We start from the raw sequence: 57,671 nt of genomic DNA, 5'->3' as shown, positions 1-57,671 counted from the left end.
TATTATTGGCTATCTGGTTTGAAGTTGGTTTTGAAACACCGTAAAAACATTCGCCTTCATTTTTCCAACTATACCCGGGCAAATTCCATGAGCTGGCTTGCGTTGGTGCTCTCCCTGTTTCTTGTCTTGTTTATGGTGGATTTCACACGCTTCTTTTTTCATAAAGTGTGGCAGTTGGAAGTTCCTTCCCTTTTCCTACTTCCTGTAAACCTGACCATTTTCGTATTTATCATGGTTTTTTTTGGGATCAATCAATCGGTTATCTATACGCCGGAGGAAGGCGCAATCCGGCCGGAAACGAATGGAGCCCCTCTTGGAGGTAAAAAATACACGGGGTCTTCCATTACTGGCGAGGAAATCGAAAAGGTCACCCAAGCCATGCTCGCATATCTGACCGAAGCGAAACCCTACCTCAACCCCGAGTACAGCCTCCAACAAATGGCGTCGGATCTGAATATTTCCCGGCACAAGTTGTCTCAGGTAATCAACAGCGGCCAAAATAAAAACTTTTTTAAACTGGTAAACGAATATCGGATTCGGGAAGCCAAAAAGATGTTGTTGAACCCGGCATACGACCATTATTCCATATTGGGCATTGGCTACGCCTGTGGCTTCAATTCCAAATCGTCATTTAATCGGCTATTCAAGGAAGAAACCGGTTGCACGCCGAGCGAATTCAAGCAAGAAATCAGGTCCTAAACAGGTGCCAGCTTATCGGTTGGTACGCCTGCGATGTGGTTACGGGGTATTTTTGCCACCGTATCACCAAACACCATTCCTATGAATTCATTCATGCATGGTCTCTTGAAAAGCCATTTGACCATTTTTCCCGTAGACAGCCGATTCGTTAGGTTATCGGGACCCTTTCTGCTTTCGGCACTGCTTGGAGGCTGCGGGCAAAAAATCGAGTATACCCAGCCTGATCTTGGTTTTCGTAGCCTCGAGCTAATCGAAGTCGACGGCTACCGGTTTAAGGACCTAAACAAAAACGGAACCCTGGATCCCTACGAAGACTGGCGTCTAAGCCCCGAAGAGCGAAGCCAGGATCTGCTCTCCCAAATGTCACTGGAGCAAAAAGCCGGGTTTATGTCCATCAACACGCTAAACATGTTGGGGAGTAGGAAGGCCGCTGCCTCCGGAGGAGCCTACCAGGCCAGCGATCTGGACGAGGGGCAGGTGAAAGAGTCTGAGGAAGAAAGAGCCAGAAGGCCGAATTTTATTGGTGGCATGAACGCGTCCACCAGTACCAGTCAACGGATTCAAACGTTCCATAACCGTCATTTTATCCTGCGTCTCAACGAGCCTGCGGGGGTTATTGCGACCTGGAACAACCACCTGCAGGAGCTTTGTGAATCCGAACCTTTGGGGATTCCGGCCATCATCACTTCCAATCCCCGAAATCATATTTCGGGAAATGCCTCCGAAGGTACGGCGCTTAATGCGACCGTTTTTACCGCCTGGCCTGGGGAATTGGGACTGTCTGCCACCCGCGACCTGGAATTGATCAAGGAATTTGCCGATATTTCCCGGCAGGAATGGCGTGCTGCCGGCATACGGAAGGGGTATATGTACATGGCCGATCTGGCAACCGAACCCCGCTGGTCCCGCGTAAATGGAACCTTTGGAGAGGACCCGGAATGGGTGGCAGAAATCATTCGGGAAGTGGTCATCGGGTTTCAGGGCGAGCAACTGAACACTAAATCCATTGCTTTGACCATGAAACATTTTCCGGGTGGAGGTTCGGGAAAAGGCGGGCAGGATTCGCATTTTGAATGGGGAAAGGAACAAGTATTCCCGGGGGGAAGGTTTTACGAGAATCTACTGCCTTTTCGCGCGGCCATTGATGCAGGTACCTCGGCGATCATGCCGTATTACTCCATGCCAGTGGGAACGGAATTTGAAGAAGTAGGCTACTCGTACAATAAGGCCGTAATTACGGATTTGCTTCGGGGAGAGCTGGGCTTTTCCGGAATCGTCAACACCGATACCGGGCCACTCACCCGCATGGTTTGGGGAGTGGAGGACCTGTCCCTGCACGAGCGGTACAAGAAGGCACTTGAAGCCGGTTCGAACATCATTTCCGGGATATCCGACCCATCCGACCTGATTGCCGTGGTGGAAAATGGGATGGTAGACCCTGCATTGATTGATGCATCGGTCTTGCGCTTGCTGATCGAAAAATTCCAGTTGGGGATTTTTGAAAATCCCTATGTTGATCCGCAAGAAGCGGACATAATCGTTGGAAATGAGGAATTTCGAACGAGGGCGGCCGAAGCGCTGAGGAAATCCATCGTATTGCTGCGAAACGAGGAAAACAGCCTGCCAGTGGACGCCCGGAAAAAGATCTATTTTGAAACCATCCAGGGAAGTGCTCAGAGCGATCCGAGAGGAGATAAATTTGTATGGAAAGAGCTGCCGGGTATTCCAGATCTGGAGCTGGTACAAAGCCCGGAAGAAGCCGATCTGGCCGTGCAATGGGTAATCCCCTCCCTCTCGCTGTTCAATGCTACGGGAGAACCGATCTCGCTGTCCCTATCTGAAAACAATATCGACGTGGCACATGTGCGAAGTATAGCCTCCCAGGTACCCACCATTCTGGTGATGGATTATTCCAATCCCTGGGTGATCGATGAAATCTACGACGATGCGGATAAAGGAAATACCCTCGCCGTTTTAGCTACCTTCGGAACGACTCCTCAGGCACTATTTGAGGTGATTACCGGGGCTTTTGCTCCGGCAGGTAAAATGCCTTTTTCCACCCCTGTTTCCAATCAGGCGGTAACAGACAACCTCGAGGATGTACCGGGCTTTCTGGAGGGCGAAGGGTATGCCTTGTTTCACTACCAGGAAGGGTTGAGCTACTAGACGAAAAACCCTTCTTGCCAGCAAGGCATTGGCCTAAAAAAAAGTGACCTGAATTCAGGTCACCTTTACTTGTAAAAAAACGGTATCAAAAGAGGGTTAGTCTTTCAATTCAAAACGGTCCAGGTTCATGACTTTATCCCATGCTGCGATGAAGTCCTTGACGAATTTTTCCTCGCCGTCGCTGCAGCCGTATACTTCGGCCAGCGCACGCAACTCCGAGTTGGAGCCAAAGATAAGGTCCACCCGGGTTCCGGTCCACTTGCGTTCGCCGGTTTTTCGGTCCTTCCCTTCGAATACCTTGTCGGAATCGTCCAGAGCTTTCCAACTGATACCCATGTCCAATAGGTTGACAAAGAAATCGTTGGTCAGCTGGCCCGGGCGTTTGGTGAATACCCCGTGGGCGGATTGGTCAAAATTCGTATTCAAGGCCCGCATACCACCGACCAAAACGGTCATTTCGGGAGCGGTCAGGCCCATTAATTGCGATCTATCTACCAACATTTCCTCGGCGGCCACCATGTGTTGCTCGTTTTGGTAATTGCGGAATCCATCGGCTGCTGGCTCGAGAATGGCAAAAGACTCTACATCGGTCTGCTCTTGGCTTGCATCGGTTCGGCCAGGAGTAAATGGTACCGTCACGTCTTTCCCGGCATCCTTGGCAGCTTTCTCGATGGCAGCACATCCTCCCAAAACGATCAGATCGGCAAGGGACACTTTTTTGTTACCTGACTGGGATCCGTTAAACGTTTCTTGAATCCCCTCCAATTTGTCCAACACCTTGGCGAGCTGTTTGGGATTGTTCGCCTCCCAGTCTTTTTGGGGAGCGAGTCGTATCCGCCCGCCGTTTGCTCCGCCTCTTTTATCCGATCCCCGGAAAGTGGAGGCAGCAGCCCAGGCAGTACCTACCAATTCCGATACCGACAATCCAGTAGCAAGAATTTGTGTCTTCAGGTCGGCAATATCGGAACTATCTATCAGTTCGTGGTCCACGGCAGGAACCGGGTCTTGCCAGATGAGTTCCTCCTGTGGTACTTCGGGTCCCAGGTACCGGGCACGTGGCCCCATGTCCCTATGGGTAAGCTTGAACCAGGCCTTGGCAAAAGCATCCGCAAACTCATCCGGGTTTTCGTAAAAGTGCCGGGAGATTTTTTCGTATTCCGGATCCATGCGGAGTGCCAAATCGGTTGTCAGCATAAACGGAGCGTGACTCTTGGAAGGATCGTGCGGATCGGGCACGGTACCTGCACCTGCCCCGTCTTTTGGACGCCATTGATTGGCCCCTGCGGGGCTTTTGTACAGTTCCCACTCGTAGCCAAATAGGTTTTCGAAATAGTTATTGCTCCATTTGGTAGGAGTAGTCGTCCAGGCCCCTTCCAGACCACTGGTGATGGTGTTGTTTCCATTTCCGGATCCCAGGGTAGTTTTCCATCCCAGTCCCATCTCCTCGATACCGGCAGCAGCTGGCTCGGGCCCAACGTATTTGGTGGGGTCTCCGGCACCGTGGGTTTTACCAAAGGTATGACCGCCTGCGATGAGTGCGACGGTTTCGTAGTCGTTCATGGCCATTCGCCCGAAGGTTTCGCGGATGTCCCTCGCCGATGCCACTGGATCGGGCGTACCGTTGGGTCCTTCCGGGTTTACGTAGATAAGGCCCATCTGTACTGCTCCGAGCGGATTTTCCAATTCCCGGTCACCGGTGTAGCGTTTGTCTCCCAGCCATTCGGCTTCGGATCCCCAGTACACGTCCTCTTCGGGTTCCCAGATGTCTTCCCGACCGCCAGCAAAACCGTAGGTTTCGAATCCCATGGATTCCAGAGCCACGTTGCCAGCCAGGATCATCAAATCGGCCCAGGAAATTTTCTTTCCGTATTTTTGCTTGACCGGCCAAAGGAGCAAACGCGCCTTGTCCAGGTTGGCATTGTCGGGCCAACTGTTCAGCGGGGCAAAGCGCTGAGAGCCCGTTCCGCCCCCGCCACGGCCGTCAGAAATCCGGTAGGTACCGGCACTGTGCCAGGCCATGCGGATGATAAAAGGGCCATAATGGCCGTAGTCCGCCGGCCACCAGTCCTGGGAGGTCGTCAACGCCTCTTCTAAATCTTTTTTAACGGCTGCCAGATCCAAAGATTCAAATTCCTTGGCGTAATCAAATCCCTCGCCCATGGGGTTGGACAGTGCGGAATGTTGCCGCAGGATGTTTAGCTTTAATTGATTGGGCCACCAGTCCCTGTTTCTGGTGCCTCCGCCTGCACTCTGCTTGAGTGCCCCTCCATGAAAGGGACATTTTGCCGCGCTGTCATTGAGGTCCGATAATTTTGCGTTTGGGTTTGTGCTGTTTTCCATAAGTATATAGTAATTGATTCACTCTTTACACATCCAAGATACCAATTTTAGTAATTATGAAAAATTTATTCCCATTGAAAAAATCTATGGCTCTTACGGAATTTCGATAATGTTCCGAATCGGGTGGGGAATCGCTCGCAGGAATGAACGCGAACTCCCTGGGTTTGCTACAGAGGGGCGACGGGAGGTGGTGCTAAAAATTGGGGTAAAAAAAGCAACCGATGCATCGCAACGGTTGCTCTTTGTAGTGGCAGAGGAAGGGGTGTTTAGCTCCCGCACATTTCACAATCGTCCGGATTGTCAAGCGAACAGGCGATGGCGTCCTGTTGCTGCTTTTTGGCATCGGGGGCCGCTTCCGCCGCATCTACTGGCTTTTTATCCAGCTGGGATTTGTCCACGGTAAACTGTATGGCACTACTGGCGGCTTTGGACCGCAGGTAATAGATGCCGGTTTTTAGTCCCTTTTTCCAGGCATAAAAATGCATGGATGTCAACTTCCCAAAGTTGGGTTCCTGAAGGAACAGGTTCATGCTCTGCGACTGGCAGACATAGGCTCCCCGGTCAGCCGCCATGTCAATGATGACTTTCTGAGAAATTTCCCAGACGGTCTTGTACAGGTCTTTGAGGTGTTGTGGGATTTCCGGAATATGTTGAACGGATCCGTTGGCACCGATTAGCCGGTTTTTCATGCTGTCGTTCCACAGGCCGAGACGGATCAGGTCTTTCATCAAGTGTTTGTTGACCACCACAAACTCACCCGAGAGTGTACGGCGGGTGTAGATATTGGAGGTGTAAGGTTCAAAGCATTCGTTGTTGCCCAAAATCTGCGAAGTGGAGGCCGTAGGCATGGGTGCTACCAAGAGGGAATTGCGCACGCCATACTTGTTCACTTTCTGTTTCAATTCCGCCCAGTTCCACCTGCCGGATTTTGGCGTCACGCCCCAAAGGTCAAACTGAAACAAGCCTTGGGAAACCGGGGATCCCTCGTAGGTCTCGTAGGTTCCATTGAGTTTGGCCAGTTCCATGGAGGTTTCCATGGCGGCAAAGTAGATGGTTTCGAAAATATCTTCATTTAGGCCTTTCGCTTCTTCGGAATCGAACGGCATGCGCAATAGAATAAATGCATCTGCCAGTCCTTGAATACCCAACCCGACGGGGCGGTGCCTAAAATTGGATTTACGGGCTTCCGGAACCGGGTAGTAGTTCACGTCGATTACCTTATTTAGGTTTCGAGTCACTACCTTGGTTACCTCATAGAGCTTCTGGTGGTCGAAGTATTTTTTACCGTCCTTTCCAATGCGTACAAACTTAGGAAGAGCAATGGAGGCGAGGTTGCACACGGCCACTTCATCGGGGGAGGTGTACTCCATGATTTCGGTACACAGGTTGGAAGATTTGATCGTCCCCAGATTTTTCTGGTTCGATTTTCCATTGGCTGCATCCTTGTAAAGAATGTACGGAGTTCCCGTTTCGATTTGGGACTCCAGGATTTCAAACCAAAGCTCCTGGGCCTTGATGGTTTCCCGGGCTCGGCCTTCTTTCTCGTATTTTTCGTAGAGCCTCTCAAATTCCTCCCCATGGCATTCGGCGAGACCGGGGGCCTCATGCGGACAAAAGAGCGACCAGTCTTCGTTGGCTTCCACGCGTTTCATGAATAAGTCCGACACCCAAACGGCGTAAAACAAATCCCTGGCACGGAGCTCTTCTTTGCCGTGGTTTTTCTTCAGGTCGAGGAAATCCTTGATATCGGCATGCCAGGGTTCCAGGTAAATGGCAAAACTACCCTTCCTTTTTCCACCGCCCTGGTCCACGTACCGCGCCGTCATATCAAAATTTCGCAGCATGGGTACAATTCCATTGGAGACGCCATTGGTACCTCGGATGTAAGATCCTTTGGCCCGTACATTGTGAATGGAAAGCCCGATACCACCGGCCGACTGGGAGATTTTTGCACACTGTTTCAGGGTATCGTAGATACCGTCAATGCTGTCGTCTTTCATGGTCAACAGAAAGCAGGAAGACAGCTGCGGCTTGGGTGTACCGGCATTAAAGAGGGTTGGCGTGGCATGGGTAAACCATTTCTGCGAAAGCAGGTGGTAGGTTTCGATGGCCGCATCAATGTCCTCTTTGTGGATACCAATGGACACCCGCATCAACATGTGTTGGGGTCGTTCCACCACTTTCCCGTCGAGTTTGATCAGGTAGCTTCGTTCGAGGGTCTTAAAACCAAAAAAATCGTAATCAAAATCCCGGCTGTAGTCGATTACTTCGTCCAGTTTGGCGGCATGCTTTTTTACAATTCCATACACGTCGGGCGCAATCAGCGCAGCATTCTCATCGGTTTTGGGATTGATGTAGGTATACAGCCGCTTCATGGTGTTGGAGAAGGACTGACTGGTGGTTTTGTGCAGATTGGAAATGGCGATTCTGGCGGCCAGAACGGCGTATTCCGGATGCTTGACGGTCAATGAGGCACATACCTCCGCAGCGAGGTTGTCCAATTCGGTGGTGGTCACCCCATCGTACAGCCCATCGATCACTTTTTTAGCCACTTCAATGGGCTGAATGTAGCGGCCGTCCAGGCCATAGCAAAGATTCTCTATCCGGGTGGTGATTTTATCAAACCGCACGGATTCTCTTCTCCCGTCTCTTTTGATTACTAACATATTGATTGGTTATTTACTGGTGAAAAAATGGTTAAAAATCCTCTTCTACAGAAAATTTCCCTGAACCGTTGGCGACGTCTTTGTTTTTCATAACGCCTGCTTTTTGATAATCCCCAACCCTTTTTTCGAAGAAATTGGTTTTTCCCTGTAGGGATATCATGTCCATGAAATCAAACGGATTGGTACTATTCCAAACCTTGGAACATCCCAATTCCTGCAACAACCGGTCGGCAACGAACTCGATGTATTGACACATCAGTTCGGCATTCATACCGATTAACCGTACCGGTAACGCGTCGGTCACAAATTCTTTTTCGATTTCAACCGCATCTTTGATGATGCCAATGATTGTCTCCTCCGGCAAGCGGTTTACCACGTGGCGGGTGTACAGATGACAGGCAAAGTCACAATGCAGTCCTTCGTCCCGGGAGATCAATTCGTTTGAAAAGGTCAGACCGGGCATCAGGCCTCTTTTTTTCAACCAAAAAATGGAACAAAATGAGCCGGAGAAGAAAATTCCTTCCACTGCGGCAAAGGCAATCAGGCGCTCGTGAAAGTCCCCCTGATCGATCCATCGAAGGGCCCATTCGGCTTTCTTTTTCACACAATCCAGGTGCTCGATGGCATTGAAAAGCCGGTCCCGTTCCTCCGGATTTTTGATATAGGTGTCGATAAGTAGGCTATACGTCTCGCTGTGGATGTTCTCCATGGCAATTTGAAAGCCATAGAAAAATTTTGCTTCCGTATATTGTACTTCGGATACAAAATGCTCGGCAAGGTTTTCGTTCACTATCCCGTCACTGGCAGCAAAAAAAGCGAGTACATGGGAAATAAAATGGCGTTCGCTATCGCTAAGGTTTTTCCAGTCGTTGAGGTCTTGACCCAGATCGATCTCCTCTGCAGTCCAGAAGCTGGCTTCCGCCTTTTTGTAGTATTCCCAAATGTCATCATGCTGAATGGGGAATAGGACAAATCGGCTGTTATCTCCCTGTTCTAAAATAGGTTCTGACTTCATTAGTCCAAATGGTTTAATAAATTGAATAAATTTTATACAAATGGCTTCGCGGCCTTTTCTTCACGTTTCGGTTTGCTTCGTTGGGTTTGGTAACAATACCTTAACAAATATGGGCAAGAAATTCGAAAAAGTAAAGCCCAAATTCCTCGGAAAGCTTAATAAATTGACCGTCGGTCAAAGGGTCATAAATACCTATAATATCGTAAAATAAGTTACTAAATATAAATAATAACTTTAATTAATAATGGCCGGATAGGGCGATGTAACTTTTTTGAATTAATTTGATTCCCCGCAGAAAAGCCCAAAAGAAGTCGGTTTTTTGACCATTGGTCAAGAAATAGTTTCCGTTTTTCCGCTTTGTGTGCTTCCAAGATATTGAAAATCAATTTAATAGCGTCTATTTAGTTTCTTTATAGAAGAAAATTCGGAAAACATACCCCAAAAAATGCATCTGTTTCCTTATTTTTGGGATGATCGGCTGCCTTCGGACCGATTCGTAAATTAATACTTGCCTACTTTTTTATCTATATGTATTTTTTTCGTATATTTGCACCTCAATTTTGATAATTGTAATCTATCAAACCATTATGTACGCAATAGTAAACATATCCGGTAAGCAGTTCAAAGTAACAAAAGAGCAGCAGATCTTTGCACCAAAAATGCAAGGTGAGGTTGACGCTTCCGTAGAATTCGATCAGGTGCTTTTGGCAGACGACAACGGTACCGTATCGGTAGGCGCACCTTTATTGGAAGGAGCCAAGGTATCGGGGAAAATCCTCGATCACGTAAAAGGAGACAAAGTGATTGTTTTCAAGAAGAAGCGGCGAAAGGGATACAAAAAGAAAAACGGTCACCGTCAGCAATACACGAAGATTTTAATTGAAGATATCGTACTGTAAGGATCCGATCAGGACACACGAAAAACAACTAAAGTTATGGCACATAAAAAAGGTGTAGGTAGTTCCAAAAACGGCAGAGAATCAGAAAGCAAGCGTCTTGGAGTGAAAAAATTTGGTGGAGAGGCGGTTATCGCCGGTAACATCATCGTCAGACAGCGGGGGACCAAGCATCATCCCGGATTGAATGTGGGTTTGGGTAAGGATCATACCCTGTTTGCATTGACTCCAGGGAAAGTTGCGTTCAGCAAAAAGCATGACGGAAGGTCGTACGTAAGTGTACTTCCAACCGAAGCATAAGAACCCTCCTCAGGGATAACCAAAAGGCCTTTGCGTAAAAGGGCCTTTTTTTTTCTATTGCCGGCTTTCTGCCGGCAGGAACCTTCGTTAACAAATAGTCCCATCCCCGGTTTTTACCGGGTCTAAATCTTGTTGCCTTCATGAATTATACTGAAAATTACAGAGGAATCAAAATTGATGTACAGTCGGTTAATCTCGATATCAATGCCGCCGTGCAGGAAGAAATCAGATCTTCCATCGATAAATTATCCAAGTTCACTCCGGATATCAATGCCGTAGACATTTACTTCAAAACCGAAGGCCACGGTGGTACTGCCAAAAGCGTGGTTGGCATGCGGGTAGGCATCCCGGGCCCTGACGTTTTCGCAGAAGAAAAGGGAGAGCATTGGATCCCCCTGGTGAAGGATGTCGTTGATAAATTGGTTCGGCAATTAAAAAAGAATAAATAATTCGATTCCAGAAGCTTCCGTTAGAACAAACGGAAGCTTTTTATTTCGTCCCAGAAATACAGGGCATTTTGCGGGGAAATCAGGACGATGACCGCGATGCCAAAAACCGCTCCATAGAAATGGGCGTCGTGATTGATGGCGTCATCCCCCTGTTTGCCTTTGTAAAAGGCGTATCCCAAAAACAGCAGCCCCAGGATAAAGCCCGGAAGACAAAAGATTCCAAAAATACAGATGTCTGATAAAGGCATGAGTACGATACTAGCAAACACCGTGGCAGCCGTACCACCGGAAGCACCCAGCGCCCGGTAAGAAGGATTGTCTTTTTCTTTCAGGTAGGTCGGAATATCGGCCACGACAATCGCCGCCAGGTAAAACACAACAAATGCCAGGGCGCCCAGACTGGCGCCGAATTGATACATCAGGTATTGTTCCACCACGCTTCCGAAGAAATAGAAGGTGAACATGTTGAAAAGCAGGTGGGTGCCGTCTTTATGGATGAAGCCTGAGGTGATGAATCGCCCGTAGGAGTTGTTTCGCTGGATCAGGTAGGGGACGAATAGTTGCCGTTCCATAACTTCAGGATTTTTCCATCCGTAATACGAAATCAGGCAGGTAATGCCGATGGTAATCAGCGTTAGAGATAGTTCCATACAAGTTATTTTTCCCGGTTGGCGAGGTTATGCGTGAGGTTCCATAAGAGTTGTAGCCCTTCCGGTCTTTTGACGTGCAGGCGACTGAGCTGCTCGAATCCTTTTTCAAAAAAATTTCCCATGAGTTCCAGTGTATGCGCCTCTATTTTCAGCCGGTCGTAGACCGCCCGCACTTCCCGCACCTTTTGTTCGGGATCGGGTTCCGCTGTTTGTAGCCAGTATTCGAGGGTAGCTTTGTCTGCTCCCTGGGCCAGTTCCCTGGCCTTGATCAGGAGGTAGGTTTTTTTATTGGCCAGAATGTCTCCGCCTACCTGCTTGCCAAACTTTTCTTTGTCTGCGTAGACATCCAACAAGTCATCTTTTAATTGAAAACCCATGCCGATGTTTACGCCAAAATCGTAAAGGCGACGTCCATCTTCGGCTCTGGCCCCGGCCAGTACGGCTCCCAGTTGAAGCGAAAACCCCAGCAGTACCGCCGTTTTTAACCGGATCATGTTTAAGTAATCCGGCTCCGACACCTGCTCCACCCCTTCAAAATTCATGTCCAATTGCTGCCCTTCGCAGACTTCGGCGGCTGTTCTGCTAAACAGCGCAATGCTTTCTCGCAGGTGTTCCGGTGCTACTTCCAACAGCAATTCGTAGGCTTTGACCAGCATCACATCACCGGAGAGGATTGCCGTATTGGCGTTCCACTTTTCGTGCACCGTGGGCATGCCCCGGCGGATGGGTGCCTTGTCCATGATGTCATCGTGCATCAGGGTGAAATTGTGAAAGACCTCGATGGCGGCGGCAGGTGTTACTACCCGTTGGTAGTCCTCTTTATACAAGCCATAGGAAAGAATTGCGAGCAAGGGGCGGATCCGTTTGCCTCCCAATCCCATCAGATACGTGATTGGGTCGTATAGTTCGGGAGGATTGCCTCCTAGTTGCAGCTGCAGGATGTGTTTTTCCAGGGAATCTCGTATTTCCCCGAGTACCTTATCATTTATCATCGTTAACAAATTCCAGGTCTATGGTTCTCCGGTCAATGTCGGTTCGGGTTACGCGAACCATGACCTTGTCTCCAAGTGTGATGATTTTCTTGTTTTTGGAACCGATCAGCCGCATGTTTTTCTCGTCAAAATCGTAATAATCGTCTGTCATGTCCTGTACCCGGACCATGCCCTCGCATTTGGTTTCTGTAATTTCCACATAAACGCCCCATTCCGTAATACCGGTGACCATGCCCGCATAGTCCTTTTCTTCTGCAAGTTTCATGTACTCCACCTGCTTGTACTTAATGCTGGCGCGCTCGGCATCTGCGGCCCGCTTTTCCCGCTCGGAGGAGTGAACGCATTTTTCTTCCCAGGCCTGATTTTCGGGCGGTTTGCCCCCATCCAGGTAATGCTGCAACAGTCGGTGCACCATCAGATCCGGATACCTTCTAATCGGAGAGGTAAAGTGGGTGTAATGCGCAAAAGCAAGTCCGAAATGGAGTTTTGGTTCGGTGGTATACTTGGCTTTCGCCATGCTGCGAATGGCCAATTGCTCCAGTACGTTCTGTTCCGGCTTACCAACAATCTCATCCATCAGCTTGTTTAAGCTGTTGGCCACTTTTTTTTCGTCGCTGATTTGCAAATCGTGTCCGAATTTTCTGGCGAAATTGGCAAAGGTGCTGAGTTTTTCCAGATCAGGATAGTCGTGTATGCGGTAGACAAAGGTACTCTTCCCCTTGTTTTTGTCGTAAATGTATTGCGCAACCGTCTTGTTTGCCAGCAGCATAAACTCTTCGATGAGCTTGTGCACGTCTTTTCGTTCCTTGATTAGCAGGCCTACTGGCGTGCCTTTTTCGTCCAACTTGAATTTTACCTCGACGGTCTCGAAATTAATGGCGCCTTTTTTAAACCGAGCCCGGCGGAGTTTTTTTGCCAGACCGTTAATGGTTAGTAGTTCTTTTGCATATGCTCCTGCCGCCTGATCCATGTTTTCCTGCGCCTCTTCGTAACTAAACCGTCGGTTGGAATGAATCACCGTTCGCCCGATCCAAAAATCCCGCACCTGTGCTTCCTCGTCCATCTCAAAGACACAAGAAAAGGTAAGCTTGTCCTCATTGGGTCGAAGCGAGCAAAGCCCATTGCTCAGCCTTTCGGGCAGCATGGGGATGGTCCGGTCAACGAGGTATACGGAAGTAGCCCGGTCGTAGGCTTCTTTTTCCATGATGGACCTCGGGGTGACGTAATGGCTCACGTCGGCAATATGGACGCCGATTTCCATGTTTCCGTTTTCCAAATACCGGAAGGAGATGGCGTCGTCAAAATCCTTGGCATCCGCCGGGTCAATGGTAAAGGTATCGATGGATCGGAAATCCCTTCTTTTTTTCAGTTCTTCGGAGGGAATGGTCTCGGGGATGGTATCCGCTTCGGCCATGGCGTCTTCGGGGTACTCAAAGGGCAGTCCGAATTCCGCCATGATGGAGTGAATTTCCACTTCGTGGTCTCCAGCCTCGCCCAATACCCGGATAATTTTACCGGTCGGACTCTTATCACCTTCCTTCCATTCGGTAAGTTTGACGATCACTTTTTGGTTGTGCTGGGCACCGACCAGGTCTGCTTTCTTTACGAAGATGTCCTGGTGCATTTTTTTGAAATCAGGAACCACAAAGGCGAATCGCGGGGATATTTCCACCCGCCCCACAAATTCATCCCGGCAGCGTTCGAGGATTTCCAGCACTTTGCCTTCCCGTTTGCCGCCTTTTCCTTTGTGCGGCAAGACCAGAATGCGTACCTTATCTCCGTCCAGGGCTGTTTTGAGATCGGCTTCCTTCACCAGGATATCGTTCTCTTTTTTTTCCTGATCTTCGGGAATGATAAAGGCAAACCGGGCGTTTACAAAGTCTACCTCTCCGGTAATAAATTCGGGATCTGCCGCGGAAGAATAAAGGTTTCGGGGGCTTTTGGAGATGCTTCCGCTTGCCAAAAGGTCTTGCAGGGCATCGTCAAGTAATTTCTTGGAGGGGGCATCCCGCAGGGCCAGTTTTTTTATCAGTTGTTTTTCAGCAAATTCCTCACCGAAATTACTGTCTAAAAATTGCGTTAACTGGTGTTTTATCTGTGACAATCCAGAGGCTTTTCCCTCCTTGTTTCTGAATCCCGATTTTTTTCTTCCTGATTTTCTTCCCATAAAAATGATTTAGAACACTAAAGGTACGCATATTTATTTGAAATCATTCCGGTGCCGGGGTATCCGACGACGCGTCTTCGTCCAGATTGATTCGGTCAAATTCCAGATTTCCCGGAAGGCCTTGATAGGCCAGGTAAATCCGAGCCGTCACCTCTACATCCCGCAGGCAATAGTCCCGGATGGTATCCAGTCCATTTGCATGGTAGTACCGGGCATTTACCTCGGACCCATCGATGCCATCCTTTGAACTGGGGATGTCAAACAGGGCGGCCAATAGGTCCAGGCGCGTGTAATGCTTGTAATCCCCAAATTTCCATAACTCCAGGGTGTCCAAATGGCGGATTTCCCAGGGTCGTTTACCGGCCAGTTGAAGTACCTCCGGTAGGGGAATCTGATTTGCTAGCATGCGCCGACACAGGTAAGGTATATCAAATTCTTTGCCATTGTGGGCACAAAGGGTCCAATCGCGCTTACCCAATAGCTCCCGAAAGGTCCAAAGCAGCTCGTGTTCCGTTTCAGCGGCAAAGGACTTGGTGCGGTATTGCAGCAGGTCTTCCTCTTTTCGGTAGGTGAAGTAGCCTACACCGACACAGATAATTCTGCCAAACTCGGCGTAAATACCCGCTTTTTCGAAATACAATTCCGCGGGTTCCTTGTCTTCCCGCTGGGGGAGGTGTTGGGCCTTCTTCTTCCATTCCTCCTGCATCCTTGGCGGGAGTTCCTCCAGACTTTTGGTTCCGGAGATGGTTTCGATATCCAGAAAAAGGATATCACTCAGCTGTTCAAAAAAACCAGTCATAGGCATCAGGTAGGTACACGAGCAGGCCGTTCCGGTTTGGGAATGTAACAATAGGGCTATCTCCGGACACTGTGCCTGTTACAAAGATAAACGTTTTGTTAAAAATCGGAAGACCTCTCGCGCTTTTCCTGTGGGACCGCTATGTCCAGCAGTTCCATCTCGAAAATTCGTGCCAAATGTCCCTTCAGACGGGTCTTTACTTCGGACGCGTCAACAGCCCGGCCTAGTTCTACGTGCAGGGAGGTGACGGCCTTGTCCCGGATACCGCAGGGGACGATATGCTCAAAGTACCTCAGGTCCACATTTACATTGAATGCAAAGCCATGCATGGTCACCCATCGACTGGATTTCACCCCCAATGCGCAGATTTTACGGGGATTTTGCTGGCGCACATGGTCCAACCAAACGCCGGTTAGCCCCTCAATCCTGCCAGCCTCGAGGCCATAATCCCCAATCGTGGCGATGACAGCCTCCTCCAGGTACCGCAGGTAACGGTGGATATCGGTAAAAAAATTGTCCAGATCCAGAATGGGATAGCCGACCAATTGGCCTGGACCGTGGTAGGTGATGTCGCCGCCCCGGTTGATGGGGTAGAAGCTCGCCTGGTGTTTTTTTAAGCCTGCTTCATCCAGGAGCAAGTTTTCGGGTTTTCCGCTTTTTCCCAGGGTGTAGACATGGGGGTGCTCAACAAACAGCAGGTAATTTTCCGTGATTTGCTGCAGCGTAGGTTCCTGCTGGCGATTAGCGATTTTCGCGGAAACGATGGCTGCGAATAGCTGTTCCTGGTAATCCCAGGTTTCCCGGTAATCTTTCCTCCCCAAATCCTGAAAAATTACTTTTTTATTGATAAATTGATTCACGCGTATCGGATAGTTTTTTCAAATATAGTCAATATCACAGAATGGCGGAACATAACGATCGGGGAAGAGAAGCCGAGCAACTGGCCAGGGAATGGCTGGAAGGTAAAGGCTATGTTTTTGTTGCGGAAAATTACCGTTACAAGCATGCCGAAATTGACCTGATCATGACCCACCGCGAGCTGCTCGTGTTTGTGGAAGTGAAATTCCGGACCGGTACGGGCTATGGCTACGCAGAGGAGTTTGTGGACTACAAAAAACGCCAATTAATTATCCGTGCGGCGGACCATTACATCTACGAGATCGACTGGCACCGGGATATCCGCTTTGACATTGTGGGGGTGTACCGGGACACTCACGGCCGGGTGGCCTTCAAACATTTTGAAGATGCGTTTTACTAATTGGGAGTTCGGTAGATCAGATTTCCTTCCCTGTCCCATTCCGCCCGGATGTAAGGTTTAAAATCGGCGGTAAAGGCTTCCGATTGGTATTGGATTTCCCGTTTTTTTATGGTTCTATCTTTCTGGGCAGGCCAATAGGCGGTCCATAAGCCGACTTTTTCTCCATACCGATATTCTCCGGTGACCGCTACCTGCCCATCCGGATAAAAATGATAGAAATTTCCCTCTTCCAGTTCGTATTCGATGGGGGTAAGTTTCTCAATCTTTCGTTCTCCCCGGTTGTAATAGGTGATTCGGGAGTCTTTTGGCCAGCCTTCGGCGTAATGGCGCTTGTCAAGTAAAATGTTTTTGCCATCGTACGACATCCAACGTCCGTGTTTGGTACCGTAATAGTACATGCCGCTTTCTACCACGTTTTCGCCGATGCGCCTTTCGTAGGGGCCGTGTAGCAGGTAACCGGCAGCGGGCTGGTAGCCGGAATTCTTTATGGCTTTGTTTCGGGAGTCGTACCAATAGATGTCCCGGATGTACGGGTCGGGTTGGCGGTGATTCAGGGTAAAGTGGAAGACCTGATAGGTAACCTGTTCCCGGAAACTACTTTTGATCAGGGCTTTTTTGGTCTTTTCTCCAAAGTACACGTTTTTTTTACGCTTTTTCTTTTTTTTATCTTCTTTCTCTTCATCTTCCACGGCAGAGAATAACAATACCGGGGTAGAAGTAGGGAGCAGCCGACTCTTTTCTACGCCAGAGGAATCCGGATCGGCAACCGCATCGGATTCTTGTGCGAAACCCGGAAGCACGACGAAGGTAAAGAGCAGGAGGCCAGGAAGGTATAGCGACTTTTTCATGGTATAGGAGTAACGGCTTCAAGCGGCTTTTAGTATGAATGCAGGCGGGCTGCAGGTATTATTCCAACAAGGATAGGCCAGGCAGGGTTCGTTCAAAACTGATCAAAGATTTAGGAATCGTTGGCAATATCCTTATTTTTGCAAAATTAAAAAATGTGTCGGAAAGGCCACACGATTTTGTTTGCAATTTCCCCCAAGGCACAGGCATACACTACTGAATCTCATTTATTAAAAACAACGCATACATGAATTCCATCCTATCCGATCGCATCATCAATATGGAAGAGTCAGCCACGCTTGCGATGGCAAAAACAGCCAGGGAACTTAAAAGCCAGGGCATCGATATCATAGGGCTTAGTTTGGGCGAGCCGGACTTCAAGACTCCGAAACACATACAGGAAGCAGCGAAAGCTGCCATCGATGAAGGCAAATACTTTTCCTATCCTCCCGTAGCCGGCTATCAGGATCTTCGGGAGGCGATTGCCAGGAAACTTCGTGAACAAAACCACATAGCGGAAGCAAAAGCAGAAAACATCGTGGTCTCCACGGGAGCGAAACACTCCATTGCCAATGTGTTCATGTGTTTGATCAACGAGGGAGACGAGGTAGTCATTTTCTCGCCCTATTGGGTGTCCTATTCCGAAATCATCAAACTCGCCGGGGGGGTGCCGGTATTGATTGAGGGAAATTTGGAAAATAATTTCAAAGCCACGGCTGCTCAGTTGAAGGAAGCCATTACCGACAAGACCAAGGCGGTGATTTATTCTTCTCCCTGCAATCCATCGGGTTCGGTATTTAGTAAAGAAGAATTAGAGGCCATTGCCGAAGTAGTGAAATCCACCGAAGACCTGGTGGTGATCGCTGATGAAATTTACGAATTGATTAATTTTACTGGACAACATGCCAGCATCGCCTCCTTTCCGGGGATGTTCGAGCGGACGATCACGGTCAACGGTTTTTCCAAAGGCTATGCCATGACCGGGTGGCGGGTCGGGTACATCTGTGCGCCGGTAGCCATTGCCAAAGCCTGTGAAAAAATCCAGGGGCAGTTTACCTCCGGAGGTACCGGCATCGCGCAGCGAGCTGCTTTGGCAGGACTGGTTGGTGATCAGCGGCCTACGGAGGAAATGGCTGCGGCCTACCTCAAGCGAAGAGACCTGGTGCTGGGCTTGCTGCGGGAAATCCCGGGGATTAAAACCCATGTTCCCGAAGGTGCGTTTTACTTTTTCCCGGATATATCTGAATTCTTTGGAAAAACTACCCCCGGGAAGCAAGTCATCGAAAGTGCCGATGATTTTTGCCTGTACCTACTAAACGAAGCCCATGTCTCTCTGGTGACGGGAGCGGCCTTTGGTGCCCCCAAATCCGTTCGCTTATCCTATGCCGCTTCGGAAGCAGAATTGAAGGAAGCCCTGAAGCGAATCAAGGAGGCCCTGGCTAAATTAAACTGAGTTTTCTCCAAAGCCCTGGATGCTTATCCGGGGCTTTTTTAATTCGCTCCTGACCGATGCAAGCAATCGTAGTGACACCCGTAAAAGATGCCCTGGAAGCTTCCCTGGAGACAATCCGGGCCGTAAAGCAGGCGCAAGGAACGTTTTCTTATTGGGTGTTTGATGATTTTTCTACAGAGACCACCAGAGCGGGCCTACAGGCAGCCCAAAAGGATATGGACTTTGAACTGGTACACCTCGAAGACCTTACGGCGGATCCCTCCCCGAATTACGACAAGGTACTGGTGTGCGCGCAGAAAGAGGCCCTTAAAACCGGGCTGCCACTCATCATCGTCGAATCCGACGTGACGGTTCAGTCGGATACCTTCGCGCGGCTGGTTTCTTTCGCGGCAGCCAATCCAACTACCGGATTGGTGGGGGCCATTACGCAGGATGAGCGGGGTAAGGTCAATTTTCCTTACCTGAAATTTAAACAGGAAAAACGAACAGGAGCCCTGCAGACCCAGCGGAGTCTCAGCTTCTGCTGCACCCTGCTAAGTAATCCATTCTTATCCGCCTATGACTTTTCCAATCTGGACCTGGACAAGGACTGGTACGATACCCACATCAGTCATAAAGCCCGAGAGTTGGGCTTTGATAATTACATTCTCATGGACCTGCCCGTTTTGCACCGGCCACACGGAAGCAGGCCCTGGAAACAACTGAAATACACCAATCCCCTCGTTTACTACTTTAAGAAATGGTTTTCTGGCAAGGATAAAATTTAGCAAATTCGTATCAGTTTTTCGCTTGTCCCTGCTGCAGCCTTGATTGATCGTGCCCGCTACTGCCCCTTCCTATCGGGACTCGGTTCCCGCTGGAATGGTGAATCGATGGGATGGAAGTGCAAGACCGATCCATTCTAGGACCGTCGTCTCCGATTCTTTCTATTGGTTGCGTTGTACGGACTTCTTGCCACTATGGTCAGCGTTAAGTGGCCACAATTACCCCCTTCAAAGGCTTTATGTATAATTGAATTATTTTAATAATTATTTTTTTATTCGGTTATTTTAATCAATGCGTTTTTTTCGTGTGTGCAATAGTACAGCTATTCGCTTCTATCTATGCCTATCTTAGAATAATGAAGTATTAAAGCCGATAAAAACCAGTAAAAGACAAAGTAAACTACTAAAAATATTATTTATTTGCTTTTACAGGTGCAAAACCTATTCAAATCTGGAGGCTACGCAGATGAAATTTTTGATCGGGCACCGGTGGATAGGTTCAATATCCTCAAAAAAAGGCGTTTAGCCGTGAGAAGTTGATTGTAATTATTTCTTTAAATTATCGAAACTTACGAAGAATTTTTTATTGCGTTATTGCGAGAAATTTCCTTACCTTTGTCGCGGGTGATTAAGCAACTTTTTATACTTATCTTTTTCTCACGATTAAAAAGGAGGTTATTTCGAAATTATTTTTACTGACCTCCTCTTTCTATTTGTCCCTCCACTGCTCGCGTTGTTTTGGGGTTTTGTTGTTTGGTAGGGTTATTGGTTTTAATTTGTAATCATGAAGTTTTTCCTGTTGTGTGTGTGTGTTTGGATGGTTTCGGTGGATAATTCGCAAGGGCAACAAACAAAGGACGATACTCTTTACTACCAAACCTACCCTTCAAAACTGGTCGGGAGGTACTATTTGTCCAGAAAGTTCAGCGGAATGGGCCTGGAAAAGGGTGGAGAGAGACTTTGGTACATGCCTAATTCTACGTTGAACACGGGGTTTGGGCTTACCTACCAAAACCTGACACTAAATCTGGCCTATGGGTTTGGCTTCATCAACCCAGAAAGGGGCAGAGGAGAGACCAACTACCTGGATCTGCAGGCACATGCGTATCCCAAAAACTGGGTCATCGACCTATTTGGGCAATTTTATAACGGGTATTTCCTAAGCGGGGATAACTTGCAGCTTGCTGATGGGGAGGACAGGCTGTTTCCAGACATGAAGTTACGGAAGGTAGGAGCCTCGGTTCAGTACTTATTTAATGGGGATAAATTTTCCTACCGGGCTGCTTTTTTGCAAAACGAATGGCAACAACGTTCGGCGGGTTCTTTTTTGGCGGGTATGGAAGTATACGGCGGGCAAGTGCGAAACCAATATGGGATCCTGCCCACTTCGCTGGCAAGGGAGTTCGACCTTCGGCAGGTTAAATTTATGGAATGGAGTCCCACAATTGGCTATGCGTATTCATTGGTCGTGAAAAAGCATTTCTTCCTTACCCTGTCGGCTGCCTCGGGATTCTCGGTCGGGCGTACCTCTCTGCACGATGCAACCGGAGCGGAGGAACGCAATTGGGCGGTACGACCAAATTATTTTTTGCGCGGATTTACAGGGTACAATTCCGACCGATGGTCGGTAAACGTCAATTACGTGTACAATCAGGTAAATCTGGCGCCAGTTGCTGGCCACCGTATACATGTAGGGACGGGAAATTACCGGTTTAATCTGATCTATCGCTTTGCTCCCGGGCCGAAACTCGCCAAAAAATTGGATTGGATCGATCGTACAAAAAAGAAGTTGCTCGGACGGTAAGGGGTTTGTTATTCCCACGGAGGGTGAGCCAGAGCTGCTAGTTTTTCCGAATTTCCTTTTGCTAATACGAATTTAACAATAAGGATATGCATTCTTAACGCTTTCGCTTGGGAGGTATATGGGAATATTTTGCTATTTGCTGTGAAAATATGCTGTCATAGGGGTATGTTTTTGATTAGTAGCGTACTACAAATAAAGTACAGCAACTTTAAAGGCAAGTTTATGGGAAAACAGTCACATGCGAACAGGCTCGGCGTGGTTCTGATCTTGTTTTGGTTCCTTACTGGAACCTGCTATTTGGATGCGCTGGCGCAAAGTCGGCAGGTGCGAGGTACCGTTCGGTCATCCGAAGACGGCCTGGGAATTCCCGGGGTTAACGTTTTGATTCAAGGTTCTCAAGCCGGTACGGCGACAGACGCTGACGGCAATTTTTCGCTGGAGGTTCCGGGTGCCGGCACTGTGCTCGTTTTTTCTTACATTGGTTTCCAGCCGGTCGAGGAAACGGTGGGCAACCGGTCGGTCCTCAGCATCGAAATGATTCCCGACGCTTCCGACCTGGGGGAAGTGGTGGTAACGGCATTGGGGATTCGGCGTGAAGAAATATCCCTGGGATACTCGATTGAGCGGGTGGACGGGGAGGAAATGACACGCGTAGCGCAGGAAAGCTTCTTAAATGCCATGGCCGGAAAAGTGGCAGGAGCCACGATCAGTTCAACGGGTGCCACCGGTTCGTCAGTAAGCATGGTCATCCGTGGCGCTACCTCGCTGAGTTCGGACAATCAGCCGCTATTCGTCGTGGATGGAGTGCCCATCGCCAATACCCTAAATAATGTTTCTTCCGTAGGGACCGAAAACAGGGTAGATTACGGGAATGCCATCTCGGGTCTCAATCCGGATGATATTGCAGAAATCTCCATCTTGAAAGGGCCAAGTGCAGCGGCTTTGTATGGTTCTAGAGCGGGTAATGGCGTAGTACTCATTACTACCAAGCGGGGAAATGTAGATCGACTTACGGTCAGTGTGACTTCGAATACGGTATTTGATGTACCCTTTAAGTTCTTGAAGTGGCACAGCGAATTCGGGTCCGGTCAGTTTTCAGCCATACCTGCCGATATTAGTGGGACGCCCTTATCCAATCCCTTTGGAAGCCTGGTACAGGAAAACGTGAATGCAGCCTTTGGTGCGGCCCTGGATAAGGGATACGAGGAGGTACAATGGAACAGCCCGTTGGATGAAAATGGGAACCGCATTCCGATACCTCTGGTATCTTACCCGGACAACGTGCGGAATTTTATGCAAACAGGCATCACTTCGGCCAACAGTTTTTCCATCGCAAACAGCACCAATGCGATGAATTACCGCATTTCCTATTCCAACATGCGCAACAAGGGCATTATTCCCAATGCGGATTTGTTTCGCAATACCCTGAATATCAATTCTTCCGTAGCAGTCAGCAGTCGGCTGAATGTAAGTACCAATCTGGACGTGAGCCGAAACAATTCCAACAACCGACCAGCTGGAGAGCGCGGAACCAATCCACTTCAATGGGTATACGAAACGTCTCCTCATGTGAATATACTGGACCTGAAAGACTACTGGCTACCCGGTCAGGAAGGGTTGGAACAAAAGACGGTGGATGCGGACCAGCCCGTTCGGGTAACAAATAATCCCTATTTTTTGGCCAATGAGGTAAATAATAGTTTTATACGCGATCGGGTATTTGGGAACATAAAAGCGGATTGGCAGCTATCTCCCTCGTTTAGTTTGTTTGCCCGGTACGCACTTGATTTGTACCGAGAGACGCGGGAAAGTAAAATAGCACGAAGTTACAGTCAGGAGCCCGAGGGAGCCTACGGCATTACCGAACTGCAAGGCTTTGAATCCAATGCTGATTTTTTGTTGACCTATGCGAAAGATTTTGGTCCCTACAGCGTATCGCTCTCCGGAGGAGGCAATATCCGGTACCAAAACGGGAGTAATTTGTTCGCCGGTTCCAAGCCAGGCGCAGGATTAATTACACCCGGGGTATATACCGTTCAGAATATTGCCCCGGACAACATACAGTACGCCAATAGCCGGTTTGAGCGGGGCATACACAGTTTGTACGCATTGGCAAATCTTGGGTACAAGGACATGATTTACCTGGACCTGACGGCGCGAAACGATTGGTCAAGTACCCTTCCGGATGCGGCACCTTATTTTTATCCATCTGCCTCGCTAAGTCTTCTGGTTAACGAAATCCTGGACTTTTCCGAGCCGTTTAGCCTGGTAAAAATTCGCGGCGGCTACGCTTCCGTTGGGAACGATGCCGACCCATACCGCCTCATTGCTGCCTTGTCCAATGCAGGCGCATGGGGCAATATTCCCCGACTTTCTCTGCCGGGGACCCTGCTAAACCCCTCGCTGAAGCCCGAAATTGCTACTTCTTACGAAGGGGGAATGGATCTGCATCTGTTTAACAATCGCATCAGGTTTAGCGGCACCTATTACATGGTAGAAAACCGCAATCAAATTTTCAGCACCGGACTCCCACCTTCTACCGGTTATTCGGCTAAAAATATCAATGCCGGACTCCTGCGCAGTAAAGGCATAGAACTAACCCTGGGGGCAGACCTGGTGCAGAGCCCAAATTGGAACTGGACTACAAACTTTAACCTAACCCGAAATCGTACCCGTATAGTGGAGCTTGCTGATGAACTCCCCTATTACACCTTGTGGACAGACGCCAGAGGTGGGGCCTGGACTTATGTGGGAGAAGAAATCGGCGATATTTACGATGCCAAAGTGGTGACCGTAGAAGATCCGGAATCTCCGTATTTCGGCTTTCCAATACTGGATCAGACAGGAAAATGGCAGGATGTGGATGCGGTAAACAGCCGCAATAAAATTGGAAATTTCAATCCGGATTTTATTTTGGGTATGCAAACCTCCCTTTCCTACAAAAATTTTCACCTCAACCTGACCTTTGACTGGAGAAATGGAGGTGATTTTGTGTCTCAAACCTACCGTTTCGGAGAAGAGCACGGCAGGTCACAGATTTTTTTAGACAAGTTAATTCACCCGGGTGACCGATCAGGAGCGGCCTTGAAAGAGTACTTGCTGGAAAATAGGGAGTCCATGATTCTGATCAACGGGAATAACTTTCCCCTTGTAGGCGGGCCTACCCCTGATTATGGCGGGTACCCGTTCACCTTCGGACCATTCACACTGCCCTACGGAGGGGTTTTTATTCCAGGTGTTTACGCTACGGCCTTCGATGAAAATGGAAATCCAACGGAGTTTGCCGAAAACCTCGGGGAGAATATCGGGCAGCCAGGCGGTACCCTCACGCTTCCCTATGCCGGCAGTACGGCATGGAGTTTTGCCAGAGCCTTTCTGTATGACGCCTCCTTTGTGAAATTGAGGGAGGTCTCTTTTGGGTACGATGCACCGCAGAAATTCGCCCAGGCACTGCGCATGCAACAAATAAATTTTTCGGTCTACAGCCGAAATATTATCCTGTGGACTGCTGCGAAGATCAATGTTGATCCGGAAATGGCTTTTCAGCCCCAGGCAGGCGTGCAGGCAGGATCCCAGTTTAAACAAGGTATTGAACGATGGAACGTGATGCCCTGGGTAATGCCCATTGGTTTTAAAGTAAACGCAACCTTTTAATCAAGATTCGGTGATCAAAAAAAATCGTTATGAAATTCAATAATAAGCTTATTTTCGGATTTGTACTGACTTGTTTGTTGACCGTTTCTTGTACGGAAGAGTTGGTAGAAATGAATATCAACCCAAATGGGGCCAACCCGGAAACGGCCAATCCAAATCTGGTACTATCTACGGTACTGACCGAGGCAGGTAAAACCATCGTTAACCTGGGATATCAGGACATTGCGGGGGTAATGCAACACACGCAAAAAGATGGATGGTCCGGGGCACATAACCAGTACGCCTGGAACCGGAGCAATAGCTGGGCTGGGTATTACGCCATTCTACGCAACAATCAATTTGTCTACGACAAAGCCATTGAATTGGATCAGGAGCTACACATGGGGGTGACGTTGGTCATAAAATCCATGATGTTTGGTTTGATTACGGATCTTTGGGGAGATGCCCCCTACAGTCAGGCACTTCGGGGAGCGGAGGGTACCCCTGAGGCTACTTTTCCCGCATTCGATACCCAGGAGGAAATCTATCGCGGAATTTTGTCGGACCTGGAAACAGCCAATGAACTCCTTTCTCAGCCACGAGCTGCTTATAACAGCAGCCTGGACGGCGTAGATGTATATTACAACGGGGATCCGGCAAAATGGAGGAAGATGGCCAATTCCCTAAGGCTACGCTACTACATGCGGGTATCGGAAAAGCTTCCTGAATTTGCCAGGCAAGGTATTGAAGCCTTGCTAGCAGACCCAACGTCAAATCCCTTAATCGTGAATCCCACGGACGATGCCAGTATGGGATTTGCCGGTATCAGTAACGACACCTCCTGGCCGGCCAATACCCGATACGATGCCGATGCCAGCAATTACCGCCGATTAAAAATGTGCCAGACACTGGTAGAGGCCATGCGCTCCAAAAACGATCCCCGCCTAACTGTATGGGCCAACCCGGTGCAAATCCCTTTGGTGGTGGACGAAAGCCTGCCACCCGGCACCGACCGTGTTGAAAACGGCAGACGTCTGCTTTCGCCGGATGTGTTGGCAGAACGGAATGTGGCGCTCGAAGACATCAGCCAAAACCCCGACTACGTGGGGATTCCGCCGGCAATCCCCGGACCACAGGTGTACAACCTCAGTCCGGATGCCAATCAAGCTTCGTTTAATCCACACGTTTCCTGGTTAAACGATCGGTACCGGCAGGCAACGGGTCCCTTATTGCGCGCACGAATTATTTCTGCTTCGGAAGTGAATTTTATCTTGGCTGAGGCAGCATTGAAAGGATGGAATGTGGGGAATACTGCTGAAAATTACTACAATACGGCGATTCAGGCATCTTTTACCACCTGGGGGCTTGGCGATCAGGCATCAAGCTATCTGGAAGAGATAGATGTTCGCTTCGACGGAACGTTGGAACAGCTGATGGAACAGAAATGGATCGCCTCCTGGACGGCTGCTGCTGAATCCTGGTTTGACTACAGGCGCACTGGCTTTCCGGCACTGGAAGCCGGTCCCTTTGCGATTCGTTCTGCTTTACCCGTACGGTTTTACTACATGATCGAGGAGCGAAACCTAAATGCTACAGAAACGGAACGAGCCATGTCACGGCTCGAAGAAACCAACTTCTCGGAAATAGATGGCCAAAACAGTGCCTGGTCAAAACCCTGGGTAATCCAGGGAACCGGAAAACCCTGGTAACCCTTTGGAAAAGGAAATCGAAAACACGGGACACCTCGCTTTCGGGGTGTCTCGATTTTTTTTTATCGAACCTATCCGTTGCCACCTGCAAATTTCTAAATTTGCGTTGATCGTATAGTTATCGTTATGGGTATTTCGAAAAAAACCATGTTAGTCAGCCTGAGTTGCTTTGCACTCGCCATTTTCTTGGCCTCCTGTTCAAAAAATGTTTCCCTCACGCGTCTGATGCCGGCAGAGATTCCGGTGCCCAATCACGTTCAGCGCCTGTTGCTGGTGGATCGCACCCTGCCCGAGAGTCAGGGGGTATCCATTGTGGAAGGGATACTTAGTGGAGAGGCTCCTTTTGAAGTGAGGAATGCGATTGATGCCACCATGGCCACGATACAGCAGGAACTGTCCACCTCGCCCCGCTACGAAATCATCCGGGCAACCGAACGGCTCAAGGGTGGGCTATTTGGGCAGGTCTTTCCAAAGCCCCTTAGCTGGGAGCAGATCGAGTCCCTCTGCGAAAAATATCAGGCCGACGGGGTGCTCACGCTTGAGAAATTCGACTCGGATTTTGTGATTACTGAGAAAAAGATAACGATCAAAAAGGAAGTAGGCTCGGGGAAAGATGCCCGCATCATCGAAGTGCCGGGAATTTTGACGGAAGGCCTCGCCTCCGTGCAGGTAGGATTCCGCCTGTACGACCCCCTCACGGGCACCTTGGTGGATCAGGCAGACTTTGGTACCAACAATGTCTGGACAGCCGAAGCGGAAACCCGTACCCAGGCATTGGCCTTACTGATCGACAAATCCCTTGCTACCCGAGAAGTGGGGCAAATGGCCGGTGCTTCCTACGCCCGAAGGGTAGCGCCCATGTATGTGGCTATTCGGCGCAATTATTACGGCAAGCCGAAGGACCACCCGGCATTAAGCCAGGGCGCACGCCATGCAGAAGTAGATCAGTGGGAGGAAGCGATTGTTGCCTGGGAAAATGGCTTGTCATCGGTTTCCGACCCCAAAACCCAAGGGAAATTTTGCTTTAATTTGGCCCTGGCCCACGAAGTGCTGGGAGACCTGACCACAGCAAAAAGCTGGGCAGGAAGAGCCTACACCCAGTTTGGATTCAAAAAGGGCCGAACCTATGCGCGGGAATTGGAACAGCGAATGATGGAGGAGGAACTGCTACGTGAGCAATTGTCCCTGCCGAACCCGAATTAGTCCATCTGCTTGCGCAATAGTTGTGCGTTGGCGGCCACAATGATGGTGCTCAAACTCATAAAGATCGCACCGATGGCCGGATTGATCAGCAGGCCGGGGATAAACCCGGTGGCAAGGGGCATCGCAACGGCATTATAGCCGGTGGCCCATACCAGGTTCTGGATCATCTTTTTGTAGGTAGCCGTGCCGAATCGGACCAATTGCGCAATGTCCTTGGGATTGCTGTTGACCAGGATAATGTCTGCTGTTTCTGCGGCCACATCTGTACCCGAACCTACTGCGATGCCTACATTGGCCTGGGCCAGGGCTGGCGCATCGTTTACTCCGTCTCCCGTCATGGCTACAAAATAGCCTTCCTTTTGCAGTTTTTTAATTAGTTCGACTTTCTCATCCGGCAGCACTCCGCTGTAGTAGTCATCCAAACCCAATTCCTCACTCACCGCTTTGGCGGTTTTTTCGTTGTCCCCTGTGGCCATAAATACCTTCATTCCGGCTTCCTTAAGCGACTTGATGGCCGGTAAGCTGTCTTCCCTGACCGTGTCTGCCAGTGCCACAAAGCCTACCAGGTCCTGTCCTTTGAGTATAAAAACGATGGTTTCCGCTTTTTCGGACTGGGATTTTTCGGGAAGGGATATGTTTTTTTCGTCCAGGTAGCCGGGGCTCACCACTTTCCAGGATTCGCCATTCACTTCTCCCTGTACTCCTTTTCCGGTAAGGCCTTCAAACTGGTTCACTTCGTGAAGATCCAGTTTTTCTTCCTTTGCCTTTTTCACGATTCCCTGGGCGATGGGATGTTCCGATCCCTGTTCCAGCGAGGCGGCAAAAGCCAATACTTGCTTTTCGCTAAGCGATTCCGACAGGCTTTCGTACCGGGACACACCGAAGTTGCCCTCAGTCAGTGTGCCGGTTTTGTCAAATACCATGGCCGTTATTTTTCGAGCATTTTCGAAAGCGGTTCGGTTTCGGATCAACAGGCCCTTTCCGGCCGATACCGAGGTGGAAATGGCCACTACCAGGGGGATTGCCAAGCCAAGTGCGTGGGGGCAGGAAATGACCATTACGGTAACCATTCGTTCCAGGGCATAATCCCAGGGCTTGCCCATCAACAGCCAGACCACCAGTGTGGTTGTTCCAGCACCCAGCGCGATAAAGGTAAGCCATTTGGCTGCCTGATCCGCCAGGTGTTGGGTTTTGGACTTGCTGGATTGCGCTTCCTTTACAAGGCCGATTACCTTGTTTAGGTAACTCTCCTCCCCCGTTTTCTGGACTTTCACCTCCAGGGATTGGTTGCCGTTTACAGAACCTCCGACTACCTCATCTCCCTTGGAGCGCTTTACGGGTTTGCTTTCACCGGAAATCATGCTTTCGTCCAGATGGCTTTCTCCTTTCTCAATGACTCCGTCCGCGGGGATTTTTTCGTTGGCCTTTACCAGAATCCGGTCTCCTTTTTTTAATTCGCTTACCTTCACCTCCTTGACATCCTTCCCATCCATTAGGTGCGCTTCCGCAGGCATTAGTTGTACGAGTAATTCCAGTGAGCGCGAAGCTCCCATCACCGACTTCATTTCTATCCAGTGTCCCAGAAGCATCACCACGATCAGGGTGGCTAACTCCCAGTAAAAGTCCGTGCCATCCAGCCCAAAGACCACAGCACTGCTGTAACCGTAGGCCACGATGATGGCCACAGCTATCAGGGTCATCATCCCAGGATTTTGTTCCCGGAGTTCGTCAAAAAGGCCTTTCAAAAACGGCCATCCCCCGTAAAAAAACAAGATGGTGGACAAGCCAAAAAGGACGTATTTGTCTCCCTCGAAGGAGATGGCGAACCCCAGCCATTGCTGGATCATTTCGGACAGCACCAGAATCGGAAGGGTCAGCACCAGAGAGATCCAAAAACGTCTTTTGAAGTCTTCGATCATCAGGGCGTGGTGATCGTGGTGGGAGTGGTTATTGTGGTGGTTTTCGTGTTGCTCGTGTTCGTGCTTTTCTTCGTTCATGATCACTTTTTGGTTTATTACTGGTTTATTCAACTCGCTGGGCCGATGCGTTTAGTGGTTGTGACCGCCCCCGCCCGGGCTGCCGGTGTTGGGGCTTTTCTCCATTACCGGTTTCCCTTTTTCGTAGGTTTCCCGTACTTCCCCACAGCGCAACATATCGGCACCAAAATAGGGATTGCGGATTTCTTCGGTCTCGCTCAGCCAATAGGCGCCCTCGTCACCAAAAGCCATGGGGCAATATTGCCGGTATACCTTGTCTTTTTCCAGGCCAAACGATTCGGTTATCTCGAGCATGCTTTCCGAAAGCAGCATGAATTGCTTACGGACCGGCTGAAGACCATCAGCTTCCGCAATGCCTTCCAAGGCCTTTTCGGCTTCCGCTTTTAATTCCATCCAGTGTGCGTGCGCCGCTCCCTCTACCAATTCCATATCCACCTGATTCAACGCTTCTCCAACCTCGTTGCCGGCGTTTCGTGCTGCTTTGGCATCGTCGGCTACCAGCCCATTTTTAAGCGCAAAATAGGCCTCTGCCAAAACGGTAAGCTGTTCTTGAAAGGTGGAGGAGACCTCCATGGTCTTGCTTTCCGGTCGGTTTAACAGGCTGTATTTACCGGCCAGCTGTGCCGCGGCATCAATGGAAAAAACCCCATTGCTCACCACTTCTTCTCCCGCCTGCAGCCCGGCCAATACCGGGTAGGTTTCCCCGTTTCTGGGACCGATGCTTACTTCCCTCATTTCGTAGGCCGGGTATTCGGAATCCGGCACTTGCACATACACGACGGATCGCTTCCCGGACCAGAGCAATGCCGTCCGCGGTATGCGGAGGATCCCTTTTTTCCGGTTTGCCTGCGTTTGTATCTGGGCGGTTACAAACATCTCCGGCTTCAAGCGGTCCCCCGGATTATTCAGCAAAAGTCTTGCCTGAGCAGCTCGGGTATCCGAATTTATGAACGGATCCAGGTAGGAAATCGGGGCTTCAAAGGTTTCGCCCGGAATTCCTTCTACGGTCAGCGAGACCAAATCACCGTTCCGAACGAAAGGAAGTTGCGTTTCGTAAATGTCCAGCATGACCCATACTGAGCTTAGGTCTACCAGGTCAAAAAGAGGCGTTCCGGTACCTACATAGTCCCCTTGCGCCACGTTTCGTTGGCTGACAATGCCGGATCGGTCGGCTAAAATAGCAAACCGGTCCAGCAAAGTTTCTCCGGATTCAATGGACTCGATTTGCTCTGAAGTGATTTTCCAGGATTGGAGTTTTTGTCGGGCGGCCGCGTACAAGTCGGGAAAATTGGATTTGGTTTTCGCAGCTTCCAACAATTCTTTTTGGGCATTTGCCAATTCGGGGGAATAGATATCCGCCAATTTTTCGCCTTTTTGCACGGCTTGTCCGGTGAAATTTACGTAGAGCTGCTCGATCCTTCCGGGAAAGTTGGCAGCGATGGTAGAACGGCTTTGTTCATTGGGCTGGACTTTACCAGTAGTGGTTATCTCTTTCCCGGTTTCATTTTCCTTTACAGTAAACGTTTGAACCTCGGCCATAGCAATGGCCGCCTCACTCATTTCCAGGACAGCAGGTGAGGAATTGCCATTGCCTCCAGCGGTGGATGCAGGGATCAGGTCCATACCACAGATGGGACATTGCCCCGGTTCCGGCTGCCGTACCTGAGGATGCATGGAGCAGGTCCAAGTTTGATGATCTGATGATCCGGCGGTTTGGTGGTCTGATGCGCTGGTGTGTTGATGTGTTGATGTGTTGATGGTTTGATCATCGGATGGTTTGATTAGCCAACCTAACATTCCTCCAATTAGCAATGAGAATAATAAAACCATTAAATTAGTCTTAGTGATCCTTTTCATGATTTCATGTTTTTAATGGTGGAAGAAATAATCTTTGACAGGATTTTTTTCAGAGATACTATTTCCACAAGAAGAGTTTCAGGGTCCGGGTAATTTTTACTCCGAGAACAAAGCAATAGCCAATATTCTGTTTCATCTGCTTCCTTTATGGCGATGATGCATTTAGCTACAAAATCTTTACGACTATGTGCATTTTGTGCTTCCCTAATATTGGCTCCAATGGAAGTGCCGCTTTTTAGCAACTGTCGGGCAATCACATACTTTCTCTTTTCTTCAAGGATCTCCGTGTATTCAATGATTTTTAATGCAAAATCAAAACTCAGCTCCAGTATTTCATTTCTTTTTTCCATAATCAGATAATCAAATCATTCTATCATTAAACCATTATTACAAGCCGGCCAAATTTTCAAACCGTGCTTCCAGCAGGTGCAGGTCGACGATGGTGGCGAGCAACTTGAACCGGTAATCCAGTACTTTTCGCTGGGTTTCCAGTAGGGCCTCAAAATCACCTTCGTTGTTTGCATAGGCATTGGTCAGCAATTCCAGGGTTTGGTTCGCCAGGCGAATCTGTTCCTGATAGAGGGCTACCGAGCGTTCCGCATTTTCCCAGTCGCTACGCGTTTGACTCCACTGAGCGAGTAATTCGTTGCCCGTATTTTCTTTACGTTGACGGATCGCCTCTTCCCGGTATTTGCTTTCTTGCTGCAATGCCTGGTATTTTTTTCGGTAAATAGGAAGGCTGATTTTGACCATGGGCATGACCATGTCCCGTCCGCCCATGGGCATTCCGTTTTCCAGCCTTGGGCTAAAGGGCATGTAACTAATCCCTGCGCCCATCATGGGTTTTCCCTTCAATCCCCGTAGTTCCGTTTGGTACTGCAGGGCGGACTCGGTGGCTTCCAGTTGTTTCAGCCGGGGATGCGCTCCGGTAAGGATTTCTGGATTTTCCGTGAGTTCTTCGGGGAGATTTGTCGCGGGTAAGGTATCGGGTAGGGATACCGCTTCTCCCGGGTCCCGGTTGAGTAACTGGTTAAAGGCTTCGATCAAGCCCTGCTGCGTGCTTTTGAGATTGGCCAGGCTGGTTTCAAGTTCGTTGATTTCCATTTTTAGCCGTAACACGCCGCTCATGCCGGCGGACCTTCCGGATCCCGGAGCGGGGTTTACCGTAGCCCCCTGAGATTGGAAGCGGACCAATGCCAGGCGTTCCAATCGATTCAGAATGGCAGCATGCGCCTCGGTAATCCGAATTTCTTCCTGGCGCCGGTAGAGTTGGTACCATGCCGATTTTACCCGGTAGATCAATTGGTTTCTAGCTCCCCGGAATTCCTGAAAAGTGGCAAGTGCCTGTTGGTTGGCCACCTCTTTTTGGGTACCCAGGGTTCCAAACCAGGGAAAGGACTGCATGAGCTGCAGGTCGGCGTGCTGCCGGCCCATTAGCCGATCCATGGGAGCCGGAAAAACCCCCGCACTGAATTCCGGATCGGGCAGGACACCCGACTGGGAAACCGTCTCCAGGCTGGCCTGGTAGTCCCGGTCGTAAGCCTTAAGTTCGAGGTTGTTTTCCAGGGCGAGCTGCACGTACTCCTCCAGCGTCTGCCCCTGGAGTGTGTGCCCGACGACCCATGCCAAAAACACCAGGCTACCGAACCGCTTCAGCAGGCGCTGCCAGTTGCTATCCGACACCTTCCTTTCACTAAATTTTATGCGCTTTTCCATTATTTCTGCTGGTTTTTGATCATTTCACCTATTAGTTGCGATGTATAAACTTCTTCCTTAGGAAAAGATCGGCTCCATTCAAACACCTCTAAATCTTTCAGTTTTTGTATCATTGGTATTCTTTTTACAGTGTCACATATCTCACCTTCAATTTCCAATCAAGCCTTTGTAACTCCTTCCTGACTGACCTTGCTCTCCGCTCTCCAGCAATACAGCACGGGAACCAAAAACAGCGTCAGCAGGGCGATGGACATGCCCCCAAATGCGGGAAGGGCCATGGGAATCATGATATCGGACCCCCGGCCGGAAGAGCTGAGTATGGGCAAGAGGGCCAACAGTGTAGTGGAACTGGTCATCAGGCAGGGCAGAATGCGTTTCTGTCCGGCTTCCATGACCGCTTTCCGGACTTCCCTAATGGTATCCGGCTGGTACTTTTTAAAGCTCTGGTCCAGGTAGGTAGCCATGACCACCCCATCATCCGTAGCAATCCCAAACAAGGCAATAAAACCGACCCATACCGCTACGCTTAAGTTGTAGGTCTTCATCTGGAACAGCTCCCGCATGGAGGTGCCCAGGATGTCCACGTCCATAAACCAACCTTGCCCGTACAGCCACAGCATCAGAAATCCCCCGGCAAAGGCCAGGGCGATGCCGGCAAATACAAACAGCGAGGTGAAAGCGGAGCGGAACTGGAAATACAGGATCAGAAAGATGATGATCAGGGACAGGGGAATGACCAGGGACAGCCGCTTCTCTGCCCGGATCTGGTTTTCGTAATTGCCGGAAAATTCATACCGCACACCGGAAGGGACTTTCAGCTCATCCTTATCGATTTTTTCCCGCAGGTGGTTCTGCGCATCTTCCACCACCGTCACTTCGGCGAAGCCGGGCATTTTATCCAGTAAAACATACCCTACCAAAAAGCTATCCTCGCTTTTGATCATCCCCGGTCCGGGACGGTAGCTTATGGAAGCCAGCTGACTCAGGGGAAGGTAGGCGCCTCCAGGCGTGGGTACCTGCAGGTTTTCGATAGCCGTGGGATCGTCCCGGTACTCCCGGGCATAGCGCACCCGGATTGGGTAGCGCTCCCTGCCTTCCACGGTAGTGCTGATTTGCATGCCTCCAATGGCGGTCTGAATAAAATCCTGCATCTCGCCAACCGTCAATCCGTACCGGCTGATTTTCTCCCGGTCAATGTCAATTTCCAGGTAGGGTTTGCCCACCACCCGATCGGCAAAGACCGCCTCTTTTTTGACCGAAGGGACCTCCTTTAGGTATTTTTCCAGTTCAAAACCAAAGGCTTCAATGGTCTCCAGATCGGGACCGTACACCTTGATTCCCATGGGTGCCCGCATGCCGGTTTGCAGCATGATCAGCCGGGTCTCGATGGGCTGAAGCTTGGGAGAGGACGTGACGCCTGGTATCGTAATCCTTGCTACGATTTCATCCCAGATATCATCCGGACGCTGAATGTGCGCCCGCCATTGCCTGAAATAAGCTCCTTTCGGATCCGGAATCAGCTGGGAAAGCGAAACGTTTTCCGGCTGATTGGATTCCGGGTCGTAGGTTTCTCCGTTTTCCAGGAGGAAGCGATTTTCATCGTCCACCTTGAATCGGAGTCGTTCGCCATTTTCATCGCTAGCGTATTCGCTTTTGTATTGGATGGTGTTTTCAAACATGGTCATGGGAGCGGGGTCAATGGCCGTTTCTGCCCGACCTGCTTTTCCTACCACCATTTCCACCTCCGGGATGGCGTTGACCAGCATGTCCAGTTTTTGAAGGATTTCCCGGTTGGCTTCCACCCCGGCATGGGGCATGGAGGTCGGCATTAGGAGAAAGGTGCCTTCGTCCAGGCTGGGCATAAACTCCTCCCCCAGGCCGGGGAAAGTAGCCGTCATGTTTTTCCAAGCGGAACCGTCCCGAATATCCAAGCCAATTTTTTCCAGGGCCGTTGGTACCAGGGAAAAGGTGCGGTCAAAACCCAGCCAAATGGTAATTCCGGTCAATAAAACCAGCAGGGGACCTGCTATAAATTTTCCTTTGTTGTCCAGACACCAGCTCAGGATGCGGGAGTAGTAGTGCAGGAACAGCAGGAAGGCACCCAGCACCAGACCGATAATAACGGAGATAAACAGAAAATTGGTCAATTGGCTGCGCAATACGCCCAGGGGCATCCATTCTCCGGCAAGAAGCCAGGCGATGGAAAGCAAGGTGAAGCCCACCTTTAGGAAATTCCGCCAGGGTTCCACCTTTTCCGGGAAATAATGAAGGGCCAGGTTGATTAGTCCAAAACCAATAAGCACCCATCCCGCCCAGGACCAGACAAATATCCAGGTGAGAATCCCTGAAATCAGCAGAATACCATTGACTATCCGGGCGGATTTTCCGGATCCTTTGCGTATGGAAAATACCCAATGGCTAAAAGCCGGCATGATAAGTAAGGTAAAAATAACGGCAGCGATCAGCGCAAAAGTCTTGGTATAGGCAAGGGGGCCAAATAGTTTTCCTTCAGCTGCTTCTAGCGTGAAAACCGGAAGAAAACTGATAATGGTCGTACTTACCGCCGTCAGTATGGCAGAGGCTACCTCGGTGGTGGCGGTATAGATGATCTTTAGTTTGGATTCGGCAGGATCGGATTCGTTGAGGTGGCGCAGGATGTTTTCATTCAAAATGATCCCCAGGTCCACCATGGTGCCAATGGCAATGGCAATACCGGAAAGGGCGACTATATTCGCGTCGACGTTCAGGTATTTCATAAAGATAAAGCACATCAGGACCGAAAGGGGTAGCAGGGCCGAAATCAACAGCGAGGCCCGGAGATTGTACACCATGACCATGATCACCAAAATAGAAATCAAAACCTGCAAGCTGATGGCCTGATAGAGCGTGCCCAGGGTTTCGTAAATGAGTCCGGTCCGGTCGTAAAACGGGACAATCGTCAACTGGGAAACCCTGCCGTCTTCCAGCGTCTTGCTGGGTAGGCTTTCGGAAAGTTGTTCAATTTTTTCCTTTACCCCCTGTATGACCGCGAGTGGGTTTTCTCCGTAGCGGGCGATGACCACGCCGCCCACTGCTTCGGCACCTGCTTTGTCCAGGATGCCGGTCATGTTTCGTGGTTGGGGACCGATGGTCACCCGGGCCACATCCTGAATCCGTATGGGTACGTTATCGCTGACTTTCACTACGGTGGCATCCAGGTCGCTGAGTTGTTCTACATAGCCCAGGCCACGGACAAAATAATCCACTTTGTTGATTTCAATCGTATTGGCACCTACGTCCAGGTTGCTGTTTTTTACCGCCTGTACCACATCCGTCAAGGCGATGTTGTGCGCTTTCAGCGCAGCAGGGTCCACATCTACCTGGTATTCCTTGATGTAGCCTCCCACCGAAGCCACCTCTGCCACCCCCGAAACGCTGCTGAGTGCGTAGCGAATCGTAAAATCCTGAACGGCCCGTAGTTCATGCAGATCCCATCCGCCAGCCGGATTGCCGGCTTTATCCCTGCCCTCCAGGGTGTACCAATACACCTGCCCCAGAGCCGTGGCATCCGGACCCAGCCGGGGTTGCACCCCTTCAGGTAAAAGACCGGCGGGTAGGGCATTTAGTTTTTCCAGGATGCGGGAGCGGCTCCAGTAGAATTCAATGTCTTCCTCGAAGAGGATATAAATGCTGGAAAACCCAAACGCGGAGCTGCTGCGCACGGTTTTTACACCAGGCAAACCCAAGAGGGTGGTGGTCAAGGGATAGGTGATCTGGTCTTCCACATCCTGCGGGCTGCGACCCATCCATTCGGAAAAGACGATTTGTTGGTTTTCGCCAATATCGGGAATGGCATCTACCGGGACGGGGTCCCGGGGCAGGAAGTCGATCTGCCAGTTGAAGGGTGCCGTAGCGATCCCCCAGCCAATGATAAGTAGCAGGAGTAGTACGGTAACCAGTTTGTTCTCCAAAAAGAACCTGATAATTCGATTGAGCATTTTTCGCTTAGTTGATGATCGTTGGAAATGGCCGAAAAGGTTCCCCGGATTGGAAGAGGAACGGCGTGGGAAATCAGGCAGTCAGGATGGAAACATCCAGACTGGATTCCACTTACATCAATGGATCAAATAAGGAAGGATTGAATGAGGACCGGGATGTCCCGGGGAAGGAGTGGAGGGATGTAGACCTCCATTGCCTCAAAAAGCGGTAGTTCAGTATCGGCAGTAACGTAGGAAACAAGCAGGGACAGAACAGCGACAAGCTCGGGTTGGGTTTTCTGGAAAACAGGGGCTTTGCTCAACTCGTCTTGTCCGTGGAGGATTCGTTGCTCATCCTCGCAGCAATCTTCCTTGCTACTTTTGTCCGGCTCCGGTGCGTGGCAGGACTTGCGGTGCATGTCGCAGGCGGGCGCATCGGTCAGTACGCGTACGCTTTCCACCTTTCCCATACACAGGTGTACGTTGACCGTAAAACTCATGGAACTGAGTACGACCAATAGGGAAAGGAAAATGGACGCTATGTTTTTCAAGACCTTCATGCAATTACCCGATCAACAAATGAACACTATTTTTGATTTTCGGGTGATTTAGTTACTGGTGTAAGCAAATATACCGCTATTTAGATGTAAAAAGTTACGTAATTTTTTCAAATTGTTATAACGATAGCCGTTATTTCGGAAAATGCCGAGGGTCGCACGTGGTAGGAACCGAGTGGTATGGGGCTTTTTCTACGCTGTCTGTAAAGCCAAAAGTTGTCAACCCGAAATCGGGTTTACAACTCGCCAAACGCCTCATCCAGATCCAATTCAAAACCCGGAAGTGCCTGGGAACTTACCCGATCGCCCGGGGTAAACAGCCGGGAGGGACGGTATTTTCCGGTTTCCAGGGTATAGATCAGCAAGGTACGTTCGTCGGGATGTACCACCCAGTATTCCTTCACACCGGAGGTTTCGTACACTTCGTATTTTAGTTGAATCTCTTTCTTGTTATTTCCCGGAGAGAGGATCTCAACGATCAGGTCCGGGGCACCCACGCAGCCCAGCTCATCCAGTTTCTCCGGATCGCAGACCACACAAAGATCCGGCTGCACCAGGGTATCGATGTCTTCATGCTTTCTGGAGGAAACCGGAAGGCGCACGTCAAATGGGGCGACGTACACTTTGCAGGTCTTTCCTTTTAGGAATTCATACAGTTTATTTGAAAGGACCATAGAAATTTCCTGATGCACCCTTCTAGGAGCAGCCGTTGCCTGTTTAAAAACCTCTCCCCGGATCAACTCTATCCTCTCGTCCAGCTGCCAGGAAAGGTAATCCGCATAGGTATAGTGACCATATGCGGAAAAAGGTTCTTTGACTTTATCTGGTGGCTTTTCCATATTTTGCGCAAACCGAAGATGATTAATAAAGATAAATAGATTTGGGCAAAACCGCCATAATTACAAACTCTGATAAGCTATTTGAACGTACACGATTCCCCCTTACCACCTCATCTGCTTTTTATGGCTTAGCATCGAAACTACCGACAGCGGGATTGGGCCTACTTTTTCGGGTAGCGATCTTAAGATTTTCCATCCTAAAAATAGGCAGCCCTGGCGATTAGGAAACCAACAACGAGAGTCCGATTTAAGCCTGTGGCTTGATTTCTTATGGATGGGTAATTAAGGTTTAGATGTAGCGTTTTCACCGCTTGATGCGTAATGGCTTTATTGGGCGTGAAATTTAGTACATTGATTCAGATCTTTATCAGGCTCTTCTATTTTATTCGAATGATGTTTTTAAGCAGATAAAAAAATGAACAAGGAGTCGATTGGGAATAGCTATGTTCTTTTGATCCTGCTCGCTCTGGTCGGTTTTTGCGCTGGAGGTTGTTTGGAAAAAGAATTGGAAGAAGTCTGTCTTCAAGGGAGGTATACAGGGGCGTATTGCGAGGGTATGGTCGTTGAGATTTTGGGAGAAAGTGATATCGCAATGAATTGGGAAGGAATGTTCAATTCCGAGACCTACGCCAATTCCATAGTTGCCAGCGTAGATACCCTTTTTCTCTCCCAGTTGCCTGATAGAATGGAACTTGAGGAGTATATTCTAGCTGGAAATAGTTTCTATTTTCAATACAGAATCGGGGGGTATCCCAGAAAACAGTACAGCATTTGCGAACCATCCCCGTTTATTACCATTTCAACTATCTTTAAAACCAGGTGTCATGACCATTCCGAAAATTAGACTTTTCACGATCAAGCCTAATGCAGTTTTTACAGGCAATTGGTTGATTTGGGTAGGAATGGTTTTTCTTTTACCGATTCTTGGCGGATGCCAGGACAATGATGAAACACCCGTTTTTCAGGCCGAAGGGTACCTGATTGGGCACCACCCCTGCGTTCGCGATGCTACAGTAACAACAAGCAAAGGAGAAGGCAAAGGCTATCTGGTGGCTACTACTGGTGCCAATCCCGACACCCTGATGCTTTTTGGTGTGCCAACCGATATGTTTGCTATTCCCCAGGAGTGGCACAGTTTTCTGGCAGAAGAGAGTCGTGATATGTTCAAAATGAAATTTTCCTATCAGATATCGGAGGAAAACATTGGTTCACGATACCATTGTAATGGTTATTTTCCAGGGCGTATATTGCGCTATCTGGATCCAGAATATATAGTTTTGAAGGCAGAAAAAATCAATTAAGCTTGGATTTGAAGTCCTGAATAGGTAACCTGTAAGGATGAAATTTTGCTACAGGGCGGATCAGCTTGAAAGTAATAGCCTATTTCGAATTAAACACCTCATTTATCTCAGCGATGGAAATTCCCAATAATTGCCGGGCGATTTCATCCAGTGTGCTTTCCTCTCCGGTAAAGTGGTAAACATGGTGGAAATGCTCCATGCTTTCGCCCGGAGAAAGAAAGGCAGCAGGAGAAACACTCTCTAATTCGTAAAACGGCCCCATCTGGCTACCATCCTCCAATGGTCCGTCGTTGTAGGCGTTGACGGCATCCCCTTTGAAAGGATCGGCTTCGGTGTTCCATTCCTGATTGAGGTAGGGCAATTCAGAAGCGATATCGAAGGTAGTAATCGTCAACACTTTTTGGAGGGGATCGTAGCTGCCGGCCATAGGAAGGGCTCTTTCGGGCGAGACACCTACTTTCCCTCTGCTTTGGCCATCGGCCTTTAGGAACAGGTGGTTGTTGGTGATGGCTATTCTTTCCTCCGGAATCGTTCCGAAATAGTTGGTGGTGAGGCCTGCTTTTGTTTCATTTGGTTGGAGAGGTAGCACAATGGTGGTTTCCGGGCTGGGTTTGAACATATCCAAGACCCAGATGCAGGGAGCTCCGGTTTCTCGGGTCCATGGAAAGTCTCCGGTATTTTGAATGGAATTGATGGTTTCGTATCCTACCATGTTGATGGAGGAGTCATCGGCCGTTAATCCGGTGTTTGCTAAAATACCTTCCGGTTCCAGAAGGGTAATGGTCCGGTATATTTTTAAGGAAAACTCCGTTCCCTGATAGTTGGTAATGGATGTGGATTTGGCCAGGGATACTTCTTTCGGGCCCGCCGCGATTTTTTCCCAGGCCTCGTGGTCGATGGCCGCAGGCGTATGCCAGTTTTCAAATGCCATTTTTTTCCCTGGTCCAAAGAACAAAGAGAAGGTGTTTCCTTCCGGTCCCAGCCATAGGCGGCTTTCGCCACCATAGGCATTCATGTGCTTGTCCAGGGGGGCTTCAAATGCCTCGTAGTTTATCCAGCCAAAGCTTTCTCCATCGTCTCCTGCTGCGGTGGAGGTGAACACCTTGCCCTGGTAGTTGGGGGATACCAGTACCCTGGCCTGTTTGTCCTCCGTACGCAGCTCGATAAGTTCCGGATCGTATTTTTCCAAAAACGTTTTATCCTGCAAGAAGTTAGTTGGTACATTTTCTAAGGTTTGATTCTGTTTTTTACGCTCAGAGCAAGCGGCAGCAACGATTAAAATGCTGAGAAAAGCTAAAATAAGGGGGGATTTGTTCATTTCGGGTGAATTACTAGTCATTCGATACGCAATTATACCATTAAACCCAGATTATCCAAAAGGGCTCGTAGTGGTTCCATCAACTGACAGCAGGATTATTACTCATATTGAGTATATGAAAATTAGGATTTACAAATCGAAAAAACTAATTCCTGAAGCAGTAGTGGCGATCTAAGTTTCAATATAGAAAACCAAAAAGCCATAAAGGAACCTTCGTGCCAAACCCAATTTCTATGTCGTCTGCTGCAACCAGGAATGACGGTTCCATTTTTACCTGGGTGGCTTTTTTATTTTTGCCCCCTACTTCAATATGGATTCCAGACGCAAAAAAATCACCCGATTGGGGCAAGGTGACAGGTAGGTTTGCATTGATTAATTGGTTAAGCAAAAAGGTTTCTCTGATTGCTCCCAGGTCTGGGTGGGTTTTCATGGCAAAAGCCAAATTGGTGTTTTCCAGGTAAACTTTTTCTGGCTTTTGTAAGGTTGAGACTCCTTTCCCCTTGGATAAAAGCAGATTTAGCATCCGGGCTTTGTTCAAGTGGACAAGCCATGCGTAAACGGTTTCTCTGCTTACATCCAACTTCCTGGCCAATGCGGAGATATTGGGTTTGAACGGAACTGACTCAGCCAGCACCCCTAAAAGTTTTTTAACCTTGAATGCAGTCCCTTGGCTATATCCTTGTATAAATGCCAAATCTGTTTCCACCACGGTATTTATTGTCTGGTTTAACCGTACAGGGAGTTCTTCTGGGATACTCTCTTTAAAGTACGGAAAATAGCCATGCCGTAGGTATTGCTTAAAAAAAGGCAATGGCTGTATAGCATTGACAATATCCCTGGCAAGTTCATTCGGTCTGCTTATCAGATCGTTCCAGGGGATTGCTGAAATTTTCAGGTTTGCCTCCAAATTTAAAAATTCCCGAAATGATAAACCCGGCAAATCATAGGAGATCACCCGTCGACTTAAATCAGCCTCACCCCTGTAAATATCCAGTGCAGAAGAAGAGGAAAAAACAACCCTTAAATCTGGATACCCATCGTAGATATTCTTTAATTCCCTGGACCAATTTGGATATTTATGTACCTCATCAATAAATAAGAACCTGCCTCCATTTTTATAGAATTCATCCGCTGTTTCTACCAGGTTGTGGGTGTAAAACCAATAATGGTCCGCTGTTACATACAAAACCTTTTCGCGAGGTTGTTTCAGATGGTAACGGATATATTGCAAGATCAAGGTGGTTTTCCCTGAGCCACGGGGACCCTTAATGGCAAGCATCCGTTGCTCCCAATTAATGGTTTGCATTAGAAAACGAAAGAAGCCATTATTTATCTGTTTAATAAGATTGTCATGAAAAGCATACAAAACCTCCATAATTTTGTCATCTCTACCTGACAAAAGTAATCAATAATTGTCAATAATTGGTGACAAATATACGATCAGGTTGCCTTTTTTCAGGATTAGGGCGGTTTAGAAGTTATCTCATTTACTAAACTTGAATAAAACTTTCTTGGCGGAACCTACAATCCCCCAAACACGTCATCCAGATCCAATTCAAAACCAGGAAGAACCTGTGACCTTACCCGATCCCCAAAAGTAAACAGCCGGGAGGGGCGGTATTTTCCGGTTTCCAGGGTATAGATCAGCAAGGTACGTTCGTCGGGATGTACCATCCAGTATTCCTTCACACCGGAGGTTTCGTACACTTCGTATTTTAGTTGAATCTCTTTCTTGTTATTTCCCGGAGAGAGGATCTCCACGATCAGGTCCGGTGCACCCACACAGCCCAGCTCATCCAGTTTCTCCGGATCACAGACCACACAAAGATCCGGCTGCACCACGGTATCGATTTTGTCAGGGTCCCTGGAGGAAACGGGTAAACGCACATCAAAAGGAGCAGAAAATACTTCGCAGCTTTTTCCCTGAAGGAAATTACAAATGGGGTTAAAAATTTTCCCAGAGATTCGTTGATGAATAAGCCTGGGCGCTGCTGCCTGTCGGAACACCTTTCCCCTGATCAACTCCACCATTTCGTCCAGCTGCCAGGAAAGGTAATCGGCATAAGAATGGTGTCCATAACCGGCAATGGGTTCTTTGACTTTATCTTGGGGCTTTTCCATAGTTGCCATACCAATTAAGAACTGTTTCTAAAGATAAAAAGATTTGGGCAAAACTGCCAGGGTTAAAACAAGGATATGATATTCCGGTTTAGGCATTTGGTCCTGGCCTTTCCTATCCGGGTAGCGTTATTCAGGATTTTTTGCCTTAATCCAAAATTAATCGGTTTCGATTTAGGTCTGGGCCGAACGCTCGCACCCGGTGAGGAGGTTGTCATTAGGGTTACATGGTTAGGAGACTTCGCAAAAACCGAAGGTACCTGGGGTACCTGAGCTATCCAGGGAATGTGCCATTACCTAAGGGGGAGTATCGTATATAATTTGAGCATATGCTTGAAAATCCAAAACTCGATAATTTCAAGGTTCGTGTTTTTTTGGACGTTGGATCTATATGAGAACAGCGATTTCCAGGATGTAGGTTAGTGGCAAAAGTATAAATTCACTAACAAAAGGGGAAATTCAAAAGTTGGCAACATCCACCGCTATAGTGCTGTGTCGTTTTGGAATCGCGGAGGTTTTGAAAAAAGAATAGCGCATAGGAAAACCATCCGTAAAAAATCTTCAGGAAGACATTTACCCATATTTCAAAAATGATAGGCTAATTTTTTTATTAATATTGCAGTAATAGTATAATTTTTTTCAATATCTTTATTCCGGATTAGTATAGGATTCGTAGCGCCTGTCCGTTTTTTCAGGAAGTGGTGTAATCCCAAGAAAATTAAGCTAGTTTGAGACTAAGGCGTAGCCAGTTTATAATGAAGTAGATAATAGCAAGTAATTTATTGATTTTGAATCGGTTCTACCAAGTTATAGATAATTCATCGTATTATCCGGCGTTAATAAAAATATGACTTAAATATGTTTCTAAATCAATTCTTACTGACCAGATCTCATAGTTTTAAAGAAAAATGGAACCAATTAAATTGGAAAAAGGAATCTATTGGAAATGAAGATTTTACCCTTTTTTGCCATCCAACCATCAACTTGGTTAAAAACTCCACAGGGAATCCAAGTTTATATTTAATTGGGTCTCTATATGATTGGGAATTCCCTGAATTAACTGACCAAGAAATCATCGACGAATTGTCACAAGGTTCAGCGTCAACATTGTTTGATAGAGTTTCAAAATATACCGGAGAGTTTATCATTATTTTTTATTCGGATGAATCATTAATTATTTTTAATGATGCGACTGGTCAAAGAGAAATCTATTATGATTTATCGTTTGATAATGTTGCCTCACAGGTTTCCTTGCTTGCCCAGGGAATTGAATTGATTCCTCATGATAATAAACATGCGATTGAATTTTATAATTCAGACGTATTTAAGAAACGAAAACTACTCCTTGGTGATTCAACACAAGTTAAGAATGTTAAGCATTTAAATTGCAACCATTTTATTGATCTTAAAAGAGGAAAAGTTACAAGGTTTTATCCCAATAAAAATTTGCCTGAAAGGTCTATGAATGATGCGGGGAGGAAAGCAGCGACCATGATTAAAGGCTATTTAAAAGCAATCTCCAATAGACACCATAAAATTGCCTTGGCAGTTACCGGAGGCTATGACAGTAGAATATTATTTTTGGCAAGTTTAGAAATTCCTGAAGAAAAATGCACCTATTACGTCTTAAAGCGGTTAAACATGCCTGATAATCATCATGATATTATTCTATCCGGAAAATTAACTCGTGCTTATGGTAAAAAACGCGTTGTTTTAGATGCTTCTAAAATTCCAAAAATGAAGGATGTATTAGCCGTGAAAAAAAGTCTTGATTTTCCTCCAAATGATGTATTTGAAGATGCTTTTAAGGGCCAAGTGTACATCAATGGGAATGTTTTCGAAATTGCAAGGAGTGTTTTTGGATATGCAAAAAATGTTACCGCTGAGGATTTGACATTTCTTACAGGGTATCGGAAATTGAAATTCCCTACATTAGTTTACAAGGAATGGCTGAAGAGTACGTCCGGCTTTAAAAAGATAGGTTATGATTTTATGGATTTCTTGTATTGGGAAGATCGGATGGGAATTTGGCTTAGCAAGGGTCGGACCGAACAACTGGCATTAAATAAAATTATTAAATCTCCATACAATTCAAGACAACTTATTGAAATGTTACTTTCTGTTAATAAAAAGTATAGGGGGTTGCACCATAATGCATTACAGAAAACAATTATTGCTGTTATGTCAGAGAATAATAGGCAAGTAACAAAATTACCTATTAATCCTACCCCACTAACAAAGTTTTACACACTATTATTCAAAATGAATCTATACAACACATTTAGGCATGTTGGTTTAAAGTTAAGATTGCTAGGTGAATTCTAAAAATAAATATAATTTTTATAAAATAAGGTAGTTTAAATCCAGAATTGCCGACTTTGGAAAAATTAAGGTTTGATGGGTGAATCCTACTATCGCGAACTCAAATAGGTAGAATTATGCAATGGGATTGTAGTGCCTGCTCGGACTTCATGCGAGATAGGCTGTGTTTACATGAAGCAGTCTGTTTTGGAGATTGTGCCATTGCAGCGATATGGTGAAATCGTAAACAGCTATGAAGGAGCGGATTTTGTTCGCTGTGATAGGTTAGAAATCAACGCGTCAACCCATCGTGCCTTCGACAGGATAAGGTATCTGGTATACAATCCAGCGCCATTGGGATGCTCGATGAACACCTGCCACCAATCCATCGGATGATCAGCTTCCGCTTTTTTAGGCTGCCCCTACCGAGGCCCGACTCCGCTCAGGCACCCCAGACAAGGTATCCAACCAGTAGAGGATGTTCCTTGTAACACAAGTTCGAATCAAAAACCTACGTAAAATCCAGCATTATCGTCACGGCGAACCCTTTTTTAAGGCACTACGATGTGGCAGTCCCGGTTTGCGAAAGATTTCCGCGGCTTCCTCCGCGCATTTTCACGCCAAGAGCCTGGGAATGAGGATTTATTTTGAAAACAGGTCGAATCCACGTTTGCAACCAACGCCGGTACCTTATGTGAAATTCCGCAGGAAAACGTTGTTCCTGCCAAAGGTTAAAAATTAAACCCGGTGCAACTTGTACGGATACACCCCATCGGCATTCCACTGACAGACATACAGGTTTTTGTCCCGGTCCAGGCAGACATCGTGGCAATGCCGGAATACCGGTTGTTCCTGTAGCATGAGTGTTAATTTTCCATTTTCATACTGAGGCTCGGTACCTCCCGGATTGGAGACTACCCGATTTTCCTCGTCCAGAATGGTGACGAAGCCTTTGTTCAGTTGCATATTATAATTGCCCTCCGTCATGCCAAAGCAGACGCCTGAATAGATGTTTTCTCCATCCACTACCGGACGGCTGACAAAGGCACCCGGTAGGTAGTATTCTTCGATGTACGCCCCATCAAGGGTAAATCGCTTGAAGGAGTTTTTGATACGGGCCGTACAAAGCAGGGTAGGGTTGGCGGAATCCCTGTAGTCCAGGGCTACCCCATGGGCCTGTTTGAATTTGTTGGGTTGCAGAAAGCTGTCCCCACCAAACTTTCTAATGAATTGACCTTTGGCATCGTATTGCAATATAAACTGCGAGCCGTAGCCGTCTGCCACATAAATATCCCCATTGGGCCCGATGGCGGTTTCGGTCGGCCTGTACGCGGATGTTTCATCATAAGCGCCCAGTTTGGCCGGATGTTCCAATTCCAAAAGGATTTTTCCATCCAGGCTGCACTTGACTACCCTGCCCAAACCCGGATCGGTGATATACAGGTATTGGGCATCTCCCTCATCATGGATGCTCAGCCCATGGGCACCCGGAAAGGAAAGGGTCCAGGAGTCCAGCAACTTGCCGGAAGTATCGTAAATAATGACATTGTTTTGGGGATGGTCGGTCAACATCAGAAGCCTTCCCATTTTGTCCATCACCATTTCATGGCAGTTTTTGACGGGGTGTTTTTTGGGGTCCAGGTCCCCCCAGCCTTTCTCTACCCGGTATCTGAAATCGCCATGACCCAAGATGGTTTCCTCCAGCTTTGGGGCAGCCGGTTTTATGTGAAAAGCGGAAAAGCCGGTTACGGACAGTGCGCCTCCAGTCAAAACTGTGTTTTTCAAGAATTTTCTTCTTTCATTCATGTCCATTACCCGTTTGGGGATTATCTCAGGCCAATATATCTTTTACCACCTGGCCGTGAACGTCCGTCAGCCGGAAGCGCCTGCCTTGGTGTTTGAAGGTGAGTTTTTCGTGGTCAATCCCCATCAGGTGCAGCAGGGTGGCCTGAAAATCATGCACGTGGACGGGGTTTTGGGCTACGTTGTAGCTGAATTCGTCCGTTTCCCCATAGACCGTGCCCTTTTTCACCCCGGCTCCGGCCATCCACATGGTAAAACAGCCGGGATGGTGGTCTCGTCCGTAGTTGTCGGCAGTTAGCCTGCCCTGGGAGAAACTGGTACGCCCAAACTCTCCGCCCCAGACCACCAGGGTATCTTCCAGCAGCCCCCGTTGTTTCAGATCCTGGATGAGTCCGGCTGTTGCCTGATCGGTGCTGAGCGCCTGCCTTTTGATGCCTTTGGGTAAACTGCCGTGCTGATCCCAGCCCATGTGGTACAGCTGAATAAATTTTACGTCCCGTTCGGCCAGCCTTCTCGCCTGTAGGCAATTGGAAGCATAGGTGCCGGGGGTTCGCGCATCTTCTCCGTACAATTCGTAGATGTAATCCGGTTCGTTGGAGGTGTCCACCGCATCCGGAACCGAATTCTGCATTTTGTAGGCCATTTCGTACTGGCTGATTTTGGATTGGATCTCCGGGTCTTGCCAGATGTCAAATTGCTGCTCGTTCAACTGCCGGATATGGTCCAGGGCCCGTCGCCGGTCATGGTCGTGTACGCCGTGGGGATTGTTGAGGTACAGCACCGGGTCTTTTCCCGAGCGGAATTGGATGCCTTGATGGTGGGATGGCAGGAATCCATTGCTCCAGGCAGTGGAGTTCAGGGGTTGGGCACCCGAACTTTTCGAAAGCAATACGACAAAGTTGGGCAGGTTTTCGTTGTCACTGCCCAGTCCGTAGCTCAGCCAGGAACCGATGGAAGGCCTGCCGCTTAGCTGAGAGCCCGTCTGCATAAACATGACGGCGGGTTCGTGGTTGATGGCATCGGTGATCATGGATTTGACGATGCAGAGCTCGTCCACCACCTGTGCGGTGTACGGAAACAAATCGCTTACCCAGGCGCCGGATTGTCCGTATTGCTTAAAATCATAGATGGACTTCACCAGGGGAAAGGTGGATTGATCGGCCACCATTCCAGAATTTCGCTGGGTGCCCTGCACGGAAGGGGGGATTTCTTTTCCGTGCCATTTGGCCAGGGAGGGCTTGTAATCAAAGGTTTCAATCTGCGAGGGCCCCCCGGATTGAAAAAGGTAGATTACGCGTTTTGCTTTGGCGGGAAAATGGGTGCCATTAAAAATGCCTCCCCGTCCCGGATCGCCCAGGCTTCCACCCCAGGCTCCCGTTTGTCCCAAGAGACTGGAAAGGGCGATGGATCCAAAACCCAGCGAGGCTTTTTTCAAAAACCCTCTTCTGCTCTCTCCAAATTCGGTATGATCGTGTCGACTCATTGTCTTTGTGTTTATCTAATGGTGTATCCGTCGCTTGTATTCATGATGCCGTTGATAACAGTAGCCAGGGCGGCTACCTGCACGGGGTCCAGATCTGCATCACGCGGATTGCTCCCAGTACTCAAATAGGCCAGCGCTTCGTTTTTATTTTGGGAAAACCGTTCGGTCTCCTCGGTATAAAACTGGTGTAAAATTTCCTTTTCTTTGGCGTTCGGCTGTCGGCCGGTACTCAATTGAAATGCGTTTTCCAGACGCTGTTCGGGTTCGTATTTTGCCATCAGCTTTTCTGCCGTCACCCGGGCTGCTTCCACAAACTGAGGATCATTCAGCAGCACCAAGGCCTGCAGAGGCGTGCTGGTTTCGGTGCGCTTTACGGTGCATTCGGCTCGGTCTCCCACATCAAAAATCATCATGGAAGGAGGACCGGAAGTTCTTTTCCAAATGGTGTAAACGCTTCTTCGGTACAGCCCTTCCCCCGGTTCCTGCAGGTAGCGGTAGCGCCAGGATTTGGTGCTGATTTCGTCCCATAGCCCTTCTGGCTGGTAGGGGTAGGCACTTTCCCCTCCAATTTTGGGGGCCAGAAGCCCGCTTATGGCCAGGGCATTGTCCCGGATCATCTCCGCAGTCATGCGAAAGCTGGGCCCCCGGGCCAACAAAACGTTTTCAGGATCTTTCTCCTGCAATTCAGCACTGGTTCCGGAGGTTTGCCGGTAGGTGGCCGACATCGCTATCAACTTGTGCATTTTTTTGATATCCCAGCCGGATTCGCGGAAAGTCACCGCCAGCCAATCCAACAGCTCGGGATGGCTGGGCAGGCTGCCCTGGCTGCCAAAATCATCCGAGGTTTTTACCAGTCCATTACCGAAATGCATCTGCCAGAGCCGGTTTACAAATACCCGGGCGGTCAGCGGATTTTTCGAATCCACCAGCCATTGGGCCAGGCCCAATCGGTTTTGCGGGTAGTTGGTCGTTTCCCCCGGGATGACCGCCTCCGGAACGTTGGGGTAGACCTGTTCGGTGGGGGCACTGTACAGGCCCCGGTCCAGAATGTAGGTGGGTCTGGGTTCCGGCAGGTCGCCCATCACCATGATTTCCGGGATGTCGTTGGTGTGCGCCGCCCGTTGCTTTCGGTATTCCCATACCGATTTTTGCAACTTTTTGGCCTGCTCGTTGGCCGATTTAAACACATGCTGCCGGATGAGTTCCCGCTCGCCGGCATTTTGCGGGTTTTCGATCAGGGTTTTCGCTTTTTCCGGGTCGTTGGCAAATTGCACCTCCAGGGCAGTTAGCTCCCGGTTGTAAACCTTCAATTCGTCCAGACCACCGTTAAGAAAGGTTTTCATCTTGTCCCGCACACCCAGTACAAAGCCTCTAAAGCCATAGGTATGGATATCCGGTTCAAACAGGATGGACTTGTAAATGTGATCCGCTTCTACTTCTACCGGTACTTTTTCTCCATTCAGGTAAACGCCGATACCGGAAGCCTTTCCCATGCCATCGTAGGTAATGCTGATATTGGACCATTCTTTTGGGGGGATGGGTTCCAGCGTCTTTACCTGCAGGGCATTGGTGGGCCAGCTGTAGGCCATGATGAAATTGAGGCGGTTGTCTTCCAGGAACAGCGAGTACCCTTTCAGCCCCAGCCGGATATCCTCGCAGTGGGTAAACAAGACGGCTTCTTTGTAAAGGGTATCCGGAAAGACGGAGAGGGAAACGGAAAAGGGATCCGTTTGGTCAAACCAGCCTACTTTTTCGGGAAGGGAAAGGGTGGTAAAGTCGTTGATAAAGATGCCTTTTCCGCGTACTCCTTCCGCAATATCGGGTTCCCGTATAAGTGCCGGACCGGAGTTTCCGGACCAGCCGGGATTTTTAAAGGCCTTGCCACCTGGCTGGGGTGTTAATTTATCAAAATCGTAGGAAGCCACCAGTCCCTGGGTTTGCAGCTGCTTTAGACCCGCATGCAGGGATTCGGGATCGGGCTGCCCGTTATCCGGGCCCGTTTCAGCCAATTCCCGCAGCTGGGATTGTGTGGCGTGAATTTGCTTGTCCAGGTAGTCCAAAAGTTTATCCTGCTCTTCATTGGTCAACAGCAAGGAAGGACCGGGTACCTGTCCAGGGCCGTAAACGGCTGTTCCCAGTTCGTTGGTGCTATTGAAGTAGGCCGAAAACTCGTAATAATCTTTCTGGCTGATGGGATCGTATTTGTGGTCGTGGCAACGGGCGCACTCCATGCTCAGTCCCAGTATGGCTTTCCCAACGGTATTGGTACGGTCAGCCACGTACTCGGCCCGGTATTCTTCAAAGACGATGCCCGCTTCGGAATTTCGTTTATGTAGCCGGTTAAAGGCGGTAGCGAGTACGCTCTCCTGGCTGGGATTTTCGATCAGGTCTCCGGCAATTTGCCAGGTAATAAACTGATCGTAGGGCATGTTTTGATTAAAGGCTTCGATCACCCAATCGCGGTAGGGGCTGAAATCCCGGTGTTTGTCGTCCAGGTAGCCGTCGGAATCGGCATACCGTGCCACGTCCATCCAGTCCGCCGCCATGCGTTCACCGTAGGCCGGGGAGGCGAGCAGCCGGTCCACTAGTTTTTCGTAGGCATCTTCGGAAGTATCCGAAACGAATTGCCGGATTTCCTCCAGGCTGGGTGGAAGCCCTGTTAGGTCAAAGCTCAACCGGCGGATCAAAAGCTCTTTACTGGCTTCCTCGGCGGGTTGCAAGCCGGAGGCCTGCAGCTTTTCGACCACAAAAGCGTCGATTTCATTCCGTGTCCAATCATTGGTTTCGGGATTTGGCTGCTCCGCTATTTCCGGTGGGATAAAGGACCAGTGGGGCTTGTATTCGGCACCCTGCTCGACCCACTTGGTGAGGATGGCAATTTCCTCCGTGCTAAGACTAAGGTTGGACTCCGGGGGAGGCATGAGCAATTCCTTGTCTTCCGATAGAATGCGGTTTACCAGCTCACTTTTGCCCGGTTTTCCGGGCACGATGGCATGATTGCCGGCGTTGCTTTTCAGTGCAGCAAAGGCAAATTCTTCCTGATCTAGTCGGAGGTCTGCTTCCTGATTGGCCGCGTCGGGACCATGACAGGCAAAGCATTTGTCGGAAAGAATGGGCTTGACATGGTAATTGAAGTCGATGGCTTCGGGCAGTTCCTGGTATGCCTGCTTGATTTTCTCCGGCGTTTCCCAGCCGCAACCGACCCAGCCCAGGGACAATGCAATGAGCGGTAAAAGATGATTGAAGCGGCGACTTTTCATGGCTATTGGGAATTTGACTGATTTTTTGACTTTTGGGTATTTTCCAAATATACTTGGAAAAATCCGGGCAATGCAAGGCAAAAAACCGTTTTGTTAACTGTTAAAGTTATTGATTATCTTTAAGAAATAAAAGAAAAGTACGGGATGGAGAAGGCTGTTTTTCTGGAGCTTACGGAAAAGATCATCAAGAGCAAGGGCTTTGGGCGATCCACTACCTATGCCAATTTGTTGCGGTTTCTGGTACGTTGCTCCTTGGAGGAGGATGCACCCAAAGAGACCGTTATTGCAGCGGAGGTTTTTGGCAAGCCCGATTTTGATCCATCTGAGAGCACCTTGATTCGGGTCTATGCCTATAAACTGCGGGAGAAGTTAGGGAATTATTACGCCAATGAAGGAAGCAACGACCCTTTCCGGATGAGCATGCCCAAAGGTAGCTACGGAATTGTTTTTGAGAAAAGGAAGCGCCAATTGGCTATTTTTCAATGGGCAGAAAAAAAATGGATCCGGATACCGTTGATTTTAGGGATATCATGTTTATTGCTGCTGCTGGCCTGGTTTCAGATAGGACGACAAAGCCGAAATTTACTTCATGCAACCATATGGTCAGATCTGGTTACGAATGGTTATCCCACATCGGTTTTTCTGGGAGACTTGTTTATTTATCTGGAACAGGACAGCCTAAACGGAATGGACAGAACCATTCGGGATCCACATATCAACAGCTTTTCCGAGTTTGAGTCTTTCCGGAATTCAGACAAGCGGGAGGGAGTTTTTACCGCACCTATTTCCTATGGCTTGCTTATTCGGGGCAGCCTGCAATGGATCAAAGACCTTACCCGCATGTTTGATGCCTCGGGACATTTTTTTTCAATTCGAACCATTTCCCGCTTCAATCCCAAGGAATTGCAGGATCAGAATTTTGTGGTAGTGGGGATGATCAAAACATTGGGTTTGTTCAGGGATTATTTCAATTACTCCCATTTTGCCTATGACGAGGCAGGAGAAGCATTGATTTTGGAAAGGGAGGGTATTGCTGAAAGGCATGTTTTTTCTCCAACGGGCGATCCGGATGGCTACCATACCGATTACGGCTTTATGGCCAAATTTCCTGGCCCAAACCAAAACACGGTTTACCTTTTCTGTGGTCTTTGGGATACCGGAGCCACGCAGAGCCTTAAAAACTTCACGGATACCTCTCTGCGGCAAGCTATCAAAAGTGAGATCGCCGGGCAATTGGGGGAAGTACCACCCTATTTTGAAGTACTTTTTGAAGTTTCAGGTATTGACCGCACCGAGCTCAGCACCAAGCTGATCCATGTATTTCCGCTGGATGAACCTGCCACTTTTTGGGTGGATCCGGGGGGCGACATCCTCAACCGTTGAGGTCTTTGGGACCTCGACGGTTTTTTTCGTGTACGTTCCGGAAGAGAGCTTCGGGGTTGGAAAAACCCCAAAGGTCAGGATTCTGCTATAACCTTTGATGTCTTTGAGACCTCGAAGGTTTTTTTCGTGTACGTTCTGCGGAAAGACCTTCGGGGTTGGGGAAACCCCAAAGGTCAGGATTCTGCTATAACCTTTGAGGTCTTTGGGACCTCGAAGGTTTTGTTCGTGTACGTTCCGTGAAAAGACCTTCGGGGTTGGAAAACCCCAAAGGTCAGGATTCTGCTATAACCTTTGAGGTCTTTGGGACCTCGAAGGTTTTGTTCGTGTACGTTCTGCGGAAAGACCTTCGGGGTTGGAAAAACCCCAAAGGTCTAGGTTTGCTCTCAACCTTTGAGGTCTTTGAGACCTCGACGGTTTTATACGTGCGCGTTCCGTTAAAAGACCGTCTGGGTTGGAAAAACCCCAAAGGTCAGCTTCTGTTTTTTATTTTAACTATAATAATAAATTACAAATACCTTTTGAGAGATAAAATTTATATTCTATATTTGTAGAGTAGAATCTAAAAAAATAGAACATGAAGCTTTCAAATGCTGAAGAGCAACTTATGAATTTGATTTGGGAAAAAGGAAGGGCTTTTATGAAGGACATACTGGCCTCCTATCCGGAGCCCAAGCCGGCAAATACAACGGTGGCTACCCTGCTCAAAAGATTGCAGGAAAAAGGGGCCATCCGTTTTGAGTTATACGGCAACTCCCGGGCCTACTTCCCCGTAGTGGACAAGAATGACTATTTCTCCAGAAAAGTTAACACCATGATCAAAAAATTCTTTAATGATTCTCCAGCCCAATTTGCTTCCTTTTTTACCAAAGAGACGGAATTGGACACAAAGGAACTGGAGGAGCTGAAAAAAATTATTGAAGAACAAATAAAATCCCAGAAGCCATGATCACATTTATCCTAAAGGCCACGATTGCTTTGCTTATCTTTTATGCTTTTTATCGACTCTTTTTGGTGAAAGAGAGCATGTTTGGCTTCAACCGTTTTTTCCTGATTTTTGCGCTTTGTTTTTCCCTGATGGTGCCCTTTCTTCAGGTACCCTTAAGCTTTCAAATCGGGGAAGATTTATTTCCAGAAAAGGTGCCTGCCGCATACAGCAGTGAAATAAGTTCAGATAACAATACATTCCCAACGCAAGGAGGGCTACAGGCTGAAGTGGAAGCTCCCCTTCCTGTACAATCGGATATTGCTGTCCCCTGGAATACCCTATTGATGGGGATTTATTTGTCTGGCCTTTTCTTTTTTTTAGTCCGGTTTATTATTCAGTTGGTACAAATCAGGCGACTGATCCGAGATAATTTGACCCTCAGGGAAAAGGATTGTACTTATGTTTTACTAAGGAAAGACACCCTGCCTTTTACCTTTTTACATTTTCTATTTGTCGATAAAGTATCCTTCCAGAATAAGACCATAGAAAATGAGATTTTATTTCATGAATTGACCCATATTCGGCAGCGGCACAGTTGGGACATATTGTTTGTGGAGGTGCTAAAAGTTGTCTTTTGGTTTAACCCGGTTTTCTTGCTTTACAAAAAAGCGATGCAGCTGAATCATGAATTTCTGGCCGATGCAGCTGTAATTGCCAAATACCGCAACAAAGCTGCCTACCAGTGGCTTTTAATCCATAAAATTTCAGGGAATGAAGCTGCTATATCGATCAGTAGTCCGTTCAATTTCTCCGCCACCAAAAGAAGGTTAATCATGATGGGCCAATCCAGCTCCTTTCTTAAGACCATGCTGTTCAAATCAATCGGCGTTATTGTGGCAGGATTCCTGATGGTTTTTTTGTCCTCCGGCCAAACCTCCCTCGAAAGGATCCAACAAAACCATACAGCAAACGATTATGAGCAAATCCTTGCCAGCGCGTTCAAGGATGGAAATCCCTTTGAAGTGGATTTGAATAAACTGGACCTGCCAAGACTTAGAAGTGCTTTCCTTGGCTTAAATGAAAAAGAAAAGGCAGAAAGTACGCCATTTCCTTTTTTTGATGATTTGGCATTTGAGAAATTGCTTGCCTTGCAGCAAGCCCATCCGGAAGTGAAATCAAGTATTCATTTTGAAAAGCCTCCTGCTAAAAAAGAAATTGAAAAGGATGTTTTCGAACGATGGATAAAAACCAGGAACATCTCATTCACCATTGATAATAGGGCAATTGAAAAAGCTGAAATAGAAAACTATCAGCCAGCCGATTTTGCCAGGTTTACAGTACGGGAAACCGAAGCGGGAGGTTTGTTCAAGAAACCTGCCTATAGTGTTGGCTTAATGACTCAAACCTATTATGATGAGAAATATGTTAAACCAGTAAAAAAATAGAGGCCATTCAAGCCATATATTCGGAAAGTTGCAAAGTACAGGTACCCTATTGGCCACAAATCAAGGAAACAAAGGATGGTCAAACTAGTAATCTATTTCCTGAAAATTATGAAGCATCCATTTTTCACCAGTTGAGGGTTATTGATCCTGTCCAATTGTATAAAGGAATCAAAAAGCCAACCAAATTTGATCCATCAAAAAGTTTTTCAATTGCTATTTTCGCCGGGGAGGGAAAACCCCTATTGTTTATGAAATTACCCACCATTTAATCAGTCGATCCAAATGGTAGGGCCTATAGGGTGCATTGATAAATGAAGAATTTGAAACCAAAGGTCGCAATCCGATTTAACCTTTGAGGTCTTTGGGACCTCGAAGTTTTTTTCGTGCACGTTCTGCGGAAAGACCTTCGGGGTTGGGAAAACCCCAATGACTCGTCCTGAAATAGGTTTACGCAAAAAATGAGGTAAATGAAAAAGGAGAGTAAACCTAATTTAGGACAATGGTTTGGAAATCGGCTGTATTTTTCAGATCATGAAAAGAAGCTAATTATTCATGACTACTTGTCCGGCAATGAAACAAAAAAGGCTGTTTATAACAGGTATACCGGATATAAAACCGAAAATGGTAAGATTGCTATGTGGATGCGGAAATTAGGCATTAATGATAAATTCATCAAAACCGCTAACTTAGAGTCTATGCCCAACAGGAAAAAAGAAGATGGGACCGGTTCTGAGGAATTTGAAATTCTCAAGCTAAAGAAACGCATTGAAGACCTTGAAAAGCAAGTTCAGACAGCGGAGATGAAGGCTGTTGCCTTCTCCACGATGGTTGATTTTGCCGAAAAGGAGTTTAACATCTCTATAAGAAAAAAGTACAGTACCAAACCATCGAAGAGATGAAGTATAACTTCAAGGGCATAAGTTTAGTCGACTTATGTTCATGGTTTGGCCTGACAAGACAAGCATATTACCAAAATAAACGCCGTATCTTAAAAACAGCCATAGAAGAAGAGATACTGATTCTGGAAATACGGGGTATCCGTAAGAAACACAAGTGTTTGGGAGGCAGAAAACTGTTCGGTAAACTTGAGGAGTTTGTGTACGAGCATCAAATAAAAATGGGAAGGGATGCCTTCTTTGATCTGCTAAGAAGCGGGGGACTGCTGGTGCGGAGACGAAAACGGCATCAGGTAACCACCAATGCTATTAAGTTAAGAAAAAAACAGCTCTAGAGGCCAAAATAAGCCGGTTTTCCTTATGAAAACCGGCTTGCTTTAAGTAACTTAAAGCTTCTAAAACATATAGCTATGAAGGTACAAAATACCAACCAAACCACGACGGATATATCTTGCGATTGTCCGAAAAAAAATCTTTGAAAAAATACAATCACCTGAAAATCAGGCTACTTACTGCTCGGACCCCGCTCATTTTTCCAGATCTTCCCCACTCGACTTTCAGGCTGTAGTACTTTCGGTGCTCCAGCTGTTCAAGGAATCCGCCGATTATGTCACCGAAGATGTCCTTTCCAAGCTGGGGAAACAGGAAGTCACCGGAAGTGCCTTCTCACAGGCCCGCTACAAAATTGAATGGCAGTTTTTTTCTGA

Annotated in this window: 42 protein-coding genes (1 of these 42 running past the window's edge); 20 read left to right on the top strand and 22 right to left on the bottom strand. The window is 48.2% G+C overall.

Annotation, left to right across the window (positions count from 1 at the left end):
• Positions 1–699: the 3' portion of a helix-turn-helix domain-containing protein gene (locus tag GCU44_RS12775; RefSeq protein ID WP_241684939.1), read on the top strand. Its footprint begins 408 nt before the window's first position; the window shows 699 of its 1,107 coding nt (coding positions 409–1,107); the start codon falls outside the window, past its left edge; it ends in the stop codon at positions 697–699.
• Positions 700–780: 81 nt separating this feature from the next.
• On the top strand, positions 781–2,865 hold the full coding sequence (locus GCU44_RS12770; RefSeq protein WP_241684938.1) for a glycoside hydrolase family 3 protein: 2,085 nt from the start codon (positions 781–783) through the stop codon (positions 2,863–2,865).
• A gap of 96 nt (positions 2,866–2,961) precedes the next feature.
• On the opposite strand, the gene katG is transcribed toward GCU44_RS12770, so the two are convergent.
• The 3 genes from katG to GCU44_RS12755 all read right to left on the bottom strand — a co-directional run bounded on the left by katG (position 2,962) and on the right by GCU44_RS12755 (position 8,886).
• The gene (gene katG, locus GCU44_RS12765; protein WP_241684937.1) at positions 2,962–5,205 is read right to left on the bottom strand and encodes a catalase/peroxidase HPI; all 2,244 of its coding nucleotides are present in this window, start codon (positions 5,203–5,205) and stop codon (positions 2,962–2,964) included.
• A gap of 266 nt (positions 5,206–5,471) precedes the next feature.
• A complete protein-coding gene (locus GCU44_RS12760; protein WP_154856747.1) occupies positions 5,472–7,871 on the bottom strand; it encodes a ribonucleoside-diphosphate reductase subunit alpha in 2,400 nt (799 codons plus the stop codon).
• Positions 7,872–7,902: 31 nt separating this feature from the next.
• On the bottom strand, positions 7,903–8,886 hold the full coding sequence (locus GCU44_RS12755) for a ribonucleotide-diphosphate reductase subunit beta (protein ID WP_092171772.1): 984 nt from the start codon (positions 8,884–8,886) through the stop codon (positions 7,903–7,905).
• Between the two features lie 587 nt (positions 8,887–9,473).
• Here GCU44_RS12755 and rplU point away from each other — a divergent pair.
• The 3 genes from rplU to GCU44_RS12740 all read left to right on the top strand — a co-directional run bounded on the left by rplU (position 9,474) and on the right by GCU44_RS12740 (position 10,531).
• Positions 9,474–9,785, top strand: a complete 312-nt coding sequence (gene rplU / locus GCU44_RS12750) for a 50S ribosomal protein L21 (RefSeq protein WP_092171774.1) — start codon at positions 9,474–9,476, stop codon at positions 9,783–9,785.
• 36 nt (positions 9,786–9,821) lie between these two features.
• Positions 9,822–10,082, top strand: coding sequence for a 50S ribosomal protein L27 (gene rpmA / locus GCU44_RS12745; protein WP_092171777.1), 261 nt, complete (start codon positions 9,822–9,824; stop codon positions 10,080–10,082).
• 140 nt (positions 10,083–10,222) lie between these two features.
• The gene (locus tag GCU44_RS12740; protein ID WP_092171779.1) at positions 10,223–10,531 is read left to right on the top strand and encodes an HPF/RaiA family ribosome-associated protein; all 309 of its coding nucleotides are present in this window, start codon (positions 10,223–10,225) and stop codon (positions 10,529–10,531) included.
• Between the two features lie 20 nt (positions 10,532–10,551).
• On the opposite strand, the gene GCU44_RS12735 is transcribed toward GCU44_RS12740, so the two are convergent.
• The 5 genes from GCU44_RS12735 to lipB all read right to left on the bottom strand — a co-directional run bounded on the left by GCU44_RS12735 (position 10,552) and on the right by lipB (position 15,999).
• Entirely contained in the window at positions 10,552–11,181 is a 630-nt protein-coding gene (locus GCU44_RS12735) for a rhomboid family intramembrane serine protease (RefSeq protein WP_154856746.1), read from the bottom strand.
• Positions 11,182–11,186: 5 nt separating this feature from the next.
• Positions 11,187–12,173 carry a polyprenyl synthetase family protein gene (locus tag GCU44_RS12730; protein ID WP_154856745.1) on the bottom strand — a complete coding sequence of 329 codons (987 nt, stop codon included), beginning with the start codon at positions 12,171–12,173 and terminating at the stop codon, positions 11,187–11,189.
• Positions 12,163–14,340 carry a ribonuclease R gene (gene rnr / locus GCU44_RS12725; protein ID WP_154856744.1) on the bottom strand — a complete coding sequence of 726 codons (2,178 nt, stop codon included), beginning with the start codon at positions 14,338–14,340 and terminating at the stop codon, positions 12,163–12,165. Before rnr ends, GCU44_RS12730 begins: the two co-directional genes overlap by 11 nt.
• A gap of 43 nt (positions 14,341–14,383) precedes the next feature.
• On the bottom strand, positions 14,384–15,139 hold the full coding sequence (locus GCU44_RS12720; RefSeq protein ID WP_154856743.1) for a 3'-5' exonuclease: 756 nt from the start codon (positions 15,137–15,139) through the stop codon (positions 14,384–14,386).
• 98 nt (positions 15,140–15,237) lie between these two features.
• Entirely contained in the window at positions 15,238–15,999 is a 762-nt protein-coding gene (gene lipB / locus GCU44_RS12715; RefSeq protein WP_154856742.1) for a lipoyl(octanoyl) transferase LipB, read from the bottom strand.
• A gap of 41 nt (positions 16,000–16,040) precedes the next feature.
• Here lipB and GCU44_RS12710 point away from each other — a divergent pair, with 41 nt between their 5' ends.
• Entirely contained in the window at positions 16,041–16,397 is a 357-nt protein-coding gene (locus GCU44_RS12710; protein ID WP_154856741.1) for a YraN family protein, read from the top strand.
• Here the strand turns inward: GCU44_RS12710 and GCU44_RS12705 are convergent.
• Positions 16,394–17,245: a toxin-antitoxin system YwqK family antitoxin gene (locus GCU44_RS12705; protein WP_154856740.1), complete on the bottom strand. Its 852-nt coding sequence runs from the start codon at positions 17,243–17,245 to the stop codon at positions 16,394–16,396. The two genes, GCU44_RS12710 and GCU44_RS12705, sit on opposite strands and share 4 nt — an antisense overlap.
• Before the next feature lie 245 nt (positions 17,246–17,490).
• On the opposite strand from GCU44_RS12705, the gene GCU44_RS12700 reads away from it, so the two are divergent.
• The 6 genes from GCU44_RS12700 (at position 17,491) to GCU44_RS12675 (ending at position 27,809) form a co-directional block, all read left to right on the top strand.
• Positions 17,491–18,696 carry a pyridoxal phosphate-dependent aminotransferase gene (locus GCU44_RS12700; protein WP_154856739.1) on the top strand — a complete coding sequence of 402 codons (1,206 nt, stop codon included), beginning with the start codon at positions 17,491–17,493 and terminating at the stop codon, positions 18,694–18,696.
• Positions 18,697–18,752: 56 nt separating this feature from the next.
• Complete coding sequence (locus GCU44_RS12695) at positions 18,753–19,463, top strand: glycosyltransferase (RefSeq protein ID WP_154856738.1); 711 nt, start codon at positions 18,753–18,755, stop codon at positions 19,461–19,463.
• 781 nt (positions 19,464–20,244) lie between these two features.
• Positions 20,245–21,264: a DUF4421 domain-containing protein gene (locus tag GCU44_RS12690; protein ID WP_154856737.1), complete on the top strand. Its 1,020-nt coding sequence runs from the start codon at positions 20,245–20,247 to the stop codon at positions 21,262–21,264.
• A gap of 222 nt (positions 21,265–21,486) precedes the next feature.
• Entirely contained in the window at positions 21,487–24,918 is a 3,432-nt protein-coding gene (locus GCU44_RS12685) for a SusC/RagA family TonB-linked outer membrane protein (RefSeq protein ID WP_154856736.1), read from the top strand.
• A gap of 29 nt (positions 24,919–24,947) precedes the next feature.
• Positions 24,948–26,606: a SusD/RagB family nutrient-binding outer membrane lipoprotein gene (locus GCU44_RS12680; RefSeq protein WP_154856735.1), complete on the top strand. Its 1,659-nt coding sequence runs from the start codon at positions 24,948–24,950 to the stop codon at positions 26,604–26,606.
• Positions 26,607–26,753: 147 nt separating this feature from the next.
• A complete protein-coding gene (locus tag GCU44_RS12675) occupies positions 26,754–27,809 on the top strand; it encodes a DUF6340 family protein (protein ID WP_241684936.1) in 1,056 nt (351 codons plus the stop codon).
• Here GCU44_RS12675 and GCU44_RS12670 read toward each other — a convergent pair.
• The 7 genes from GCU44_RS12670 to GCU44_RS12640 form a co-directional block, all read right to left on the bottom strand.
• Complete coding sequence (locus GCU44_RS12670) at positions 27,806–29,806, bottom strand: copper-translocating P-type ATPase (RefSeq protein WP_154856734.1); 2,001 nt, start codon at positions 29,804–29,806, stop codon at positions 27,806–27,808. The genes GCU44_RS12675 and GCU44_RS12670 overlap by 4 nt on opposite strands.
• A gap of 51 nt (positions 29,807–29,857) precedes the next feature.
• On the bottom strand, positions 29,858–31,480 hold the full coding sequence (locus GCU44_RS12665; RefSeq protein ID WP_241684935.1) for an efflux RND transporter periplasmic adaptor subunit: 1,623 nt from the start codon (positions 31,478–31,480) through the stop codon (positions 29,858–29,860).
• Positions 31,481–31,659: 179 nt separating this feature from the next.
• Entirely contained in the window at positions 31,660–32,013 is a 354-nt protein-coding gene (locus GCU44_RS12660) for a four helix bundle protein (protein ID WP_154856732.1), read from the bottom strand.
• Positions 32,014–32,050: 37 nt separating this feature from the next.
• Positions 32,051–33,379: a TolC family protein gene (locus tag GCU44_RS12655; protein ID WP_154856731.1), complete on the bottom strand. Its 1,329-nt coding sequence runs from the start codon at positions 33,377–33,379 to the stop codon at positions 32,051–32,053.
• A 158-nt stretch (positions 33,380–33,537) separates the two neighbouring features.
• Positions 33,538–37,356 carry an efflux RND transporter permease subunit gene (locus tag GCU44_RS12650; RefSeq protein ID WP_154856730.1) on the bottom strand — a complete coding sequence of 1,273 codons (3,819 nt, stop codon included), beginning with the start codon at positions 37,354–37,356 and terminating at the stop codon, positions 33,538–33,540.
• Between the two features lie 125 nt (positions 37,357–37,481).
• Positions 37,482–37,886 carry an HYC_CC_PP family protein gene (locus GCU44_RS12645; RefSeq protein ID WP_154856729.1) on the bottom strand — a complete coding sequence of 135 codons (405 nt, stop codon included), beginning with the start codon at positions 37,884–37,886 and terminating at the stop codon, positions 37,482–37,484.
• Positions 37,887–38,128: 242 nt separating this feature from the next.
• Entirely contained in the window at positions 38,129–38,731 is a 603-nt protein-coding gene (locus tag GCU44_RS12640) for a Uma2 family endonuclease (protein ID WP_154856728.1), read from the bottom strand.
• Positions 38,732–39,146: 415 nt separating this feature from the next.
• On the opposite strand from GCU44_RS12640, the gene GCU44_RS12635 reads away from it, so the two are divergent.
• Together GCU44_RS12635 and GCU44_RS12630 are read left to right on the top strand one after the other, a co-directional pair.
• Complete coding sequence (locus GCU44_RS12635) at positions 39,147–39,575, top strand: hypothetical protein (RefSeq protein WP_154856727.1); 429 nt, start codon at positions 39,147–39,149, stop codon at positions 39,573–39,575.
• Positions 39,556–40,032 (top strand): hypothetical protein, encoded by a 477-nt coding sequence (locus GCU44_RS12630; protein WP_154856726.1) that lies wholly within the window; start codon positions 39,556–39,558, stop codon positions 40,030–40,032. The genes GCU44_RS12635 and GCU44_RS12630 overlap by 20 nt, the downstream gene beginning before the upstream one ends.
• A gap of 79 nt (positions 40,033–40,111) precedes the next feature.
• Here GCU44_RS12630 and GCU44_RS12625 read toward each other — a convergent pair whose 3' ends face one another.
• The 3 genes from GCU44_RS12625 to GCU44_RS12615 all read right to left on the bottom strand — a co-directional run bounded on the left by GCU44_RS12625 (position 40,112) and on the right by GCU44_RS12615 (position 43,471).
• Positions 40,112–41,350, bottom strand: a complete 1,239-nt coding sequence (locus GCU44_RS12625; protein WP_154856725.1) for a DUF6786 family protein — start codon at positions 41,348–41,350, stop codon at positions 40,112–40,114.
• A 178-nt stretch (positions 41,351–41,528) separates the two neighbouring features.
• The gene (locus GCU44_RS12620) at positions 41,529–42,725 is read right to left on the bottom strand and encodes an ATP-binding protein (RefSeq protein WP_154856724.1); all 1,197 of its coding nucleotides are present in this window, start codon (positions 42,723–42,725) and stop codon (positions 41,529–41,531) included.
• A 146-nt stretch (positions 42,726–42,871) separates the two neighbouring features.
• On the bottom strand, positions 42,872–43,471 hold the full coding sequence (locus GCU44_RS12615; RefSeq protein WP_154856723.1) for a Uma2 family endonuclease: 600 nt from the start codon (positions 43,469–43,471) through the stop codon (positions 42,872–42,874).
• Positions 43,472–44,326: 855 nt separating this feature from the next.
• Here GCU44_RS12615 and GCU44_RS12610 point away from each other — a divergent pair.
• The gene (locus tag GCU44_RS12610; RefSeq protein ID WP_154856722.1) at positions 44,327–45,793 is read left to right on the top strand and encodes a hypothetical protein; all 1,467 of its coding nucleotides are present in this window, start codon (positions 44,327–44,329) and stop codon (positions 45,791–45,793) included.
• 714 nt (positions 45,794–46,507) lie between these two features.
• On the opposite strand, the gene GCU44_RS12605 is transcribed toward GCU44_RS12610, so the two are convergent.
• The 3 genes from GCU44_RS12605 to GCU44_RS12595 are packed head-to-tail and all read right to left on the bottom strand — an operon-like array spanning position 46,508 to position 52,315.
• Entirely contained in the window at positions 46,508–47,575 is a 1,068-nt protein-coding gene (locus GCU44_RS12605; protein WP_154856721.1) for an NHL repeat-containing protein, read from the bottom strand.
• Between the two features lie 25 nt (positions 47,576–47,600).
• The gene (locus GCU44_RS12600) at positions 47,601–49,055 is read right to left on the bottom strand and encodes a DUF1501 domain-containing protein (RefSeq protein WP_154856720.1); all 1,455 of its coding nucleotides are present in this window, start codon (positions 49,053–49,055) and stop codon (positions 47,601–47,603) included.
• A gap of 11 nt (positions 49,056–49,066) precedes the next feature.
• Positions 49,067–52,315, bottom strand: a complete 3,249-nt coding sequence (locus GCU44_RS12595; protein ID WP_154856719.1) for a DUF1553 domain-containing protein — start codon at positions 52,313–52,315, stop codon at positions 49,067–49,069.
• Between the two features lie 144 nt (positions 52,316–52,459).
• Here GCU44_RS12595 and GCU44_RS12590 point away from each other — a divergent pair, with 144 nt between their 5' ends.
• The 5 genes from GCU44_RS12590 (at position 52,460) to GCU44_RS12570 (ending at position 57,299) form a co-directional block, all read left to right on the top strand.
• A complete protein-coding gene (locus GCU44_RS12590) occupies positions 52,460–53,698 on the top strand; it encodes a hypothetical protein (protein ID WP_154856718.1) in 1,239 nt (412 codons plus the stop codon).
• A gap of 574 nt (positions 53,699–54,272) precedes the next feature.
• On the top strand, positions 54,273–54,644 hold the full coding sequence (locus GCU44_RS12585; protein ID WP_154856717.1) for a BlaI/MecI/CopY family transcriptional regulator: 372 nt from the start codon (positions 54,273–54,275) through the stop codon (positions 54,642–54,644).
• On the top strand, positions 54,641–56,068 hold the full coding sequence (locus GCU44_RS12580) for a M56 family metallopeptidase (protein ID WP_154856716.1): 1,428 nt from the start codon (positions 54,641–54,643) through the stop codon (positions 56,066–56,068). The genes GCU44_RS12585 and GCU44_RS12580 overlap by 4 nt, the downstream gene beginning before the upstream one ends.
• Positions 56,069–56,535: 467 nt before the next feature.
• The gene (locus GCU44_RS12575; RefSeq protein WP_154856715.1) at positions 56,536–56,967 is read left to right on the top strand and encodes a hypothetical protein; all 432 of its coding nucleotides are present in this window, start codon (positions 56,536–56,538) and stop codon (positions 56,965–56,967) included.
• Positions 56,964–57,299, top strand: a complete 336-nt coding sequence (locus GCU44_RS12570) for a hypothetical protein (RefSeq protein WP_154856714.1) — start codon at positions 56,964–56,966, stop codon at positions 57,297–57,299. The genes GCU44_RS12575 and GCU44_RS12570 overlap by 4 nt, the downstream gene beginning before the upstream one ends.
• The last annotated feature ends 372 nt before the right edge of the window (positions 57,300–57,671 follow it).

This window comes from Cyclobacterium xiamenense (assembly GCF_009467825.1).
Classification (GTDB): domain Bacteria; phylum Bacteroidota; class Bacteroidia; order Cytophagales; family Cyclobacteriaceae; genus Cyclobacterium; species Cyclobacterium xiamenense.
The sequence above is the reverse complement of the archived record's forward strand: the minus strand, read 5'-3'. Positions and strand labels throughout refer to the sequence as shown.

Excerpts from the sequence above, each read along its gene's own strand:
- GCU44_RS12770 (WP_241684938.1), top strand. The coding sequence starts at position 781 with ATGAATTCATTCATGCATGGTCTCTTGAAAAGCCATTTGACCATTTTT.
- katG (WP_241684937.1), bottom strand. The coding sequence starts at position 5,205 with ATGGAAAACAGCACAAACCCAAACGCAAAATTATCGGACCTCAATGAC.
- GCU44_RS12760 (WP_154856747.1), bottom strand. The coding sequence starts at position 7,871 with ATGTTAGTAATCAAAAGAGACGGGAGAAGAGAATCCGTGCGGTTTGAT.
- GCU44_RS12755 (WP_092171772.1), bottom strand. The coding sequence starts at position 8,886 with ATGAAGTCAGAACCTATTTTAGAACAGGGAGATAACAGCCGATTTGTC.
- rplU (WP_092171774.1), top strand. The coding sequence starts at position 9,474 with ATGTACGCAATAGTAAACATATCCGGTAAGCAGTTCAAAGTAACAAAA.
- rpmA (WP_092171777.1), top strand. The coding sequence starts at position 9,822 with ATGGCACATAAAAAAGGTGTAGGTAGTTCCAAAAACGGCAGAGAATCA.
- GCU44_RS12740 (WP_092171779.1), top strand. The coding sequence starts at position 10,223 with ATGAATTATACTGAAAATTACAGAGGAATCAAAATTGATGTACAGTCG.
- GCU44_RS12735 (WP_154856746.1), bottom strand. The coding sequence starts at position 11,181 with ATGGAACTATCTCTAACGCTGATTACCATCGGCATTACCTGCCTGATT.
- GCU44_RS12730 (WP_154856745.1), bottom strand. The coding sequence starts at position 12,173 with ATGATAAATGATAAGGTACTCGGGGAAATACGAGATTCCCTGGAAAAA.
- rnr (WP_154856744.1), bottom strand. The coding sequence starts at position 14,340 with ATGGGAAGAAAATCAGGAAGAAAAAAATCGGGATTCAGAAACAAGGAG.
- GCU44_RS12720 (WP_154856743.1), bottom strand. The coding sequence starts at position 15,139 with ATGACTGGTTTTTTTGAACAGCTGAGTGATATCCTTTTTCTGGATATC.
- GCU44_RS12710 (WP_154856741.1), top strand. The coding sequence starts at position 16,041 with ATGGCGGAACATAACGATCGGGGAAGAGAAGCCGAGCAACTGGCCAGG.
- GCU44_RS12705 (WP_154856740.1), bottom strand. The coding sequence starts at position 17,245 with ATGAAAAAGTCGCTATACCTTCCTGGCCTCCTGCTCTTTACCTTCGTC.
- GCU44_RS12700 (WP_154856739.1), top strand. The coding sequence starts at position 17,491 with ATGAATTCCATCCTATCCGATCGCATCATCAATATGGAAGAGTCAGCC.
- GCU44_RS12695 (WP_154856738.1), top strand. The coding sequence starts at position 18,753 with ATGCAAGCAATCGTAGTGACACCCGTAAAAGATGCCCTGGAAGCTTCC.
- GCU44_RS12690 (WP_154856737.1), top strand. The coding sequence starts at position 20,245 with ATGAAGTTTTTCCTGTTGTGTGTGTGTGTTTGGATGGTTTCGGTGGAT.
- GCU44_RS12685 (WP_154856736.1), top strand. The coding sequence starts at position 21,487 with ATGGGAAAACAGTCACATGCGAACAGGCTCGGCGTGGTTCTGATCTTG.
- GCU44_RS12680 (WP_154856735.1), top strand. The coding sequence starts at position 24,948 with ATGAAATTCAATAATAAGCTTATTTTCGGATTTGTACTGACTTGTTTG.
- GCU44_RS12675 (WP_241684936.1), top strand. The coding sequence starts at position 26,754 with ATGTTAGTCAGCCTGAGTTGCTTTGCACTCGCCATTTTCTTGGCCTCC.
- GCU44_RS12670 (WP_154856734.1), bottom strand. The coding sequence starts at position 29,806 with ATGAACGAAGAAAAGCACGAACACGAGCAACACGAAAACCACCACAAT.
- GCU44_RS12665 (WP_241684935.1), bottom strand. The coding sequence starts at position 31,480 with ATGCATCCTCAGGTACGGCAGCCGGAACCGGGGCAATGTCCCATCTGT.
- GCU44_RS12660 (WP_154856732.1), bottom strand. The coding sequence starts at position 32,013 with ATGGAAAAAAGAAATGAAATACTGGAGCTGAGTTTTGATTTTGCATTA.
- GCU44_RS12655 (WP_154856731.1), bottom strand. The coding sequence starts at position 33,379 with ATGGAAAAGCGCATAAAATTTAGTGAAAGGAAGGTGTCGGATAGCAAC.
- GCU44_RS12650 (WP_154856730.1), bottom strand. The coding sequence starts at position 37,356 with ATGCTCAATCGAATTATCAGGTTCTTTTTGGAGAACAAACTGGTTACC.
- GCU44_RS12640 (WP_154856728.1), bottom strand. The coding sequence starts at position 38,731 with ATGGAAAAGCCACCAGATAAAGTCAAAGAACCTTTTTCCGCATATGGT.
- GCU44_RS12635 (WP_154856727.1), top strand. The coding sequence starts at position 39,147 with ATGAACAAGGAGTCGATTGGGAATAGCTATGTTCTTTTGATCCTGCTC.
- GCU44_RS12630 (WP_154856726.1), top strand. The coding sequence starts at position 39,556 with ATGACCATTCCGAAAATTAGACTTTTCACGATCAAGCCTAATGCAGTT.
- GCU44_RS12625 (WP_154856725.1), bottom strand. The coding sequence starts at position 41,350 with ATGAACAAATCCCCCCTTATTTTAGCTTTTCTCAGCATTTTAATCGTT.
- GCU44_RS12620 (WP_154856724.1), bottom strand. The coding sequence starts at position 42,725 with ATGGAGGTTTTGTATGCTTTTCATGACAATCTTATTAAACAGATAAAT.
- GCU44_RS12615 (WP_154856723.1), bottom strand. The coding sequence starts at position 43,471 with ATGGAAAAGCCCCAAGATAAAGTCAAAGAACCCATTGCCGGTTATGGA.
- GCU44_RS12610 (WP_154856722.1), top strand. The coding sequence starts at position 44,327 with ATGTTTCTAAATCAATTCTTACTGACCAGATCTCATAGTTTTAAAGAA.
- GCU44_RS12605 (WP_154856721.1), bottom strand. The coding sequence starts at position 47,575 with ATGAATGAAAGAAGAAAATTCTTGAAAAACACAGTTTTGACTGGAGGC.
- GCU44_RS12600 (WP_154856720.1), bottom strand. The coding sequence starts at position 49,055 with ATGAGTCGACACGATCATACCGAATTTGGAGAGAGCAGAAGAGGGTTT.
- GCU44_RS12595 (WP_154856719.1), bottom strand. The coding sequence starts at position 52,315 with ATGAAAAGTCGCCGCTTCAATCATCTTTTACCGCTCATTGCATTGTCC.
- GCU44_RS12590 (WP_154856718.1), top strand. The coding sequence starts at position 52,460 with ATGGAGAAGGCTGTTTTTCTGGAGCTTACGGAAAAGATCATCAAGAGC.
- GCU44_RS12585 (WP_154856717.1), top strand. The coding sequence starts at position 54,273 with ATGAAGCTTTCAAATGCTGAAGAGCAACTTATGAATTTGATTTGGGAA.
- GCU44_RS12580 (WP_154856716.1), top strand. The coding sequence starts at position 54,641 with ATGATCACATTTATCCTAAAGGCCACGATTGCTTTGCTTATCTTTTAT.
- GCU44_RS12575 (WP_154856715.1), top strand. The coding sequence starts at position 56,536 with ATGAAAAAGGAGAGTAAACCTAATTTAGGACAATGGTTTGGAAATCGG.
- GCU44_RS12570 (WP_154856714.1), top strand. The coding sequence starts at position 56,964 with ATGAAGTATAACTTCAAGGGCATAAGTTTAGTCGACTTATGTTCATGG.